The following is a 57,671-nucleotide window of genomic DNA, read 5'->3' on the forward strand; positions in this document are numbered from 1 at the left end:
TCAGATGCGCATAGTTTGCCGCAAAGAATCCTAACTTCATTTCCTTACCTCCGCATTCCTTATTTTTTTATATAAATCATTTATTATTCTCTTCACAATGAAAAATATCCATAATTACATTGTCAGACTGCAGCATCTCCTGATAACGGGGCTCCAGGCGTTTGTCCGTAATCAAAACATCGCATGCATCAATTCCCGTAAGCTTAACCGGCCCGTTTTTTTCAAATTTTGTATGGTCTACAATGCAGAAGGTTTTTTGGCTCACCTGCATCATATTCTTTTTAAATGCCGCCTCGTTCATGCTGCAATCCGAAAGTCCGTACTCGAGCGAAACCCCATAGCATGAGATAAACGCTTTTGACGGAATAAATTCCGTATGCATATAATCGGCAATCGATCCTGCAAGATACATCTTTTCCCGGTGGAGCACTCCCCCGCTGCTGATGACGGTTACCTGATTATCAAGAGTGGAGGCAAGCTGAAGTACATCCACCGAATTGGTAAGCAGGGTAACACTAAATTCCGGATTAATAAAACGAACCAAATTTAAAAGAGTCGTACTGTTGTCTACGAAAATCGTATCGCCTTCTTCAATAAACTCAGCAGCCTTTTTACATAATTTTATCTTTTCCTTATAATGTTGTTTAATTCGAAGCGAATGTAAGGTATCCACTTCTTTTTTCTCCGCAAGTACGGCGCCGCCATGGGTTCTCTGCAAAACCCCCTGCATTTCCAGTTCCTTCAAATCACGGCGAATTGTCTCCGGCACAACGCTCAGCATCTGCGCAAGCTCGCTCACTTCTGCCTGCCCTTTGGCTTCCAGCAAATCAATTATCTTACTTTTACGCTCAACTGCCAGCATTTTTGCACCTCCCATCTTTCAGGATACGGTCATTTATTCTTGTTTGGAATTGTTGATTTTAGTTGTTTTCTGTTTGTTTAATGCTATAATACAACAAAAAGCCACATCAGTCAACTAGTATTTCTACTTTTTTAGTAATTTTGATGTTTTTTATTGAATATATTTTTTTGTTATATATTAAGGAAGCTTAAGCGTGCGGGACAGAAACCTCTTCATTGAAGGAAGCACCGCACAGTCTGGCACAGTGAGCTGCATTAGGTTAAGGGAGCGGCCAAGCGGCATAAAACAAACGAGCCACGCTTTGCGTGACTCGTTGCTCATACCGCTTGGTGCGGCGTGGAGGCGCCACCCAGATTTGAACTGGGGGTGAGGGCTTTGCAGGCCCCTGCCTTACCACTTGGCTATGGCGCCGTTTGGAGCGGAAGACGAGATTCGAACTCGCGACATTCGCCTTGGCAAGGCGACGCTCTACCACTGAGCCACTCCCGCTTATGTTCCCCCCGGGCCCGTAAGTCCGGAAGGGATTCTATGGCGACCTGGAAGAGACTCGAACTCTCGACCTCTAGCGTGACAGGCTAGCGTTCTAACCAACTGAACTACCAGGCCATAGAAATAAAATGACGAAAATTGAATGGTGGGAGTAACAGGGCTCGAACCTGTGACCCTCTGCTTGTAAGGCAGATGCTCTCCCAGCTGAGCTATACTCCCACACATCACATATGCACTGAATTCACAGCGCGTCTATTATTCTATTATAAACTCAGGCTCCTGTCAAGCCTTCATGAAACTTTTTTACAATTTTTCCGGGACAAATTTGGGGAGTTCATTCTTCCCCGTCCTCTTCGTCTTCTTCATAATAAAGCTGCTGGAAAATCGCCCACAACTCATCCAGCTCTTTTTCCGTTTCGATGGGCAGGTAAACATCTCCCTCGTCATCTTCCTGGATGCGCATAATCAATACTTCACCCACATCAAATTCTTCCATTTTTTCAACGGGCGTAAAAGCAACGTAGAAATCTTCATCTACTTCAAAGGTAAGCAGATGCTCAAATTTCATTACATTTCCTTCTTCGTCCTGCATTTCAATCAAATTCAATTCTTCTTCGTTCATTTTCCCTCTCCTTATAAACTATCCATATAGCCCTGCAAAATATACACAGCGGCAATTTTATCCACAACCGCTTTTCTCTTTTTACGGCTCATATCCGCTTCAAGCAGGGTCCTGTGGGCGCTTTTGGTGGTAAGCCGTTCGTCCCAATAAATAAGCTTGCGGCCGCATGCCGCCTTCAGCTTCCCGGCAAAATCCTGTACCTTTTCCGCCTGCTCGCCGATCGTTCCATTCATGTTTTTCGGCAGTCCTACCACAAGTGTGTCCACATCCTGTTTATCCATAAGATCACAAAAATACCGGATATCCGCTTCTTCATCCTTACGTGTATAGGTCTCAATTCCCTGCGCCGTAATCATCAGCAGATCGGAAAGCGCCACACCAATACGTATGTCGCCTACGTCCAACCCTAAAACTCTACCCACTCGCTTCTCCTTTATGTACAAAAAATCACGCCTGCCAGTTTCCGATTCAGGCGTGATTTAATTGTTTTACATTTGCTTGATATAATAGCTTACAAGTTCTTCCAGCAGTTCATCGCGGTCAACGCTCGCAATCAGCGACCGCGCGTTTTTATATCCCGTCACATAGGTCGGGTCACCGGAAACGATATAACCAATCAACTGATTCACCGGATCATACCCCTTTTCACGCATCGCTTCGCTTACGATACGAATAATACCACGCACAGGATTCTCCAGTTCTTTATCGAAATTGAACTGCATCGTCTTATCGAAATCTGACATTGCCCCGCCTCCTTTACTATAACTGCCTACCTGTCTGTATTATACCCTAATCCAGCCAAGAAGTAAATGCTATTTGTTTTGCGCAAGCACCTTATTAAGCGCTGCCTTAAGCGCATCCTCCGCCAAAAGCGAACAGTGCACCTTTTCGGCCGGCATTCCGCCAAGCTCATCCACAATATCGTTTTTTGTGACCTTCAGCGCTTCCTCAACCGTCTTCCCTTTCACCATGTCCGTCAGTATGCTCGAACTGGCAATGGCCGCGGCACACCCGTAGGTCTGGAAGGAAATATCCTTGATAACATCCCCGTCCATCTTCAGGTAGACCGTCGTGGTGTCTCCGCAGCTAGGGCTGCCCGCCTCGCCTACAATATCCGCATCCTCCATCACGCCAACATTATGGGGTTCCTGGAAATGCTGAATTAATTTTTCCGTGTACATATCCCTTTATCTCCTTTTTCCTTTAAGCATGCGTCTGTTGAAACAACGGCGATATCTTCCGCAAACGTTCCGCAAGCCGCACGAGCTCATTTACCGTATAATCCACCTGTTGCCGGGTTGTTGTTTCCCCCATCGTAAAACGAAGCGCCCCTTTTGCAGTTTCCGGCGGAATTCCCATTGCAAGAAGCACATGCGAAGACTCCAGGGAACCGCTTGCACATGCCGAGCCGCTCGAGCACTCGATGCCCGCAAGGTCAAGGCTTAAAAGCGACGCTTCCGCCTCGATAAACTCCAGCGAAATATTTACATTGTTGCACAGCCGCTTTTCCGGATGTCCGTTCAGCTTTGTATATGGAATTTTTTCCATAATTTCGCGGATCATATAGTCCCTCAGCCCGGTAAGCCTGCTGTTTGTTTCTTCAAGCGTCCCCGTTGCTAAAGCAAGCGCTTTTGCAAGCCCGATAATCTCCGGCACATTCTCCGTTCCCGCACGGCGCTTTCGCTCTTGTGCGCCGCCGTGCATAAAGCGCTCAATTTTTACTCCATTCCGGATATAAAGCATTCCGATTCCCTTCGGGCCATAAAACTTATGGGCCGAAATGGAAAGCAAATCAACATTATCCGCCTGTACGTCCAGCGGCAAATGACCGGCAGCCTGCACCGCGTCCGTATGGAAAAGCACCCCCGCTTCCCGTGTTACCTTGCCGATTTCGGCAATCGGGTTAATCGTACCTACTTCATTGTTGGCATAGACCACGGATACAAGCACCGTATCATCGCGCAAGGCATCCTTTACCTGCCGCGCCGTTACCATCCCGTATTCATCTACCGGCAAAACCGTAACATCATATCCGTTTTTCTCCAAATATCCGGCAGTGTCCATAATGGCATGATGCTCCACTGCGGTTGTAACCAAATGCTTTCCTTTGGCCTTGTTCGCTTCCATTACGCCCTTGAGCGCCCAATTATCGCTCTCCGTGCCGCAGGCCGTAAAATATATCTCATTGGCATATTTCGCGCCAATGCACTTTGCAACCTCCCCGCGGGCCTGATCCAGCGCATTTTTTGCATATCGGCCGCTTTCGTACATACTGGAGGGATTTCCAAAATGCTCTTTATAATAAGGCTTCATTGCCTCGAGCACTTCGTCTTTCACGTAGGTTGTCGCTGCATAATCCAAGTAAATCCTGTCCATCACATCTACCTTCTTTTGGAAATTCTTATCCGTTTAATTAATAAACGGTCATTTTTTTCTTTAAACAGCTTCCGTATCAATGCTGATAAACGATCCCATTGCGCCTGTGTTCCCCCGGTCCCTGCGGTGTGAAAAGAACAGGTCTTCCCGCGAAAAAGTACAAAGGTCTGCACAGGTAATATTTTCCGGCGGGATATCCTCCCGGCGCAACTGCTCCAGGATTGCATGCTGTAAATCCACATACAGACTCCCCGCCCTGCTTATCACCGTCTCACTTCCGAAGCGCTCGCCAAAGGGTCCGGCAACATCCTCCTGCACCTCGAAGCATTCAGCCATGATATGCGGGCCGATCCCAATCAAAAGATTCTCCCGCTCTGCTCCGTACTCATTCAAAAACGTTCGCGCTATCTTTGCCGGAAGCTCTCCGTAAACGCCCCGCCATCCCGCATGGCTTACACAGGCAATCCTCTGCTTTTTATCCGCAAAAAAGACGGGAACGCAATCCGCATGCAGCGTAACCGCAGTAATCCCCGGCTCATGGATAATCATTGCATCACAGGGAGGCAAATCGTTCGCCCGGGTAATCCCTTTTCCCGCATCCTTCGCATATGCCCTGCAAATGCCGTCGCCGTGCGCATAATTTACCAACGTAAGCGATTCATACGGTACGTCAAGAACCCGGCAGACACGCCTGTAATTTTCTTCTTTATTTTCCGGAGAATTCTCTCTTGTTTTGCTCAGGTTAAGGGAGGTATAACATCCCCCGCTTACGCCTCCGATACGCGTCGTATAGCAATGTTTTTGAAATCCGGCTTCCAAAAAGGAAGGAATGGTCAGGAAAAAAACGCCATTTTTTTCTTGCAACAAAAAACCGCGCTTTACTTTTTCTTCAAATGCGTTCATCTATTTCTCCGTCAAAAGCTTGTTGAGTTCTTCACGAAATGTATTGATATCTTTAAACTGGCGATAGACCGACGCAAACCGCACATAAGCGACTTCATCCAGTTTCCGCAGCCCGTCCATTACAATCTCGCCAACCTCGTGAGAGGTAATCTCCTGGCTGGGGGCGTTATATACGGAACGCTCAATCTCGTTAATCAATTCTTCAATATCCTGGAACGAGACCTCGCGTTTCTCGCACGCTTTGACAACGCCTTTTTTCACTTTTTCTATATCGAATACTTCCCGTTTCCCATCTTTTTTAATCACAAAAACAGGAAGGCTTTCCACCTTTTCATAGGTTGTAAAGCGCTTCCCACATTTCAGGCACTCTCTCCGTCTGCGGATGGAAGTCCCCTCATCGACCGGACGGGAATCAACCACTTTGCTTTCCGGAAAATCACAATAAATACATTTCACTCGCTTTCCCTCCGCAGCTAATTAGATTTATTGTGTTCAGTATATCACATTTTTAACAGAAAAACATAAATTTTCATTATTTGGCGTCATCCGCCAGATCGTCTTTTAAAAGAAAACCAAATTTTTGTTCCACCTTGCTGACATTGGACTGTGAAACGCCAACAAGCCGCGCAACTTCCTTTTGTGTCCTCTCCCGTTTCCCGTCGAGGCCAAACCGTAAATAAATAATCTTTTTCTGCTTAGGCGGAAGCCTGTCCGCCGTTTCTTCAATGCTGGCGATATTGATGCTGTGTTCCATTTCCCGCCATACCGGGTCTTCCCCCTGCTCGGGCAGACTTTCCGTTTTCCAGTCCCCCATCAGCACTTCCCGCTTCATATTCCTGCGGAGGTACATTAATATTTCATTTTCAACGCAACGGGACGCATAGGTGGAAAATTGTGTTTTTCGCAGGGAATTAAAGGTATACGCCGCCTTTACCAACCCAACATTTCCGACCGCTATCAAATCCTCTAGCTCGTCAGCCCGCCGGGAATATTTCTTTGCCACAAAAAAGGCAATTATAAGGTTCTCTTCAATCAGGGACCTTTTTGCCCCGCTTCCGCTTTCAGGCAGGCTTTTGTCCGCAAAGGAAGGCGCGCCTGCATTTTCTTTATCATACAGCTGTTTCTTCATTCCGGCCCCTTGCAACTTTTGGCTGTATGGTAACATTATTCGCTCGTGGAATTATGTCGGTTTATGTAGGTTTTAATGAAATTATTTAATGAAATTTTATATTTTTAAATATATCATAAAAAAAAGACCCTTTTCCTTAAGAAAAAGGCCTTTTATTGGTTACTGTTTTGGGTTGTGACGCACCGAGCAATATTGTGCACTTGTTGCCACACCCAGCCCCCACTACTAAGCCCTCCGTACAATTTCTTCTCTTGCCTACCTCTATCACCCAGGCATGCAATGCCTACCATCTGGCTCATAAGGCACGCAATACCACTCCACTTAACCGTTTGGCAATGCCTATCTCATTACATCAGGCACACAACGCCACTCTCACTTGCAAAGGCTGGCAATGCCTATCTCATCACATCAGACACGCAATGCCACTCTCACTTGCAAAGGCTGGCAACGCCTATCCTTTAATCCCCGCCTCGTTGCTGGCAATGCATTTCTTCTGCCACCAGGCATGCAATGCCTATCTTTGGTTCTCTGCTGGCAATGCTTGCCCTATTCCATTATGTTCGGCAATGCCTGCGTCGTGTCATAAGGTATGCCGTGCCTTCTCAAACTCATCGACTTTATCTTCCGCCAAGTTTTCCTTTAAGCTGTGCAACGCTTTATTATGCTTGTATTTGGCTATAGCCCCACTCTTCGTCATAAGCCGCTTTGATTGCTTCTTCTTCCGGCATGTCACAGCGCTCCATCTTCCAGTCTATCCAAGCCTGTCGTGTATCATTCTTGTTAGTCTCATTTAAATACTCTTGATAGCTAATCATATCGTGGATGCTCTCTCTCTTTCGCAGGTTGGCAATGCCTGCGTGGCGTCGTTAGGCTAATGTAGTGCTGTGTCCGTTGGCTGGCAAGGCAGCTACGGTTCTCGCTCTTGCCTTTTCTATGAGGATAGTCTTTTCAAGTGTTTCAACTGCATACTCCAGCTGCTCTACTTCTTCAGCTTCCAGGCCTGGTATATCCGCCATTGCCTTTATGATTGTGATTGCGCCTTTCAGCTTTTCGATATCTGTCATGAGTAGTGCCTTTCCGACTGGGCCTTTGCGCCTTCTGGTGGCAATAAAAAAAGGCCAGTCCGATAAGACTAACCTTGTTTGCTCTGCTTGTTCTTTGGTTGCTTTATTCTGTGGTTTTTGACTGCTGCAATGAGATATTCTACAACAAATGCTCAATAATGCTTGAGTCATCACATGGGTCAATAGTCGGTGCGGTTCCTCCTGGGCTTCTTTTTCAGGAAGGATGGAATCTCAAGGTCTTCGTCTCCAAACGTTTCCAACGGCTCAGGCTCTTTCACCCCGGATTCCTTTAATTCCGGCATAGGTGCGGTGCCCGTATTCAGGGTCGCTTTTTCACGATGGGGAATCGGCGGTTCCAGATTCAGGGATACTTCATCCGTAAATTCGATTTTCTCCTCTACCTTTTGCTTCTGCACCTTGGGCATACCCACCGTTTCCGGTGCGTCAAAGCCAGTCGCAATCACTGTAATGCGAACCTCGTCATCAAGCGACGGATCGATACATACGCCGAAGAAAACATCCGCCTCCGGATCGGCCCCTTCCTGAATGATCTTCGCCGCTTCCTGTATCTCATACATTCCAAGGGAGGGATCGCCCGTCACATTAAATATAATCCCCCGTGCGCCTTCAATTGTTGTATCAAGCAGCGGACTGTTGATCGCCTGTTTCGCCGCTTCCACCGTTTTGTTTTCGCCATAGCCGATCCCAATTCCCATATGGGCGATGCCGCGCAGGGTCATGACCTTTTTCACATCTGCAAAGTCCAGGTTGATAAGGGCGGGCTTGCCAATCAGGTCGATAATACCCTGAATCCCCTGGCGCAGCACGTCATCCGCTACGCGAAAAGCGTCGACAAGCGGCGTGTCCTTCCCAACCGTATTGAGCAGCTTATCGTTCGGAATCGTCACAATCGTATCTACAACCGATTTTAAATCCTCGAAACCCGCTTCCGCCGCTTTTGCACGCGGATGTCCTTCAAACCAGAAAGGCTTCGTAACAAAACCGATCGTAAGGCATCCGTCTTCCTTTGCAATTTCTGCAATTACGGGGGCCGCACCCGTTCCAGTACCGCCGCCAAGGCCGCACGACACAAACACAAGGTCGGCGCCTTTTACAACCTGCTCCAGCTCATCACGGCTTTCCTCCGCCGCCTTGCGGCCGGTTGCCGGGTCCGCGCCGGAACCAAGGCCCTTCGTAAGCTTTTCGCCAATCTGTATCTTCTGGTCGGCCTTTGACAGGAAAAGAGCCTGCTTATCGGTATTTACAGCAATAAGCTCCGCTCCCTTCACGCCAAATTCTATCATTCTGTTGACAGCATTGTTACCCGCACCGCCAACACCGAAAACACGAATTTTCGCAAAATTTTCGCTGTTATTATCAAATTCGAGTGACATTTGTTTTCCTCCTTGATATGGATAAATTATTCAAACAGTACATCCTTCTCTTTTCCAAAAAGCCCTTTCTTTTTGGCTGGTGGCTTGCTTTGAATGTAACCGTCATACGCATATTGCATAAGCGCATACGCCGAATGCATATCCGGCGGCTGCAGCTTTGTATTCGGAACCTTGATCAAAGACGGAATCCTGCCCGACACTGCCCGGAAAAAGCTATCCGAGCCTTTCATAAAGGCAAGCCCTCCGCCCGTAAGGTAAACGTTGATTTTCCTGCCGATCTTTGCTTCCGCCATAGCGACGTGCTGGTCAATATATGTGATCAGGTGTTCTACACGCGCGTCAATAATTTCTTTGAGAAGATCATAAGGATATTTTTTCAGCTTTCCTTCCGAGTCTTTCGCAAACAACTGGGAAATACTGTTATTATCGCTTAACCCAAACGTATAGCGGCGTTTCAGCTGCTCCGCCGTTTCCGCCTCAACCTTCATGGCATAAGAGATATCGTTCGTGATATGGCCGCCTCCCATCGGAATGGTGGCAAAATACAAAATGGAATCGCCATACACAAGCGAAACATTTGTACTGTAGTAACCAATATCCACCAACGCCGCAAAGGAATCCCGTTTTTCAGCGGAAAGCAGGTAGAGCGCCTCGGCAAGGGGCTCCGGAATAAAATAATCAACCCGGACTCCCAAATGGTTCAAAAGGTCCATGACGTCTTTTAAGAAAAATTTATTTGCGAAGGTAAAGGAAACACATCCGCGCAGATTCTTTGTCGGGATATCGTAAGGTTCCAGATAGATATTCTTATCATCGAGCAGGAACCATGCAGGCCACTCGTGCACAAGGGTAAGGTCGTCGAGAATATCAAAGCGCCGCGCACGGTCAACCAGGCGGTCGATATCACGCTCGGAAACCCTTCCCTTTACGGGCACCTGGGCAGTTTGCGTAATAACCTTAATAAAAGAACCCGGTATCCCGACATCAGCGCTTCTGATGCGGAATCCGGTTTGACGTTCGCATGACTCCAGGGCCTGCTCCAAGGCATAGATTACATTCTTGGAATCCACCCAATTTGATTTTTTAATACCTGCATAAGGAATTTGCGCGTACCCTAAAACCTCCAGCCCCATACGCTGCTTTTTCTCAGCGACAGTGCAGGCAATCTTCGATGTACCGAATTCGATAACCGTTTTGAAATCTCTCATTCAAAAACCAACCTTAGCGTCCCGTTTCCGTTCTCTATAAGAAACCATTATGCATATAATATCACATTTATTTGGAAAACAAAACACTTTTGTATATTTTTTGACATATTTACCGCATCCAAACGAACTGATTTACAGCGGGAATAAAGGACTTATTCGCCATCGTTGCCCGCATCAGGATCGGTATCTTCCCCGTTCGGCTGCGCAGTATTGTCCGCCGGAGCCTGCGCCCCATCGTCCTGCGGCATCGCCGTACTATTCTCATTCAGTTGGTAGGTCGCCGATATTCCCATCGTTACATCCAGGATTCCCGTTGTGTTTCCGCCGCTCGCGGCAAGTTTTGGAATCATACGTTTAATCATTTTCACTTTATCGGTAACCTTATCGGATTGTCCGAATTTAATTTCCAGGCCATCCCGGGTTTTCATTTTGATATTGTTGATATCCGTTAAGTCAATCGTCTCCATCAAATCTTTAATTTCCTTATCCTCAAGCGCATTCATCATTTCCGTATAAACGGTAAGCTTAAAGCTGTCCTGCGTGGAAATCTGTTTGCCAAGATTGATCGCATCGATTGCAAAACCCGTTACCGCAGGGTAAGGTTCCGCCGGTGAATCCGTCAGCATCTCCAATACGTTTGCATTCACATCCACAAGGAGATACTGGTCCGCATATGGTATTACCGACACCGGCCTACGCTCTGTGACGGTCACAACCAGGGTTTTCGGATACTGCTTTGTGATGCTGTTCACTTCGAGGTACGGTTCCGTCTCTATCTTCTCTTTGATTTCATTCGTATCTACAAAAAACATATGCGTTTTCGGTTGTATATCTGCCAGTTTTGCAATATCCCCATTGGAAAATGCCGGATGGTCGCCTTCCACTTTAATATCTTCAACCTGAAAATAAGCATATGTAAAATAGCCGGCTCCCGCAAGGATTAAAACCACCAGCACGACTGTCAATATCGTTTTTCCTACACTGTGCGCTTTTCGACGTTCCTTCATGACTCCTCCATTATGTCCTCTGGCGCGCTGTGCTTGCCATCATAATACGCCTGCCCTGTTTTGATATATTCAGCAGTATTCCAATCATGCTCATAAATATAACCAACGAAGAACTTCCATAGCTGATAAACGGCAGGGATACGCCCGTCGGCGGCAAGGACGCCGTCACCACGCCCACATTTACCACCACCTGCAGTCCAATCAGCGTGACAATCCCCGTCGCGAGCATCGTTCCAAAAATATCCGGCGCAGTTGCCGCAACCTTAATGCCCCTATAGATCAGGAACACAAACAGGGCAAGCAGCAAAACCGCCCCGATCAAACCCAATTCCTCCGCAATAATCGAAAAAATAAAATCCGACTCCCCATAAGGAAGCCATGAAAGCTTTTGTGTCCCGTTTCCTATCCCCTGCCCAAACAATCCGCCCGAGCCGATGCCATACAGGGACTGGATCACCTGATAGCCGTCCCCGGTCGGATTCTGCCAAGGGTCCATAAAAGAAGCAAGCCGCGCGACCCGGTAAGGTTCCTGTACCATAAGCACGATTCCGCCAATAACGCCGATACCGCCCAGGGCTGCAAGGTGCCAGCCCTTTACCCCGCCTACAAAGATCATGATAAATGTAAGCGCCGCAAGCACAATGATTGCCGAATAATTCGGCTGTAAGTACAGAAGCACGCAGATCGGCAAGAGTACGAGGAGCGGCGGCAGCATACCATAACGGAAGGTGCTCATACGGTTACGGTTGATATAAATTGAAGACGCAATAAAGATAATCAGTGCAATCTTCGCAATTTCCGCCGGCTGGATACTGATTCCAAGAACCCTGATCCAGCGGGATGAGCCATTGAGGGTCACCCCCACGCCGGGAACAAGCACCGCAAGCAGAAATACCCCGGCAATTGCCAAAATAATGTAGCGAAGCTTGAATAATTTTTTATAATCGAAAAAGGTAAAGAAAATCATGGCGGCAAGGCCGATCGCCGCCCCGAAAAGCTGTTTTTTGAACAGGTACAGGCCGTCGTAATTGTAATCCTTGGAGGCCTGCGCCATATAATAGCTGGCGCTGAACACCATGATTACTCCATATGCAATTAATATCAGCGTTACGATCAATATTGAATAATCGATCGAACCCTTTTGTAAAATACTTTTTTTTTGCATATTAAAGTCCGTTCACAATTTCTTTGAAAATACGTCCCCGCTCTTCAAAATTTTCGAACATATCCCAACTGGCGCAGGCCGGGGACAGCAGTACATTATCTCCCTCATCCGCTATGCTGTAGGCTTTCAGCACAGCGTCTTCAAAGCCGTTTGCCCGGATATAATTCTGATACCCGCAGGCTTCCGCCGCATCGATCAGCTTTCCGGCGGTATCGCCAAGCACGATTACCGCTTTAATCATAGGCGTAAATGCCTGGTATAACGGCACAAAATCGCTTTTCTTGTCATATCCTCCGAGGATAAGCACAGTCGGGCGGTCCATCGCCCGGATCGCATTCAGCGTCGCATCCGGGTTCGTTCCTTTCGAGTCGTTAATAAATGTAACGCCGTTCACCGAACGCACAAACTCGATGCGGTGTTCTACGCCTGGAAAAGTCCTAAGCGTGTCGGCAATCACATCCGCCGATATCCCATACAAACACGCCAGGACCGTTGCCGCAAGTGCATTTTCAAGATTATGCCGCCCGGGAATCCGAAGCTCTTTTGCGGGCATAATATCCATTTCTTTTCCATCTAGTGAGAAATGAATGATGCCATCCTTTACATAAGCCCCATTCGGAGGAAACGCCGCCGCGCTGAACCAAACAACCTTCGCTTTGATCTGCGTCTCCAGGCCCCTTACAATGTCATTGTCATAATTCAATACGCAGTAATCTTCCCGGGTTTGATTTTTAAAAATTTTTGCTTTTGCCGCAATATAGTTTTCCATCGTCCCGTAACGGTCCAGATGATCCTCTGTAATATTAAGGATCGCACTTTCACGCGGACGGTATGATTCTATCGTATCGAGCTGCAGTGCCGCCGTTTCCGCGACCACAACATCTCCCGGATTCGTCTGCATCGCCTCTTGCGTGATCGGCACTCCAATGTTTCCAAGCACATGCGTGGGAATTCCCGCATTTTTAAAAATTTCACCTGTCAGGGCTGTTGTTGTGGTCTTGCCGTTCGTCCCCGTAATCGCAATAAAATCCGCCTTGGAAACCGCAAATCCCAATTCAATTTCAGCGATAACCCGTTTTCCAAGTTCATAAGCCCTGCGGATAAAAGGCAGCCCCAGCGGAACTCCCGGACTCAGTACAAGAATATCCATTTCCGAAACCATATCCGTCGGGTCCTGCCCCAGCATGTCGTGATAGGAAAGCCCGTCCAGCTCACGAAGAAGTTCCTCCGGCAGGTCTTCCCGCTTCTTCACATCGTAAATTGTCACGTCGGCGCCAAGCCTGCACAAGAGCGCGGCGGAAGAGACGCCGCTTTTCGCCATTCCGATGACCAGTACTTTCTTATTTTTGTAATCCATAATCTGCCTCCTGAAGTACGTTTAAAACGAGAAGAAAAACATCAGAAATGCTCCGATACACAAAAGAGTCGTGGCAATCATATAACCCGTTACGACCTGTGTTTCGCTTGCCCCGCCCAGTTCAAAGTGATGATGCAGGGGGGCCATACGAAATACACGCTTCCCGCGCAATTTAAAGGACCCGACCTGTATAATGACCGACACTGCTGAAAGCACGAACATAAAGCCCATAATCGCCAGGAAAAGCTGCATTCCCGTCGCAATTCCCATCGCTGTAAGCGCCGCGCCGAGTGCGAATGCCCCGGTGTCTCCCATGAAAACCTTCGCCGGATGCACATTGAAACACAGAAAGGCAATGCAGGAGCCGGCCACCGCCGCCGTAAACATCGTCATATTCGACATATCGGTAACAACTTCCGCATCTGTCACCACGACCGCCCCCATCACGCTCAACACGAAGATAAGCAGGAATGTAGACGAATTAATCAGCGTAATGCCTGTGGCAAGGCCGTCGAGGCCGTCCGTCAGGTTGACGCTGTTTACCATAGCGAGAAGCACAAACATCGTAAACGGAATGAACCCGATTCCAAGCTGCCAATCGGAAGCGAAGGGTATCATCACAAAGTCAATCCCCAGCCAATAATACGCAAGGCAGGCAACAATTGCCGCAGCGATAAGCTGCAAAACAATTTTCTGCCATGCCCGCAGGCCAAGGGAGCGCTTCTTGAAAAGCTTTAACCCGTCGTCCAGAAAGCCGATGACCGTAAACGCCAAAACCGTAATGACTGCAAATAGCGTATATTTGATATCTCCCGACGAAAAAATGAAGCTGGATGCAATAATGCCCACCAGCATCGCAATCCCGCCCATGGTAGGCGTGCCTTCCTTAACCAGATGCGTCTTGGGCCCGTCGTCGCGCACATGCTGGCCCGCCTTTGCCTTTTTTAAAATGGGAATCAATATTTTTGACGCCACAAACGTAATCACAAAAGCAATTAAAACCGTAAGCAGCATCCCTGTTATAAAATTCATAGACCGTCGATCCTCGGTTTTCCTTTATTTTCTTACAGGCCCGAGCCTGTTCATTATTTCCTCAACGATTACCTTTTCATCAAAGTCATGCTTTACGCCTTTGATTTCCTGGTAATCCTCGTGCCCCTTGCCCGCCAGAAGGATTACGTCGTCCTTCTGCGCGTTGCGAATTGCATATTCGATCGCTTCCCTGCGGTTTTCAATACAAATATACTTCCCGTCCGTCTTTTTTATGCCTTCTTCAATTTGCGCCATAATGGCCACCGGCTCTTCAAACCGCGGATTATCCGAGGTGATAATCGTAAAGTCGGAACGTTCCCCTGCAATTTCCCCCATAATGGCCCGTTTCCCGGAGTCCCGGTTGCCGCCGCACCCGAAAATCGTTACCACCCGTGCGGGGGCAAAGCTTTTGGCCGTATCGAGCGCATTTTTCAGGCTGTCCGGCGTATGGGCGTAATCCAAAATAATACTGAACTCATGGCCATGTGTATTAAGCGGTTCAAAGCGTCCTGCAACCGGCTTCATATTCTTCAGCCCCTGCTCGATACAATAGCTGTCGATCCCGGCAGCATTGGCCGCCACAATTGCAGCCATCGCATTATAGACGGTAAAATAGCCGGGAATCGGAACCTCGATATGCAAATCCCGCCCGTCAATTTCAACTGAAAACTTTGTCTTTTCATGCGTGAGCTCTAACTCCTTGGCCGCATATTGGATGGGCTGGAGCACACTATATTTCACAACCTCGCGTTTCGCCGCGCCCATCATATTGGCCGCGCTGTCGTCGTCAATATTAATCACGGAGATTTCCGACTGCTCAAACAGCATGCTTTTTGCCTGGATGTAATTATCCCATGTTTCATGAAAATCAAGGTGGTCCTGCGTCAGGTTTGTAAAAATTCCAATATCAAAATCAATTCCGTAAACACGTTTCAGAACCAGCGAATGCGAAGACACTTCCATCGCCAGCACTTCGCAGCCATCATCCGCCATTTCTTTTAAAAGCCGCTGCAGGTCGACCGATTCGGGGGTTGTGCGCTCCGTATGGATCACTTTATCCCCCACCATATTACGAATGGTCCCGATGAGGCCGACCTTCATGTCCGCCTGCTCCGCAATGGCTTTAAGCATATACGTAGTCGTCGTTTTTCCGTTTGTTCCCGTAACGCCGATCATTTTCATACGCCGCGCAGGATAATCAAAAAACCGGCAGGCAGCAAGCGCCATCGTTTCCCTGTCATTTTTCACAACGACCTGCGGCACATCGATGCCTTCCTGATATTCTGTTACGACAAGTGCCGCGGCTCCTTTTTTTGCCGCATCCGGCGCGTATTTGTGTCCGTCCTCGGAAAATCCGGAAATGCAAAAGAAAAGGTCTCCTTTTCGTACTTTTCGGGAATCATATTTCAAATCCTTTATCTCTGTTTCCCCGTCCCCATATAGTTCACAGGCTATGTCGCGAAACAATTCATTTAATGTCATTTTCTGCATCCTCCCGAAATCCGGATTTTATTATACCACAAAGTATTGTATCCTTCTACTGCGCAGACGCAATTTGTAGTCTGAACTCAATAACAATATCGCTGCCTTGAACGACCTGTGTTCCTGCCGCAGGTGATTGGCCCTGGGCCACTCCATTGCCCCTCGCGACAAATACCAGGCCCGAAGAAACTGCCGTGTCCCTCGCGGTCGCCATGTCCATACCCGCAAAGTCCGGAACGGTTATCATGCCGCTTTCTCCCTGCGGCGTCGCTTTTGTTTCCATAGATAAGGTGACCGTACTGTTTTTATAAACCGTTTCCTCCGCGGCCGGGACTTGGCCGACTACAGCGCCGCTCCCATCGTAAGAAGACTGTAGCCCCGCATTTGCAAGCGCGTCGCGCGCCTCCTGCAGCTGCATACCGGCAACATTCGGCACGGTTACCTTTTCCTGCTCCTGCATATTTTCGCTGGGCATAATATTCCCGTTTTTAAGCGCCCCTTCCAGGGTTTCCTGCACATATGGCGCGCATACCGTTTCTATCGTCTCCGTTGCAGGAACGCCTGTCGCGGTAATCATTACCATATATTTCGGGTCGTCGGCGGGAGCATAGGCAATATAGGTCGAAACAACGCGATCCTGTACAACGGTGCCGTCTTTGTATTGGCTTGCCGCCCCGCATACCGCGCCCGTGGAATATCCTGCCACGGAAACTCCGTCTGTCTGCGCACGGTTTTCCATTATGGCTTTAAGCTGCACCGCCGTTCCTTCCGTAACGGTCTGCCCTTTTGCTTCCGGCGCATAGGTCTCCGTCATATTTCCGTCGGCATCCGAAAGCCCCAGAACCATTTTCGGGGTGTAAAGGGTCCCCCCGTTAATAATGGAACCGGCGGCGCTCGCAAGCTGCATCTGGGATATTTTGATATCCGTCCCGGTTCCCATCATTGCAACGTCCGATGCACGCGCATAGCGTTTTTCAACCAGGTCGCCTGCCGTATCGGTGGAAAAATCAATCCCTGTTTTACTTCCAAATCCAAATCCTTTCAGGTATTGGTAAAATGCATCCCTTCCCATGGCATCCGCCTGCATTGCCGCTCCTACATTACAATGATTCAGCACTGTATTCGCAAGGTCCTGCGAGCCATGCGCCCCGCTGCATGTAACGGCTTCCCCGTCCACCGTATGGGAGCCCGTGCACATATATTCCCCCGCACTGGTCCCGCTGTCAAGCGCGGCGGCCGCCGCAAATATTCCAAAAATATCTCCCGGCTCATAGGGGGTTGCCGTAATCACATTGGCAGAAAGCGCCGATAACGTCTCCGCATCCTCGCGCGGCGGGGAATTCAGGTCGAACTCCGGAATGTTTGCCATGGCAAGGACTTCTCCGTTCGTCACATCCATTACCAGACCCTGCACGCTTTCCGGGGACTGTGCCCCGTAAAGCTCTTTGCAGGCGCTTTCCAGGAAACTCTGGGTAATCTCGTCGATGGTCAGCACAACATTCAGGCCATCCTGGGGCTGGATCATCATTTCCTGCCCGTTGGGCACGCCGCTTCCATCCTTTGCCGTCTCGGCAACCTGCCTGCCGGCACGTCCTGAAAGCGTCGTGTTATAGCGTCTTTCGATACCCGTTTGCCCTTCCCCGTCGAGCGTCGTATAACCGATCACCTGCGCCGCAAAATCCTTGTTCGGATAAAACCTTTTCACATCGTCCCGGAACGTAACGCCTTTCAGGTTAAGCGCTTCGATCTGCTCCGATTGCTCCATGGAAATTTGCCTTTTCAGCCATATTTCCTTTTTCTCCGTATTGCTGGCCTTCTGGTAAACCTCTTCGCGGTCCATCCCGAGAATCTGGGACAGCTGGTCCGCAATTTCATTCGCATTTTCCGCTTTGGCGATTTTTTCCGGCAACAGCACCACCGTATCGGCTGCCGCGCTTTGGGCAAGAATCTGCTGGTTCCGGTCCATGATGGAACCCCGTTTTGCGCTGACTTCCATATCCTTGACCCACTGTGATTCCGCCTGTGCCTTAAGGTCTGCGCCTTTCCATAAAGACCAATATCCCACTCGGGTCATGAGCAGGATAATGAGGACGATCAGTATAATCAATAAGACGAGCAGTCTCTTTCTTGTAATCAGGACATGCGAAGCTGCCAAACCATTAACTCCTTATTTTTCATGCCTGAAACCACCCTTTCAGGGCTTCCATCATATCGCCGAAAAAGCCCTGGAGGTCTTCCATGAAATTTGTTTCCCCGCCTGTGTTTCCCTGCACCTCCACAGGTGCCTCCTGTTCCTGCGTTTCGGGCTGTACGCTTTCCACAGGTGCGGCAGCGGCGTCATCCGCTTCGGGTTCCAAATAAACAATCTGGTCATCGGTGGGATAATACATTCCCAGCTCCGTAGACGCCTTCTGCTGAATGCTGTTCAGGTCCTGGCTAAGCGCATTCTCCATTTTTACCTTATCCAGTTCGTCCTTTAACGCTTCATTTTGTGTTTGAATCTGCACATTTTTATTGCTCAGATCGCTGATCGAAGCATAACGGATCACAATCCCTGTAAGAACCGCAAATACCACGGCAATCAGCAAAATCGTAGAAATGATCCCCTTCTTTTTGGGGCTCTCATATTCTACCGCAATCGGTTTCACGCCATTGTATGCGGTGTTTTCGATTCCGGATGTGCGTTCGTAACCACGTGCATACTTTCTCGGTGCCGGGGCGGCATATCCGCCATAGCTTGCCGCCTGCCGCGGCCGGGCATATTCGTTGCGGCGGTCATACCGTTCGGAATAGCTTCTTTCATACCTTCCTGTTTGCCGTGCTCTGTAGGAATATTCGTTCCCGCCAACATATGCGCCTTCATATGCAGGCGTCAGCCGCCTGCCGCCCACAATGTTTTTCACACCTGTCTGGCGGATGCCGTAACGTTCGCCCGGCACTTCGCCGCTTCTCTGCGCCGCCGCATAGCGCTGGCGCTGCATTTGCTCCGCGGTTTTCCGTGCCTGGACCTGCGCCGGACGCTGTGTCTGCTGCCGTGCCTGCACCGGACGCCGGGCGGCCTGCTGCTGCCGTGCCTGCACTGGACGTCCTTGCTGCACGCCTACCCGCCGGGCGGTATGAATTTCATCCTGCTGCTGGAGGCGGCGGCGTTCCGCCGCAATTTTCTGCATTCGGTAAGCTTCCATATCAGAAACACGACCGCGCTGCGTATCATTGTTTATCCTGCGCGGAATCTGTATTCTTTCATAATTGTCGTATGCTCTCTGCGGTATCGCGTTCATGTGTTTATCCCTTTCGCTATCTCTTTTCCGCTACCCGTAACTTCGCGCTTCTTGCGCGTGGATTTTCCGCCAGTTCTTCCGCCTCCGGCAGTATGGGCTTCCTTGTAATTATCTTGATCTGGCTAACCTTCCCACATACACAGACTGGAAAATCCTTTGGACATTCGCATGGATCAAACAGTCTTTTGAAGGTTTGTTTTACGATCCGGTCCTCGAGGGAGTGGAAGGTGATTACTGCTAATCGCCCTCCACTTCTCAGGACGGAAACATAATCCTCCAGTGCTTCCTTAAGTCCTGTCAATTCCGCGTTCACTTCGATCCGGACCGCTTGGAATGTTCTCTTCGCCGGATGCGGTCCATCTCTTCTCGCCGCCGCGGGAATCGCTTTTTTAATAATTTCTGTCAATTCCTGTGTCGTTTCTATCTTCTTTTTTTTGCGTTCCTCCGCAATGAACTGCGCAATGCGCGCCGCCCAGCGTTCTTCGCCATATTCCCTGATGATTCTTCCGAGATCGCTTTCGGAATATTCATTTACCACCTCGTAGGCGGAAAGCGGATTCTCCCGGTCCATCCGCATATCGAGCGGGGCATCCGCATTGTAGGAAAATCCCCGTTCCCCTTCGTCGAGCTGGAAAGAGGACACTCCAAGGTCTAAAACAGCTCCGTCAATTTTGTCGATTCCCAAATCATTTAAAATCGGCTTGATTCTCTTGAAATTGCTGTGAACCAGGGCAACCTTGTCTCCGTAAGCAGAAAACCGTTGCGCGCAGCGGTCAATTGCCGCCGCATCCCTGTCGATCCCGACAAGCCGTCCATCCGGGGCAATTTGCTCCAAAATCCCATTTGCATGTCCGCCGCCGCCGAGGGTTCCGTCCACAATGACTTCACCGTTTTTCAGGTCCAGCATTTCCAGCGTTTCGTAGTAGAGCACCGGAACGTGCCCGCGCGGACTCATATCCCAAGCGCCGCCAGTTTGGCAAGCGTTTCTTCATAATCCTGGTACGCGCTGTCGTTATATTCCTCCCAGCCCTCTTTCGACCAGATTTCCGCGCGCGTCATCACACCGATAATAACTGTCTCTTTGGTAACGCCGATATGATCCCGAAGCCTTTGCGGCAAAAGAATCCGGCCCTGCTTGTCCCCTTCGCATTCGCACGCGCTTGCAAACAGCATACGGGTAAAACTCTGTGCGGCTACGTCGGATACCGGCAAATCCTTAAGCTTGCCGGAGAAGTTCGCCCATTCTTCCGATGAAAACACAAAAAGGCATTTGCCTACGCCTTTCGTCACAATAAAGCTTTCGCCCAAATCGTCACGAAATTTTGCCGGCATGAATACTCTGCCCTTGGCGTCTATGTTGTGTGTGTATTCACCGATCAACATCTCTGCGCGATACTCCTTTCCCCACTTTTAACCACTTTGCACCACTTTTAATCAAATTTTACCATTTCCCGCACCATTATGCAAGTATTTTCGTGAGAAATACAAAAAGACAGCGAACTTATTTTTTCGCTGTCTTGTCACATTTTTTGCTTATTTTTTAGATTGGCTTAACGGATTTTTTTTAATCTGAAATCAAGGTAATCCGCTGAGACAAGATTGTAGTTTACCCCGCCTGTTTTTACATCCGTTAAATTGATATTTCTCAAAATATCGCCGTGCAGGTGTCCAAACACAACCTCCGCCACACATTCGCGTTCAAGGATTTGTGCAAATTCCGTATTTTTCATATTTTGGTAAATCGGCGGGAAATGCATCATCACAATTTTTTCCCGTCCGGGATATTTTTTTGCGGAATCCAGGGAAAGCTGAAGCCGTATCTTCTCCCGTTCATAAATCTTTTGGTCGTTTGCCCCAAAGCCGCTGTCCTGGGGCAGCGTCCATCCGCGCGTCCCGCAAAAAACATAATCCCCCACTTCGAGGCAATTATTCTGCAAAATATGGGTGTCATTGTGCAGCATGGCGTTTACTTTCGCCATCGATCCCCACCAATAATCATGATTCCCTTTAATCATGATCTTTTTTCCGGGAAGACCGCAGATTGCGTCGATATCCGGCTGTGCATCCTCCATCTTCATCGCCCAACTGATATCCCCGGGAATCAACACAATATCTTCCCCCGTTACGCGCGCGTTCCAGTTGGCGCTTATTTTCTCAAAATGATTTTTCCAATGCTCCCCGAAAATATCCATGGCTTTGGGTTGCGCATTGGAAAGGTGTAAATCCCCGATTGCATAGATATTCATTCCTCCGCCTCCTGCAAACCGGTCATCGTTTCAAGATAATGCAGAACCTTCTCCTTGCCTACCTTTCCCGTCGACGAGACGGGAATAATCTCAAATTCCAGGTCCATATCGAGAACGGCTTCAATGTGCTTTGCCATTTGTATCGCGTAATGATAGCGTTTTGACTTCGCAATTTTGTCTGCTTTCGTCGCCGCAACCATAAACGGGACACCGAAATGCGCCGCCCATTCGATCATCTGTAAATCGTCTTCCGTCGGTTTGTGGCGAATATCGATCAAAATAACAAGGGCGCGCAGGTATTCGGCCGCGGCAAAATAGCATTCCATCATGTCTGCCCACGAATCGCGCTCTGCCTTTGAAACCCGCGCAAATCCATATCCGGGAAGGTCTACCAGATAGAAAGAATCATTTATCAGGAAATAATTGATGAGCCTTGTCTTCCCCGGCTGCTTGCTGACATAAGCAAGTTTTCCGTTGTTTGCCAGAAAATTAATCAGGGAAGATTTCCCCACGTTCGATTTCCCGGCAAAAGCAATCTCCGGTTTTCCGTCATTCGGATAACCGGAGGCATTTTTCATACTGGTAAAAAAGCTTGCCTTTTTAATCTCCACTACTTTTTCTCCGTCACAAGGGCGTGCTTCAGAACATCATCAATCTCGGAGGCAAATATAAAATGGAGTTCGTTCCTCACCGACTCCGGAAGCTCTTCCAGATCGCTTTCGTTGTCCTTAGGCAGGATAATGGTATGAATACCCGCGCGCAAGGCGGCAAGCGCTTTTTCTTTGATTCCGCCGATTTTAAGCACCCTTCCGGTCAGCGTAATTTCCCCCGTCATCGCAATATCATGCCGCACCGGGCGTTTTGTAAGCGCCGAAACAAGGGCCGTCACCATCGTAACGCCTGCCGAAGGGCCGTCTTTCGGAATCGCTCCTTCGGGAACATGAATATGCAGATCGGTTTTTTCGTTAATATCCTTCGGGAATTTAAGCTTCCCGGACATCGCCCGCACGACGGATATGCCCGTTTTAGCCGATTCCTTCATAACATCGCCAAGCTGCCCCGTTAATTCTATTTTTCCGGTCCCCGGAATGACCGATACTTCAACGGGCATGGTCTGCCCTCCAACCGCCGTCCATGCAAGCCCCGTCACGACGCCAACCGTATCGCGTTTCAGCACATTCGTTTCACTGCATTTCGGCAGTCCCAAAAATTCCTTCAGGTTCTTCTGGGATACGGAAATTTTCTCCACTCCGTCCGCCACGATCTTCGCGGCAGATTTCCGCATGATCGCCGCAATTTCCCGTTCAAGGCTGCGCACGCCGCTTTCCGCAGTATAGCGGTGAATAATATCCATCAGCGCCGCGTCGCTGATCCGCACGGCAGATGGCTTCAAGCCATGTTCCTTGGCCTGCTTGGCAACCAGGTGCTTCTTGGCAATATTAAGCTTTTCAATATCCGTATAGCTGTCGATATGAATGATTTCCATCCTGTCGTACAGCGGCCCCGGAATCGTACTTACATCGTTTGCCGTCGTAATAAACATTACCTTTGACAAATCAAAATCAATGTCAAGATAATGATCCCGGAACGTGTTGTTGATTTCCGGATCAAGCACCTCAAGCATCGCCGATGCCGGGTCTCCGCGAAAGTCGCTGGACATCTTGTCGATTTCATCGAGGAGGAAAAGCGGATTCATGCTGTCTGCCTGCTTGATAGAGGTAATGATCCGTCCGGGGATCGCCCCAATATACGTGCGGCGGTGCCCGCGAATCTCCGCTTCGTCGTGTACGCCGCCAAGCGACATCCTCACGAATTTCTTGTCGAGGGCGCGCGCAATTGAATGCGCAATCGATGTTTTACCCACACCGGGAGGCCCCGCAAGGCACAGGATCGGTCCGTGCATATCGTTTTTCAGCTTGCGCACCGCCAAAAATTCAATGATACGGTCTTTCACCTTGGCAAGTCCGTAATGATCCTGGTCGAGTATGCTGCGCGCATGCGCAAGGTCCATATTATCCGTCGTTTCCTTCCCCCACGGAAGGCTGACAATCCAATCGATATAGTTCCGCAGCACGCTGATCTCGGGGGACCCCGGCGCCATGCGTGCCATGCGCGCAAGTTCTTTTTCCGCCTTGGTTCGCGCTTCCTCGGAAAGAGGCAGCTCTTTTATCTTCTTCCTGAGTTCTTCGATTTCATCCGCATCGTTTTCCGTCTCTCCCAGCTCTTTCTGGATTACCTTAAGCTGTTCGCGAAGGAAATATTCCCGCTGGGATTTATCGATCTGCTGTTTAACGGAGGATGCAATTTCTTTATCGATTTCAAGGATATCGATTTCCTTTTTCAGGATATCCATCACAAGCTGTAAGCGTTCAAGCTCATCAATACAGCTTAAGACCTTTTGTTTATCATCCAGCTTAATTGCCACGTTCGAGGCGATCATATCGGCAAATTTACCCGGCTCCTCAACCTCGCTGACCGTAAAAAGCGTCTCTCCGGGAATGCGCGCGCCCAAAGCCGCAAACCGCTCAAACAGGTCTGTCACGCGGCGCATATACGCTTCCTTCACCACCTCTTTGGATGGATCGTTATGGGACTCGTCCGGAATCACTTCCACTTCCGCCTGTAAATAAGGTTCACGCGCCGCATAAGACAAAATACGGGCACGCTTCTCTCCTTCCACGAGTACGCGGAGCGTGTCTCCCGGAAGCTTTAGAACCTGTTTCACCTTTGCGATCGTACCAATTTCATATACATCCTTAATTTCCGGCATTTCGATCTTCAGGTCTTTTTGCGTTACAAGGAAAATTTCCTGTCCCTGCGTCACGCATTCCTCAACCGCGGCGACAGACATTTCCCTTCCCACATCAAAATGCAGTACCATATAGGGGAAAATCACAAGCCCCCGAAGTGCCACCATAGGCATAACTATTTTATCCAATTGTTGTTTCGCTCCTTTAGTTTCCATTGCAGTTTAAATTATACCTTAAAATCCTTTCCATTTCAAATTTGCCTCTGGCCTTCACCGTTCCCCTCCGATCCGGCATTTCCGCTTTTCTTACAGGGAGCGCCAATGTATTCTCATGTTTTTTCTTTTTTAAGGGGCATACAAATATTTTCCCCGCCGGATCGGTATTCGGTATGAATCCCGATCCGCGAATCTGTCCCGTATCCCCCACAATAATAAAAGCGTCCGGATTGATCTTATAGATTAAATGATATAGTTTCGATACTTCCGGGCGATGTACCGCGCACACCAGCATTTCTCCTTCCCGCCCGGTATAGACTCCGCGCGACTTGAGGGCCGCCACTCCCCGCCGCAACCTGCACAGTATTTCATTTGCAATCCTGTCGTTTTCCTTGGAAATCAATGGCCAGAACCTTTCCCCTTATATGCATTCTTTTCTCCATAGCCTTTGTTCTCCTGCATTTTAAATTTTTTATTTTATCATAGCGGATAGGAAGATTATTTACAAATAAAAAAAGGCGTCCGCCTTCCTGCTTTTCAAATAAATAAAAAACCTTCGCATCCCCTTCCCAGGGTCAGAAACCACGAAAAGCTATTCACCGCCAATTCGTGAATAGCTTTCCGTATCATCGTTTCCACGCTCATGGCTCTGCGAAAAGAGCAACAAAGCCGCAATTTGTGCATTTGGCGCAGGCAACCTCGCTGCCTTTTCCGTCACCCGATGCGTCCAGAATATAAGTTTCTTCTCCAACATCCCATTCCTTGTTTCCGCAGATCGGGCATGCCTTTCTCTCTGTTTCATCCTGTGCATGCTTGATTAGTGTTTGCTTATCACTCAAAATATTTTCCTCCTTTCCCTAAAAAATCATTGCTGTAATTTATCCCGCATGAACAATCTCTCGAGATTGGTATGTTATTTTTAACCAATTGCCAATCCTCGAAACATTAATAAATACATAAAAAAACAGGCGCGTTTCCCAAAAGGAAGCGCGCCTGTTTCGATTTTCAATCAAGCTTCGTATAACAGCTTATTTTGATTTAACAACCGCATGTGCTGCCGCAAGACGTGCAATCGGCACGCGGAACGGCGAGCAGGATACATAATTGAGACCCAGGCTGTCGCAGAACTCAACAGTGGACGGATCGCCGCCGTGTTCGCCGCAAATTCCGAGCTTGATATCGGGGCGGGTCTTACGGCCAAGCTCTACGGCCATCTTCACGAGTTTGCCGACGCCATCCTGATCCAGCTTCGCAAACGGATCGGATTCGTAGATTTTCTTCGTGTAATAGTCATCGAGGAACTTGCCGGCATCGTCGCGGCTGAAACCGAACGTCATCTGCGTGAGGTCGTTCGTACCGAAGGAGAAGAATTCCGCTTCCTTCGCGATCTCGTCAGCCATAACGGCGGCTCTCGGCACTTCGATCATCGTACCAACCTTGTACTCGATCTTCTTGCCCTTTTCCTGCATAACTTTCTCCGCTGTCTCAACAACGAAATCTTTTACGTATTTCAGTTCCTTCAGGTCGCCGACGAGCGGGATCATGATTTCAGGAACGATATTATATTCCGTTTCTTCCGTTACTTCGATCGCGGCTTCCATAACCGCCCTCGTCTGCATCACAGCGATTTCCGGGAACGTAACCGCAAGACGAACGCCGCGGTGGCCAAGCATCGGGTTGAATTCGTGCAGCCCTTCAATAATTCCCGTCAGCTCATCAACATCGAGCGACATTTCCTTCGCCAGGTTCGCGATATCCTCAGGGTCCGTAGGAAGGAACTCATGCAGCGGCGGATCGAGGAAACGGATCGTAACCGGGTTGCCCTTCATTGCCTTATAAATGCCCTTGAAGTCTTCCTTCTGCATCGGCAGGAGCTTAGCCAAAGCTTTTTCCCTCTGCTCAACCGTTTTTGAAACGATCATCTCGCGCATAGCGGCAATCCTGTCTTCCGCAAAGAACATATGCTCCGTACGGCATAGGCCAATACCTTCCGCGCCAAATTCCATCGCCTGCTCCGCATCGTGCGGCGTATCGGCATTCGTGCGGACTTTCAGTCTGCGGATGGAATCCGCCCAGCCCATAACCGTAGCGAAATCGCCCGTCACCTGGGCTTCCTGCGTCTCGATTGCTTCGCCGTACACGTTACCCGTGGAACCGTCGAGGGAAATCCAGTCGCCTTCCTTATAAACCTTACCGTCTTCCGTGGTCATCGTCTTTGCGCACTCGTCGATTCTCAGTTCGCCGCAGCCCGCTACGCAGCACGTACCCATGCCGCGGGCAACAACCGCCGCGTGGGACGTCATGCCGCCGCGCGCCGTGAGGATGCCCTCGGAGGCATACATACCTTCGATATCTTCAGGAGAAGTTTCCTGCCGCGCAAGAACGACCTTATCACCCTTTGCGGCAGCAGCCGTCGCATCGTCAGCCGTGAAATACAGCTTACCGCAGGCAGCACCCGGGGAAGCCGGAAGCCCCTTCGCGATCGGTTTTGCTTTTTTCAGCGCGTCTGCATTAAACATCGGATGGAGGAGTGAATCAAGCTGCTTCGGCTCTACCTTAAGAATCGCCTCTTCTTCCGTCAGCTTTCCTTCTTTTACAAGGTCAACGGCAATTTTGAGGGCAGCCGGAGCCGTCCGCTTTCCGTTTCTCGTTTGCAGCATGTAAAGTTTTCCGCCTTCGATGGTGAACTCCATATCCTGCATGTCTTTGTAATGATCTTCAAGGGATTGAGCAATATTCGCAAACTGCTCATATACCTCCGGCATCTGGTCGCCCAGATGGGAAATCGGCTGAGGCGTCCGGATGCCCGCAACAACGTCTTCACCCTGTGCGTTCATCAGGTATTCGCCATAGAGCTTCTTTTCGCCTGTGGAGGGGTTTCTCGTGAAAGCAACGCCGGTGCCGCAATCGTCACCCATATTTCCGAATACCATTGCCTGTACGTTAACCGCCGTACCCCAGCTTGCCGGGATATCATTCATGCGGCGATATACGATTGCCCTCGGGTTGTCCCACGAACGGAACACAGCCGTTACGGATTCAAGCAGCTGTTCCTTTGCATCCTGCGGGAATTCCTTGCCCATTTCCTGCTTATAGATTTCTTTGTATTTCTTGACGAGGTTTTTCAGATCATCCGCATCCAGTTCCGTGTCCATCTTGACGCCTTTTGCGTCTTTGGCAGCCTGGAGCTGTTCTTCAAATTTTTCTTTGTCGATGCACATAACAACGTCGGAGAACATCTGGATGAATCTCCTGTAGCTGTCATACGCCCAACGCGGATTGCCGGACTTCTTCGCCATACCCTCAACCGCAATGTCATTGAGGCCGAGGTTCAGGATCGTGTCCATCATACCCGGCATGGAAGCGCGGGCGCCGCTGCGTACGGATACGAGGAACGGATTTTCCTGGTCGCCGAACTTCTTGCCGGCAATCTCTTCCGTCTTCGCCATTGCATCATAAATCTGCTCCACTACTTCGTCGGCGATCTTTTTGCCGTCTTCATAGTACTTCGTGCAAGCTTCCGTAGAAACCGTAAAGCCCTGGGGAACCGGCAAACCAAGGTTGGTCATCTCTGCCAGGTTTGCGCCTTTGCCCCCAAGAAGGTTTCTCATGGAAGCGTCACCTTCTTTGAAAAGGTATACATACTTTTTTGCCATCTAAAACTCCTCCTGAATTTATATTTATTTAAAAATTTTTATTTGTTTGCGTATTGTTCGTATCATGAAAAGCCACGTCTATTATACATGAACAAATGTAAGAAAACAACAAAAGATTACACTTTCACAAAGATTTTTCGCGGAAACATTTCATTGTTTTCAGGTGCACTTCCATCATGTTTTCCAAATACCGGCTCATAAGGTCAATCACGCTTCCGGCTTCCTGTTCCCCGGCGGCAGACTGAACAATATCCTGCGGCCGTGCTCCCCCCATTTTTACAAGGCTCAAAAGTGCGGACCTGGGTACGGAAACAGTCGCCACATGCGGCGCGCATTCCCCGCATATTTCGCCTCCCTCCTCCATGGAAAAGGCTGCCGGGTCCCCGCCCGTTTCGTTTCCGCATACCGCGCACGTCCCGATTGCCGGGAAAATACCCATACGTTCCACGATTCGCGCAAAAAAATACGCCAGCGCCTGCGTATGGGAAAGCGTTCCCTGCTCCATCGCAAAAAGCGCATAAATAAGCGCCAGAAACAAATCCTCGTAATCGTCCGTATTCTGCAGCAGCTTGTCGGAAAGTTCCAGCATTACGCAGGCGGCGGCAAATTTGTCGAAGTCGTTCTGTACATGGTAAAACTCTTGCTTAATCAGCGCGGTGGTGAGGAAAAGCTTATCCCCTTTTTTATAAAACTCGTATTCCCCGCACGAAAGAAGCTGCGCCGCCGTGGCAATATCGCTTTTCAACCGCCGCGCGCCGCGCGCCTGGGCGTCAATCCGCCCGTCCGAGCGCGAAAAAAGCGTCAATATTTTATCATAATCCTTATAGTCTGCCGTACGCAATACAATACAATAATGCTTTTCCACAGCGTTCCTTTCACTTTTTCAGCACAGCCTGTTTCCGCTTACTGGCGCTCGTCATATCCCAGCGTCCGCAAGACCCCGAGCTTGTTCCGCCAGTCCGGCTTCACCTTTACCCACACCTGCAAAAATACTTTCCCGCCGAACAGCATTTGCATATCCTCACGCGCCGCTGAGGCGATCTTTTTAAGCATCCTGCCCCCCGCGCCGATAATAATTCCTTTGTGGGAGTCCTTCTCACAATAGATTACCGCGTCGATATTGGTAAGCTCCCGGTCCGTTTCCCGCTCGAGCTTCTCCACCACCACGCCGATTCCATGCGGAATTTCCTTGCCAATGCTCTTCAGCGCCTTTTCCCGGATAAGCTCCGCCGCAATCACCTGCTCCGGCTGATCCGTAACCATGTCGGCCGGGTAATACATCGGGCCCTCCACAAGGTACTGTTTCATATGCTCCACAAGCTCCGCAAGGCCCAGCTTTTCGGCCGCGGAAATCCGGAAAATTTCTTTGCCGTATTTTTTCAGGATTTCTTCCTGTTCCGTAATCCGTTCACCGTCTACCGCATCAATTTTATTGAGCGCAATCACCAACGGCGTTTCTCCTGCCGCAAGACGCGCCAGAATTTCTTCGTCCTTTTCACGCACCCCCACCTTGGCGTCCGCTATAAACAAAACGGCGTCCACATCCCGCGCAGTCTGTTCCGCTGTTTTCAGCATAAATTCACCAAGCTTATTTCTCGGGGTTTGCAGGCCGGGCGTATCCATGAAAATCATTTGGTAATCTTTCCGGGTGAGCACGCCTGTAATACGGTTGCGCGTGGTCTGCGGTTTTTTCGATACAATGGCAATCTTCGTGCCCACGAGCGCATTAATCAGCGTAGACTTTCCCACGTTCGGGCTGCCCGTAAGCGCAATAAAGCCGGATTTGAATTCCATTCCATTCTCCTTAACGAATAATCATTTCTCCAACCTCAAACACAAGCACCGTAATCACTACGCCCATAAGCGCTCCTACCAGCACTTCTGCAAAGGTATGTACTTTCGTTTCCATGCGGCTTTCCGCGACAATCAGCGCAAGCACCGCCGCAAATGTCGAAGCGACCGGATCGGCCGATACAAACGCAATCGCAGTAAAAAGCGCAAACGCAAATGCGGTATGTCCGCTCGGCATGCCGCCCTGGATATAATTCCCGCCCTTCTTCATAAAGCGGGACTTCATAACAATGACCGCCACAAACACAAGCATCAGGGCCGCAAATGTAATATAAGCGGGCAGGTTATTAATATAGCTTACCGACGCATAAGAAATCGTGTACAGCTTGCGGAAAAAAACGAGGTATCCCACAACAAGCGCGCTCATGGCCGCGACAAAGACTCCCCCTGCCGCAACGTCCTTCGCAATGCGTGCAAGCTCGTTATACTCACCCTTGGAAGCAATATCCACCGCCGCTTCAATCGCCGTATTGAAAAGCTCCGCAAAGAAAACGAACGCAATCACCAGCACAAGCGCAATCATCTCGAACCGCGTAACTTGGGTGAGGAGTGCGGCAATTGTCACAACAACCGCGAGCGCAACATGGATTTTCATATTGCGTTCCATTTTAAAGGACTGCAAAAAACCGTTGATGGCATGATTAAAGCTGTTCATCAACGATTTCTTCGGCCTGTATTTTTTTCCGTTTTCGTTAGATTCCATCCATTTCCCTGCCAATATTTACAGCCTGCAGGAGTGCTTCCTGCTTTTTTGTCATGATTTCTTCTTCTTCCGGCGTCATATGGTCATAGCCCATCAAATGAAGCGTTCCATGAAGTGCCAGGAACGCCGTTTCCCGCACGAGGCTATGTCCATATTCCACTGCCTGCTCCTGTGCGCGCTCCATCGAAATAGCAATATCCCCAAGGAAAAGCTTCCCTTCCACATATTCCGCATCCACTTCATCGAGGCATTCTGCCAGAAGCGCGGAAAGTTCGTACGCCGGGAAAGACAAAACATCCGTCGCCCGGTCCATGTCGCGGAATTCGCGGTTTAGCTCCCGAATTCCTTCATTATCCGTAAACAGCAGGTTCAGGCACGCGGGAACGTCCAGCCCCGCCTGTGCAGCGTCCAGAGCCGCGCCGACCGCAGCCTTGATTTCCTCTGTCACTTCAATTTTGTCCTGCTCGTCAGAGAACGTTATCGTCATCTTCCGCTCCATGTATCTTGATTTCCGGATATTTAATCCGCTGGTGATATACTCCGTCAAAAATATTAATGAACGCTTCGGCAATCTGCTTCAAATCCCGCCTGTTAAGCGGCGCATTATCAAGCTGCCCTTCGTCGTAGCGCGCCTTGATTAATTTATGGACCATGGCCGAAATTTCCTCGCGCGACGGATTATCGAGGCTGCGTACCGCCGCTTCCACAACGTCGGCAAGCATTACAATCGCCTGTTCCTTTGTCTCCGGCGGACGGCCCTCATACTGGAAATCCTCTTTTTTCACATGCGGGTCTTTTTCCAGCGCCTCCGCATAGAAATATCCAACCGTGCCGCTCCCATGGTGGTTGCGGACAATTTCAATAATTTCACGCGGCATCTTATATTTTCGCAGCAACTCCACGCCCGCGGGCACATGATGGCGGATAATTTCCGCGCTTTGTTTGGGCAGAAGGGTATCATGCATATTAACATTATTCCGCTGGTTCTCCTTGAAATACAGCGGGTGCTCTACCTTGCCAATATCGTGAAAATAAGCGCCGACCCGCGCCAGCAGCGAAAAGCCTCCCACCGCATTGCATCCCGCCTCCGCAAGGTTGGCGACAAGGATGCTGTGGTGATACGTGCCCGGCGCTTCGATCATCAGCCGTTTTGTCAAAGGATGCGTCGGATCGGAAAGTTCGAGCAATTTGGTCGGCGTTGTCAGGTTAAACGCATTTTCGATCAGCGGGAGCACGCCGATGCTTACGATGCCGCACAGCACGCCGCTGCCTGCCACCATTGCCATTGCCGAAAGCATTTGCTGTACATTATGGGTCTGGTCGGAAAGCAACGGCACCTGCAGCATCCAGACAAGCAGGGAAATAACCACTCCCGGAATTGCCGCCACAAGCCCCGCCAGCACAAGCCGCGAGCGGTAGCGCATATCCTTCAGGATATAAACCGCAAAGAAGCCCCCCGTCAGCATAATCAGGAGAAGCATCAGCGATGTTGTGCTGAACAGGTTTTGCCCTCCTGTCGTTACGCTCATCAGCAGCAGCGACAGGAATACGCTGTACACAATCGCATTTTTGGGCGAAAGCAAAACGGCGCCTAATATTACGAACAGGAACACCGGCAGCAAGTGGATTGCCACCAGCTGCGAAACCGAAGTGATCCCATAGGCCGCTGCGGTAAGAATTGCGAGAATCGCTATCTTTTTCGTGTCAAGCAGCAGTTTGCGGTTAAATACGGCAAGAAATACAGCGTACATCACAAACATTAATACAATATAAATCGTCACCGCCGCGTACGGTTTGATTGACGTCGATTCAGATGTAAGCATCCCCATGCTTTTCAGGACCTCATACTGGTCGTCCGTAACAAGCTCGCCCTTGCGGACAATATTCTGTCCCTTCTTATATTCAACAGGGGTAACCAGCGCCGCAACTTCGTCGCGTTTCTGCTGGGTCGCTTTTTCGTCAAAAACCATATTCGGGTACAGGTCGTTTGTAACGACGGACGAAACAAGCTCCTTATCCTCCGCCGTCATATCTCCCTGCTCCGTAACCGCGCCGATTACGTTCGTTTTGGCCGAATCGATATCGTCGGCCCGCACGCCTGTATAAAGGACATCCTGCACATGGTTTGTGATGGAATCCTTCATATCCGTAAGCTGGGCGGGCGTCATGCCGACAATATGGTAAAGCTGCGCTGTCGTGATATATTCCGGCACAAGGTCTTTCAAGGTGTTCACATTGTCTTCCGTAAGAAGCGTTTCCCATTCCGTTTTTTTCGCGTCGAACGGCACAACGGCATACGCCGTCGGGACAGGAACGGGCTGGGTCGGATTCGCCGCGTTTGCCTGCTCGGCCTCCGTGATTTTCTGATCCGTTTCCTGCTGCTTTTTTTTCTGGTCCGCGTTATAAATATCTTCCGCCGCTCCACGCGCTTTCTCAAAGGCGGTGAAATCCTCGGAAATCTTTTTAACAATTTGCTGTGTCGTATTGGCGTCCGTATTATAGACCGGGCCGATTTTTGCCTGTTCCTCTTCAATGATGCGCTGTGTCGCCACTTCATCGGTCACATCGGTCGGCGCTGTAATCGTAATATCCGAAATCTCTCCGCTCGTAATATCGTAGGTTTGCGGCATCAGCGAAAAAAGCGCTATCGCAACGCAAATTCCAAGCGAACCAACCGCCATCAGAAGGTTCATCATCGCTTTCTTGCGGAACGTTTCCTTAACAACCATAGTCAATCCTCATATACGTCAAACGATCGTATTTTTTCGCCTGTTTTCATATTTCTCAAACGCTTTAATAATATTCCTGACCAGGGGATGCCGCACAACGTCCTTCTGGTCCAAATGGACGATTGCAATATTTTTGATGTTCTTCAGGATTTCGACCACCTTTTTCAGTCCCGACGCCCGTTCCTTCGGTAAATCGATCTGTGTAATATCTCCTGTCACAACAACCTTTGCGTTTTCTCCAAAGCGTGTCAGGAACATTTTCATCTGCTCCATCGTACAATTCTGGGCTTCGTCCAGTATGATGAACGCATCGTTCAGCGTCCGGCCGCGCATATAGGCAAGCGGCGCAACCTCGATCACGCCCTTCTCGGACAGGCGGGCATACGCGTCCGCCCCCATGAAATCATAAAGCGCATCATACAAAGGACGCAGGTATGGATCAACCTTGTTTTGCAAATCCCCCGGAAGGAATCCCAGATTTTCCCCTGCTTCCACAGCGGGGCGCGTCAGGATAATGCGGGAAACCTGCTTATTTTTAAGCGCAACCACCGCCATCGCCATTGCAAGGTACGTCTTCCCCGTGCCGGCCGGGCCGATGCAGACAACCACCGTATTGTCTTTGATGGCCTGTATATATTCCTTCTGCCCATAGGATTTGCACTTGATCTGCTTTCCCTTGGCGGTGATGGCCACAACGTCCGACATCATTTCATTCACAAGGTTCTGGTGTCCGTCGCGAACCAGATCGAGGGCATAATTCACGGAATCCTGGTTAATATTTTCATTTTTTCCATACATCTTTTTCAGAACCTCGATCACGTCGGCGGCAGTCTGTGCTTTATTCGCCTCCCCCGTAATACAGATTCCATTTTCGGTTGCGCGGATGGCCGTATCGGTCTCCGCGGAAATAATATTGATATTTTCATCAAAATTGCCGAATACACCGGCCATTTGCTCCATGCTGTCAAACGAAATATCGATCTGTGTTTCTGCCAAGTTAAAAAATTCCTCCTGCTTTCATATCCACATATGCATAGTATCACATTTTCCTGAAAAAGCCCACACCTATTTCCGATCGAAAAAACAGGCCGCCCGCATCATACGGGTGGCCTGCTGCTTTGTTTTTTCAATGACAGAAACGCTGAAAGCTTAGTGTTTCCTTTTTCTTGCCGCTTCTGCTTTTTTCTTTCTTTTTACGCTGGGTTTTTCATAATGCTCACGTTTCCGGATTTCAGCCAGAACCCCCGCTCTTGCACATTTGCGCTTGAATCTTCTCAGAGCACTTTCCAGTGTTTCGTTTTCGCCTACGCGTATCTCAGACATTAATCTCCCCTCCTCCCGTACTCTGTTCCCATCCAAGACAGGAACTGGGAGCTATTTCATACTCCTGTATTATAGTAAAACCGCGGCACTCTGTCAATAACTAATTCCCATATCATCGGCGTATATTCCGAAACTCCGCAGGTTGCCGCGCCGTGTGCCATCAGCCGGGAGGCCATTCCATATACCGTCCCCCAAGAAGATGCAGATGCAGGTGATGTACCGTCTGGCCGCCGTTTTCGCCCGTATTGAACACAATACGGAAGCCATCCTGCGCAATCCCTTTTTCCGCAGCAATCTTTTGCGCCGCTTTTACCATGGCATCCACATATTGGAAATCCCCGTCCTGCACCTTCAGGATACTTTCTATATGCTTCTTGGGAATAATCAATATGTGTACCGGCGCCTGGGGATCGATGTCGGTAAACGCATACACTAACTCGTCTTCATACACCTTGTTCGACGGGATATCCCCTGAAATAATTTTACAAAACAGGCAATCTTCCATTATTCGCACTCTCCTTTGCTGATAATTTCTCCATACAGTATACCATCTTTGTATTCCCGCAACAAAACATTTTCCATTCGTCCCGGCACGCCGCGTGCATGCACGCGCAGGTAACGGTCGGTATAGCCCTCCGCAAGCCCGTCCCCTGCTTCCTGTTCAAACAGGACAGCCTGTTCCGTCTTTACGAACTGCGCCGCATAATCCCGTTCAAACCCTTTTCCTGCCCCGATCAGCCGGTTTGCACGTTCCCGGCGAACGGCCACGGGGATACTGCCGTCCATTTTTGCCGCCGGCGTTCCTTCCCGTTCGGAATAAGGAAATACATGGATACGCGAAAATCCCTGCGCTTTTACAAACGCAGACGTTTCCGCAAATTCGCTTTCCGTTTCTCCCGGAAAGCCTGTGATGATATCCGTCGTAACCGCCGGTTCTTCGTAAAATTCGCGAATATTGGCAATATACTCCGCAAATTGTGCGGAAGTATACTTTCGGTTCATTCTTCTTAAAACGGTATCGCTGCCGCTCTGGAGCGACACATGGAAATGCGGGCATATTTTACGGAGCAGCCTTAATTCGCGCAGGAAATCTTTCGTAAGGATATGCGGTTCGAGAGAGCCGAGGCGGATGCGCCGAAGCCCCTCTATGCCATCCAGCCCGCGCAGCATGCAAAGGAGGTTTTCGCCGCTGTCCTGCCCGTAAGAGGAAATGTGAATTCCCGTAAGCACAATTTCCTGCACGCCGCGCACCGCAAGCGCTTCCGCTTCCGATAAAATACTGTCTGCACCGCGCGAGCGCACCCGTCCGCGTACATAGGGAATAATGCAATAGCTGCAAAAATTATTGCACCCTTCCTGTATCTTGATATATCCGCGCGTAAGTTCGCCCGGGCTGGAGACCGACAGGGCCTCAAAGCCGGACCCGATTTTGCATACCCCGTCAATTTTTTCCCCGGCAAGGCATTCCCTGACAATATGCACAATTTTATTCCGTTCTTCCGTTCCGACGACCGCGCTGACGCCTTCAATTTCCAAAATGCCTTTCCCGTCGCGCTGGGCAAGGCATCCGCACACGCAAATAACAGATTCCGGATGGTTTTTGTGCAGGCGCCGGATCATATTCCGCGATTTTTTATCCGCCGTATTCGTTACCGTGCAAGTATTAATCAGGTAAACGTCCGCCTCTTCGTGGAACTCGACACGTTCAAATCCGTCCGCCTCAAGAAGCTCCATCATGGCGTTCGTATCATATTGATTCACTTTACAACCGAGCGTATATGCCGCAGCCTTCATGCTATTTCCCCATGTATTCGTACCCGATCATCGCGGCGGCGGCAAGCCCCGCCGTTTCCGACCGGAAAATCAATTTGCCAAGGGAACAGGCTTCCGCGCCCGCCTCCCTAAGCATATGGACTTCCTCTTCCGTAAAACCGCCCTCCGGACCGACAAAAAGAAAGATTTCCTGTTCTCCCCCTTTAAGCGCTTCCTTGATCGTCTTATGCTTTTCGCTTTCGTAGGCGACGAGTTTAAGCCCGCTTTTGCTTTGCAGGCCTTCCGCCGCTTCTTGAAGCGTCATAACCTCTCCAACGCCCGGAATATAAGACCGGCCGCACTGTTTTGCCGCTTCCATCGCAATCCGGCGCGCGCGCTCGACAAGCTTTTCCGCCGATTTCGCATCCGGCCGTTTTACACACCGTTCACTTAAAAACGGCACAAAAGCCCGCACCCCCGCCTCCGTACATTTTTGTACGGCATAGTCGAGATGGTCGCTTTTAATAACCGCCTGGTAAAGCGTGATCCTGACGGGAAGCTCCTTATCGGATATTTTTTTCTCCACGACGCGCACGCAAACACCCTCCGCGCTGATTTCCGTAACCGCGCAAAAATAGTCCGTGCCGCTCCCGTCAAACAGAATAAGCATATCTCCCTCCTGCATTCGCAGTACGCGGGAAATATGCTTTGCTTCCTGCCCCGTAATGTTAATATGCTCCCCGGAAATATCCGGCCAATAAAACCGTCTCATCCTCTATATTTGCACGCGATTGCCCGCCATTCTCCGTCTTCCAGAATTTGGATCACCTTGAATTTCTGTTCTTCAAGCGACCTGCGCACATCATCCAGCCTGGAGTCGATGATGCCCGAGCAGATATACATGCCGTTCCGTTTCATATATCCCTGCGCCACGCCATTGAGCGCAATTACTACGTCCGCAATAATATTGGCAACCACGATATCCGCCTGCGTATTTTCCGGAACCTCCGCAAGAAGATCGGATTTCCTGACCTCAATTGCATCTGCGCAGCCGTTTCGTCCCGCATTATTCCCGGTTACCTCCACTGCAACAGGGTCAAGGTCAAGCGCATATACCCTTTTCGCGCCGAATTTTGCAGCGGCAATGGAAAGGATTCCGCTTCCGCATCCCGCGTCAATTACCGTCATTCCCGGTTCAATATATTCTTCCAGGAACCGTACGCACATCCGTGTCGTTTCATGATTCCCCGTCCCAAACGCCATGCCCGGATCGATTTCAATCACAACTTCCTCCGGCGCGGCGGAATATTCCTCCCACGTTGGCTTGATTACGACAAAATCCGAAATTTTAACCGGCTTGAAATACGCCTTCCACGCATTTTCCCAGTCTTCCTCGCGCACGGTCTGTGTAATGATTTCAAGGCTCCCCAACGGAACATCGAGACGCATCCCCTTCACATGCCGTACACGTTCCTTGACATCAGCTAAAATTCCCTGCTCGCTTCCATCACAGGGAAAAAACGCCGCAACGCAAAAAGGAACCTTTTCCAAAACCTCTTCATCCAAATAATCCCAGGGGAGGCCGCCTTTGGCGCAGGCTTCATTATCCCCTTCGATGGAAACCCCTTTCGCGCCCGCTTCCATAAGCAGGGCGGAAAAAATTTCTTCCGCTTCCTTTTGTGTTCGTATCCCGATTTTCAGCCAATCCATTTTACGTACCTCGCATATAACTGTCTCTTTATTATACTCGCAAACTATTTCCCTTTGCAACAAAAAAGAGCAGGAAGCTGCTCTTCTTTAAAATCCATCAGAACGCGTCGTTTGGTTTGGAAAAGACGGTCTCCTTGTCCTTTGACCGTATTTTGTCTTCAAAATCACGCAAAATCTTTTTCTGGCGCTCGTTCAGCTTTTTGGGAATCTGTACATTTGCACGTACATATAAATCCCCCATGCGGCTGGAATTGAGGTGCTTAATTCCCTTATTCTTCAAACGGAAAACGGTTCCCGGCTGGGTGCCGGGCTCTATCTTATAGCGCACCTTTCCGTCTAGCGTAGGAACCTCAACCTCGTCGCCCAGCGCCGCCTGCATCATGGTGATGTCCATATCAAGGTAAAGGTCATTCCCCAGCCGCTCGAACAGCTTATGCGGTTTTACGGAAATGACAATCTGTAAATCCCCCGCCGGGCCGCCGCGCTTGCCCGCATTGCCTTCGCCGCGCATTGTCAGGACCTGCCCGTTGTCAATTCCAGCCGGAATATTTACGGAAATCGTACGCTGCTGCTGCACCGTGCCCCTGCCCTTGCATTTTTCGCACGGCGTATCTACAATGGTTCCTTCCCCGCCGCACGTACGGCAGGGCTGTACATTGACAAAGCTGCCGAACATTGTCTGCTGCTGGACGCGTTCCTGTCCCGTACCATTACACGTAGGACAGGTCCGGCGTTCCGTTCCTTTGGCCGCTCCCGTTCCGCCGCATTCGTCACACGCCTCGAGCCGCGTAACACTGATATCGTGTTTCACGCCCTGCGCCGCCTCTTCAAAGGAAAGCCGCATATTTACCCGGATGTCGCTTCCGCGCTGGGGGCCGTTTGCCGGGCGGCTGCGCATGCCTCCGCCAAAAATATTATCAAAAATATCGCCAAAGCCCCCGAACCCTTCAAAGCCCCCGAAACCGCCTTGCCCGCCAAAACCGGCCGAACCGTCCGCGGTTCCAAACGTATCATATTGCTGCCGTTTCTGGTCGTCGCTCAATACCTGATACGCTTCGTTTACTTCCTTGAACTTTTGCGCCGCACCTTCATCCCCTTTGTTCATATCGGGATGGTATTGCTTGGCAAGCTTCCTGTATGCACTTTTGATTTCGTCCGCGCTTGCGTCTCTTCCGACGCCAAGCGTCTCGTAATAATCCTTAGCCAAAATTTACGCTACCTCTTCCATCAAAATCTTGAAAATCCCCAAAAGCCAAAGTGAGGCACTCTGGCTTTTGGAGGGGATTTATCCTTTTTTACATCTTTTTCCCTTATTTGTCCTTCTTGTCATCCTTCTTGTCGTCGTCCACAACCTCGTAATCCGCATCTACCACATTGTCGTCCTTCTTTGCGCCGCCGTTCGGATCATAATTCGGGTCGAAGCCCGCGCCGCCCTGTGCGCCGCCCGCCGCTGCATTCGGGTCTCCGCCCGCCTGCTGGTAAATCTTGCCGAACGTATCAAAGGAAACCTTCTGCAATTTCTCCGTTGCGGATTTAATCGTATCCGGGTTGTTGGTCTTGAGCGCCTCCTTGGTGGCCGCCAACTCATCCTCGATCTTTTTCTGGTCTTCCTTCGGCACCTTATCTCCAAGGTCTTTCAAGGTTTTTTCCGTCTGGTAGATCAGGGAATCCGCATTATTGCGCGCTTCTACTTCTTCCTTGCGTTTTTCATCCTCAGCCGCAAATTTTTCCGCATCCTTCACTGCCTTGTCGATCTCGTCGTCCGAAAGGTTGGTGGAAGCTGTAATCGTAATTTTCTGCTCCTTACCCGTTCCCATATCCTTCGCGGATACGTTCACGATACCGTTCGCGTCGATATCAAAGGTAACCTCGATCTGCGGTACGCCTCTTGGGGCCGGGGCAATGCCGGTCAGTGTAAACCGCCCCAGCGTTTTGTTCGCCGCCGCCATTTCCCGCTCACCCTGCAGCACATGGATTTCCACACTCGTCTGCCCATCCGCAGCGGTAGAGAAAACCTGGCTCTTTTTCGCCGGGATCGTCGTATTCCTGTCAATAAGCTTTGTGCAAATGCCGCCCATCGTCTCAATACCGAGGGACAGCGGCGTTACGTCAAGAAGCAATACATCCTTCACTTCGCCGCCGAGAACGCCGGCCTGGATTGCCGCGCCCATTGCCACGCACTCGTCCGGGTTGATGCCCTTAAAGGGCTCTTTGCCCGTAATCCTCTTTACCATATCCTGCACGGCCGGGATGCGCGAGGAACCGCCTACCAGCAAAATTTTATCGATAGCCGAGCTGCTGATGCCCGCATCCTTGATTGCATTTGAAGTCGGTCCTTCCGTCGCGGCAACGAGGTCTGCCGTAAGCTCGTCGAACTTCGCGCGCGTAAGGTTAAGGTCAAGATGCTTCGGCCCTGTCGCATCCGCCGTAATAAACGGCAGGTTGATATTCGTCTGCATAACGCCGGAAAGCTCGATTTTGGCTTTCTCCGCCGCCTCTTTCAGGCGCTGCATCGCAATCTTGTCCCCGGAAAGGTCAATGCCGTTGCTTTTCTTGAATTCGTCAACCATCCAGCCGACAACCTTGTCGTCAAAGTCGTCGCCGCCGAGGCGGTTGTTTCCGCTCGTAGCGAGCACCTCGATTACTCCGTCGCCAATCTCCAGCAGGGATACATCAAACGTGCCGCCGCCGAGGTCATAAACCAGAACCTTCTGGTTGTTATCCTTTTCAAGCCCGTATGCAAGCGCCGCCGCCGTAGGCTCGTTCACAATCCGCAGCACCTCGAGTCCTGCAATTTTACCCGCATCCTTTGTCGCCTGCCGCTGTGAATCGGAGAAATACGCCGGCACCGTAATAACCGCCTGCGTAACCGTCTCGCCAAGATAAGCCTCAGCGTCCGATTTCAACTTTTGCAGGATCATTGCGGAAATCTCCTGCGGCGAATACGTTTTTCCGTCGATATTTATTTTCCGGTCCGTGCCCATATCGCGCTTGATCGACATAACGGTATGATCCGGATTGGTAACCGCCTGGCGCTTTGCCACCTGTCCAACCAATCTCTCACCGTTGTTGGAGAACGCCACGACGGACGGTGTTGTCCGTGCCCCTTCTGCGTTTGGAATTACGACGGCTTCACCGCCCTCCATAACTGCCACGCAGGAATTTGTTGTTCCAAGGTCAATTCCGATTACTTTACCCATTTATGAAAACCTCCTGTAAATTGTTTTCGATTATCTTTTTTTATGATAAGGCGTTTTGCCCTATTGTCATTTTGCAACCTTTACCATCGAGTGCCGCAGCACCTTCCCGTTCAGGCTATATCCTTTTTGCAGCACTTCTACAATCTGGTTTGTCTCAAAGCCTTCTTCTTCCGCCTGCATAACCGCGTTGTGCAGCTCCGGGTCAAATTGCCCTTCCGCTTTAATTTCTTCTACGCCCAGGTTTTTGAGCGCATCCTGCAGCTGCCGCATAATCATGGTCATTCCTTCAAGGAAGGCCTTGTCTTCGCATTCCGCGGCAAGCGCGCGCTCAAAGTTATCCAGTATAGGCAGGATTACCATTACGGTATCTGCCACACCGTTCTGGAAGGAGGACGCGGCGAGGGTCGCATTGCGCTTTTTATAATTTTCAAAATCCGCCCGTTCCCTTTGCAGCGCGGTTAAATACTCTTCCTTCTCCGCTTCCAGGACTTTCAGCTTTTCCTGAGCCTTGTCCTTTTTCGCGGCCGCCTTATGCTTGGCTGTCTTTTTCTCTTCTTTTTCTTCCGGCTTTGTTTCCTCCGCCTTTTCTTCCGCCATCTGTTCTTTTACATCTTCCGCAGGCTGCTCCTGCCCTGCCTGCTGCTTCTCCTGTTCGTCCGCCAATTTTCTTACCTGCCTTATTTTTTATTCTCCGTTTGCAGCAAACATGAAAGAATGTCGCTCAAACTCATTCCAACGTAATTCAACACCGAAAGCACGCGCGCATAATCCATGCGTGTCGGCCCAATTACGCCAAACGATCCGATTTTTTCTCCGCCGATTTTGTAGGTCGCCGTTACGATGCTCATATCCTTGAAATCATCATAAGGGTTTTCCTTTCCGATCTTGATTGAAAACTCAAGGTCGGTCGCCGCAGACATTACCTTGTAAAGCACGTCCTTCGTCTCAAGAAGCTGTAAAAAATGCTGCGCTTTGCTGATATCCTTATATTCCGGATAATTGAAAATATTCTGCGCCCCGCCGAATACAAGCTCCTTTTTTTCACGGTTCAGGTTAATTGCGTCAAGAATCTCGCTCATAATCATCTTCTGTTCCTTCAGGCTGTCCATGCAGGAATGTTCGATGATCCCCTCCGCTTCCTTCAGCGAAGCGTTCTGCACCTGGTCCGTCAGCATATTGGAAAGGATTTCAAGCTGGTGGGTATCCATTGCGAGCGGCACGTTAATCATTTTATCCTGCACCAGCCCATTATCCGTTACAAAAACCAGAAGCGCCTTTGTATCGGTAATTTTGACGATCTGGATGCGTTTCAGCTTCACACTATCGAGGTTCGGCGCCGTCACCATGGAAATATGCTTCGTGGCGTCCGACAGCGCCTTGGCCGCCGAAGTCAGCACCTCTCCAATTTCATCGACGCGCGTATCGAAGTAATTGCGAATAAACATCGCTTCATCCTTCGTAATACGGTCGATGTGCATCAGCCTGTCCACATACAGGCGGTATGCTTTATCGCTCGGCGTTCTTCCCGCCGAAGTGTGCGGCTGTTCAAGCAGCCCCATTTCTTCAAGGTCCGCCATTTCATTGCGGATCGTCGCCGGGCTGTAATCGAGGTCCGGCTTCTTGGAAAGCGTACGGGACCCCACCGGGACTCCGGTATCGATATAATCGTCAATGATTGCTTTCAAAATTTTCAATTTCCTGTCCGACAGCTCCATGCCGCACGCCCTCCTTTCGCTGGAATATTTTTATCTCTCTGTGAAACCCGCTTTCTTCACCCCTGCAGCACCGGGCTTTTGCAAAGGGTTCCAACTTAAGCTCATCTTTCTTCTTTTATATATGCACAAAAAACCGGTTTAAAACCGATTTGTTAGCACTCATCATTGTTGAGTGCTAATTCCTTGATATAAAGATACCACCGCGCCGGGTGGTTGTCAATACGGTTTGTTAAAATAATAGACGCCCAAGATGAATATTTTATGAACAAATGCCAAATTTTGTCATTTTAGCGATCATCCATTTTTGGGCAAATTACAAATTTTGAATCAATAGGGAAACAAGTTGATTTTGAAGGTCGAATCCGCGCTTCGTAGGATAAAGTCCGCGCCCGTCCGTCTCTGCCAGGCCAAGCGAAACCACCCTGCCCATCTCACGGGAAAAAGCTTCCGGGAAAATTTCATTAAACCTGCTTTTATAATCAAAAAAGGAAAAGCCGTTTTTCAGCCGCAGTTTGAGCATGATATATTCCAGCTTGCGATCCTTTTCCGACACCAGCTCCGACGAAGCATAACGCAGCTTTCCGGCTTTCATATTGGAAATATACTCCTCCACATCCTCCGTGTTGGAAAAACGCATATGATCCATACAGGAATGCGCCGCCGCCCCAAGGCCGAGATAATCGCGTACATTCCAGTACTTCAGGTTATGCCTGCATTCAAATCCCTCTTTTGCAAAGTTTGAGACCTCGTAATTGGTAAAGTCCTTCCCTTCCAGAACGTCCTGGGCCATATGATACATCGCAAGGTCCGTATCCTCATCTGCCGGGACGGCTTCCCCCAATTCCACGGCCCGGAAAAGGGGTGTTCCCGGTTCAATTTTAAGCGCATAGGCCGAGACATGCTCCGGTTCCTTTTCCGTGGCAAAACAGAGCGTGTCCTCCCATTCCGTGGTTTCCTGACCGGGCAAAGCATAAATCACGTCAATATTGATATTTGAAAATCCAGCCTCCCTTGCAAGGCCATAGGCGCGCTCGAACTGCCCTCTCGTATGCTGCCTTCCAAGCATGGCAAGCAAACGGTCCTGGGCCGCCTGCAATCCGATACTCAGACGGTTAATTCCCGCTGCGCGGTATTCCCGCAGTTTCTGTGCGTCCAGCGAACACGGGTTGGCCTCGAGTGTAATCTCCGCATCCTCCTGCACGTCAAATGCCCGGCGCAGCGCGTCCATTGCGCCTGTTATATATTGTGCGGGCGGAAAAGAAGGCGTGCCGCCGCCGAAAAAAACAGAGTCGACTTTCCTTTCATACATCCGTCCCGTCATTTTAATCTCGGTCCCAAGCGCATGAAAATATGCATCCATAGGCTCTTCACGCTCCATGGATACAAAATCGCAGTAATTACATTTTTTTATACAAAAAGGAATATGCAGATAGATACCAAGCATAATGATTCGGATAATAAGTAATAATGAATTGAATAATTTTGGCACCGGCTTTACCGATTAATCACAACAGGCGCCTCGATCATTTTTCAAGGCCGGTATGCAGCTTTCGATCCATGATTACCCGTTCCCGGTAAAACGCCTCCTTATTTGTCCATCTTAAGCACGCTCATAAACGCTTCGGAAGGCACCTCTACGCTGCCTACCTGGCGCATGCGCTTCTTGCCCTCTTTTTGCTTCTCAAGCAGCTTCTTTTTGCGGCTGATGTCGCCGCCGTAGCATTTTGCCAAAACATCCTTGCGCAGCGCCTTCACCGTTTCGCGCGCAATAATCTTCCCGCCGATCGCCGCCTGTATCGGGATTTCAAACATCTGGCGCGGAATGACTTCCTTGAGTTTTTCCGCAATGGAACGTCCGCGGCCATAGGCGCGGTCACGGTGCACAATAATCGAAAGCGCATCGCACATTTCCCCATTGAGCAAAATATCCAGCTTCACAAGGTCGCTCTTGGCATAGCCCTTCACTTCATAGTCCATCGACGCATAGCCGCGCGTCCTTGATTTCAGGTTGTCAAAAAAATCATAGATAATCTCATTCAGCGGTATTTCGTAATGAAGCAGTACGCGCGTCGCTTCGATATATTCCATGTTTTTAAAGACGCCCCGTTTTTCCTGGCAAAGCTCCATGACCGCGCCCACGTAAGTATCGGGAGTCATCACGCTCACCTGCGCGATCGGCTCTTCCATATATTCAATCATCGACGGGTCGGGAAGGTTTGTCGGATTATCGATTTCGATTTCTTCTCCGCTCATCATGCGCACGCGGTAAGAAACGCTGGGGGCGGTCGTCACGAGGTCAAGGTCGAATTCCCGTTCCAGCCGTTCCTGGATAATTTCCATATGCAAAAGTCCAAGGAACCCGCAGCGGAAACCAAAGCCAAGCGCAACGGAAACTTCCGGATCATATAGCAGGGACGCATCGTTTAACTGCAGTTTCTCAAGCGCGTCCCGCAGATCGTCATATTTCGCCCCGTCCGCCGGATAGATACCGCAGTACACCATGGGCGTTATTTTTTTGTAGCCCGGCAGCGCCTCCTTTGCAGGATTCGCGTCATCCGTGACCGTATCGCCCACGCGCGTATCCGCGACGTTCTTGATGCTCGCCGCAATATAGCCGACGTCGCCGGCCTTAAGCTCCTTCGTCGGCACAAGCTCTGGCGCAAACGCGCCGACCTCGGTGGTGTCAAACACCTTTCCGGATGCCATGAACCTGATCTTTGTGCCTTCCTTTACGCATCCGTCAATCAGCCGCACATAGCTGATCGCGCCTTTATAGTTATCGTAATACGAATCGAACACCAGCGCCTTTAACGGCTTATCCTCATCTCCCGACGGCGCGGGAAGCTTGTCCACAATCGCGTCAAGCACCTGTCCTACGTTTTCCCCGCTTTTCGCGCTGATGCGCGGCGCATCGGAAGCATCCAGCCCGAGGACGTCCTCGATTTCTTTGGCAATTTCATCCGGGCGTGCGCTCGGCAGGTCAACCTTGTTAATCACCGGAATAATCTCAAGGTCGTTGTCCATCGCCAGATATACGTTTGCAAGCGTCTGCGCCTCGATCCCCTGGCTTGCGTCCACCACAAGCACAGCCCCCTCGCATGCGGCGAGCGACCGCGATACTTCGTATGTGAAATCTACATGCCCGGGCGTATCGATCAAGTTCAGCTCATACGCGGTTCCCCCGCGCTCGTAAATCATGCGGACCGCCTGTGATTTGATGGTGATCCCGCGCTCCCGCTCGAGGTCCATCGTATCGAGAAGCTGTTCCTTGATATCGCGCTGCGCGACCGTGCCCGTCATTTCAATCAGGCGATCCGCCAGCGTTGATTTCCCGTGGTCTATATGGGCTATAATGCAAAAATTCCGTATATTTTTCTGATACTCGTTTTTCATGTGTTCTCCTAATATTGATTCTCTTTTCTTATGATACGCAAACCCCATCCAAAAATCAATAAAATAATCGGTAGCCCGCTGCACGGTTGTGGTATATAATAATAGTTAATGAAGTTTATCTTCTGTGTTTTGTATAAAAAGGAGGGGGATTCCTATGAATGAATATCAGGAACTGATCGACCTGCTGAACAGGAAAAGATTCCATGCCGAATTTTTTGAGGATGTAGCTTCCGCAAAAAAACGTGTGATGGAGCTGATTGCGGATGCAGGTTCCATAGGCATCGGCGGCAGCCAGACCGTTAAGGAATCGGGACTTTTTGACGAGGTCGTCGCCACCGGGAAAACCGTTTATTCCCAAACGCTCGAACGCAAAAAGGAAAACCCCGATAATATGGCGGTATGGCGCAGCGCCATGGGCGCGGACGTATACCTTACGTCAACCAATGCCCTCACGCTCGAAGGAGACCTCATCAATATCGACGGCAACGGCAACCGGGTGGCGGCGATGTTCTTCGGGCCGGACAAGGTAATTGTCCTGTGCGGTGTGAATAAAATCAGCAAAGGGCCGCACGACGCAATCGCGCGGATTAAAAAGGTTGCCTGCCCCATGAACGCAAAGCGCCTCGGGCTCCCTACCCCATGCGCAACGGAAGGCGTGTGCCGGGACTGTGAGCTCCATGAACGCATGTGCAAGGTAACGGTACGCATCCAGTATCCCCCCAACGGAAAAGAAATCCATGTCCTGTTGGTGAACGAAGCATTGGGATTTTAAGCGCCGTAGGCTTTACAAATTATTGGAAAAACAGGCGTCCTCTTACAGCGGGCGCATAAATTAACAGGAGGCACTCTCATGACTTATCAGGAAACTTACAGGGTCTGGAAAGACGCCCTCACGGGTACGGAATATGAAGCGGAACTTGAGCTCGCCGCAAAGGATGAAGAAACATTGCAGGATTCCTTTTACAAGGAAATGGAATTCGGCACCGCAGGAATGCGCGGTATTATCGGTATGGGAACCAACCGCATGAATGTATTTACGGTAAAACGTGCGACCCAGGCGCTTGCAAACAATATCCTCGCGCACGGCGACCCGGTTTCCGGCGTCGCTGTCGCTTATGACACACGCAAATACAGCGACCTTTTTGCACGCGAAACGGCGGGCGTACTCTGCGCGAACGGCATCAACGTATTTATGTATGATACGCCGCACAGCGTCCCCCAGCTTTCTTTCACCATCCTCGAGCTGAAAACGACGGCAGGCGTCGTCATCACCGCAAGCCACAATCCGCCCGAATACAATGGGTATAAGGTTTACGGCGAGGACGGCGGTCAATGCCCTGTCGCGGATTCCGACCGTATCACCGACTATATTTCCCGGATCGGCGATATGTTCCACATTAAATCCATGCCGCTCGACGAGGCGGAACGCAAGGGCCTGCTGACCTATATCGGAAAGGACCTGGACGAAATTTATTTTGGGAAGGTGGAAGCCCTGTGCATTCATCCTGAAATTATGAAACAGGAAGCGGATAAACTGAATATTGTATATACGCCCCTTCACGGCACGGGTAACGTCCCGGTGCGGCGTGTTTTAAAGGACCTCGGGATCAAGCGGCTGCACGTCGTTCCGCAGCAGGAGCATCCTGATCCGGCTTTCCCGACCGTAAAGGCCCCCAATCCGGAGGAACGGCAAAGCTTTGACCTCGCTATGGAGCTCGCAAACCAAAAGAATGCAAACCTGATCCTTGCCACCGACCCGGACAGCGACCGTCTTGGCGTCGCCATCCGCAACAGCGAACACGAATTTGTAATCCTGACGGGCAACCAGATCGGATGCCTGCTGATGGACTATGTGCTGTCGCAAAAGCAGAAAAATTTTGCCGGCGGCGAATTCGTCGTAAAATCGATTGTCACCAGCGATATGGTTGACGTAATCGCGCAGCATTACGGTGTGGAATTGCGTAGCGTATTTACGGGTTTTAAATTCATTGCGGAACAAATCAAGCTTTCCGAGCGTACGGGCAAGGGCAAATTTGTCTTTGGTTTCGAGGAAAGCTACGGATATTTACAGGGCGCGTTTGTACGTGACAAGGATGCGGTGCAGGCTGCCATGATGGTTGCGGAGGCCGCGTGCTGGTATAATTCCCTTGGGCGTACGCTGTACGAAGTCCTTACCGATATGTATGAAAAGTATGGCTGGTTTGAGGAACTGGTGGTTTCCAAAACACTGTATGGCAAGGAAGGCATCGAAAAAATACAAAACGCGGTCCGCACGCTCCGCGAAGCATATCCTGAAAAAATCGGCGATTTTCCGGTGCTCGCGGTCCGGGATTATTTAAAGCAGGAGCGGATCGATATGCGCACAGGAAAGGCGGAGCCCCTCGATATGGAGCAATCGAATGTACTCTATTTTGAGCTCGACGGCGGACGGTTTATTATCCGGCCTTCCGGTACTGAGCCTAAATTGAAATCATATCTTTCCACTTCATCGATGGATAAGCAGGAAGCGGAATATCAACTTGTCAAACTAAAGGAGAGCGCGGTGAATCTCATCGACAATCTCACAAAATAAGGAGGAGATACAAAAAATGGAAGCAGCAATCAGACACATGGTGGTATTTAATCTCAAGTATGACAAGGACGATCCTCGTGCCAAAGACTTTATTGAAACGGCAAAGAAGGTGTTCGCGGGAATCCCTTTTGCCAGAAACGTGATGCAATGCTGGGAAATCAGCCCTAAAAACAACTATACCTACGGCTTTTCGTTCGATTTTATGAAGCCTGAGGACTACGAAAGCTACAACAACCATCCCGACCATTGCAAATTTGTAGAAGAACGCTGGAATACCGAAGTAACGGATTTCATGGAAATTGATTTTAAAGAAATGTAAATCGGCGGTTATTGCAAAAACCAGCCTGGCTTTTTTCGGAAAGTCAGGCTGGTTTTTGCATTTTCATTATTTCTATACCGTTTTGGGCCTTCTTACTCCGGCCCATTTTGCTATTTCAGTTTTTCCGCAACGCGCTGCGCAATACGTTCAACCAACGCATCAAGGGCGGTCGGGCATTCCTTTACGGTCCCCGACTGCGGCATAAAGTCAACATTGTTCGTCTCCTTCGCACCGCACAACGGTTCCCCGCCGCAGCGGTTCCCCATGTTCCCGCGCGTCTCAAGCAGCGGCTCGATCTGCTTTTCGCTCAGGTAATTCGCCTTTCCCAGGATATTCTCGGTATACATCGTAATCATGGCATAATATTCCACGGACTCCAGGCGATAAAACGCCTGCAGAAGGTCCTTCCCCCATGTAAGCGCGCCGTGGTTTGATAGCAGTACTGCATTATGGGTTGTGCAGAAAGGCGCGATTGAATCCGGCACCTCCTGCGTGCCGGGTGTCGCATACCTGGCTACCGGAACGCTCCCAAGCAGCACGATCGGTTCCGTAAGCAGCGGGCGGTCAAGCGGAAGGCCCGCGATGGCGAATGCCGTCGCTGCCGGAGGATGCGCATGCGTTACCGCCATAATTTCCGGATTTTCCCGGTAGGCGCGAATATGCATCTTCACTTCCGTGGACGGCGCATAAGCCCCCTGCTTCAATATTTCCCCGTCAAGCGTCATTTCCACCAGCATATCCGCATCCATAAATCCCTTGGATACCCCTGTCGGGGTGGCAAGGATCACATCCTTTGCGATTTTGCAGCTGATGTTCCCGTCATTGGCGGCAACAAAACCCTTTTGATACATCCGCCTTCCAATATCGAGTATTTGCTCTTTTGCATCGCGCACAGACAGATATGCCATCATTATTTTCCCGCCCTTTGCTTTTTATCAAAAATCTCCTTCAGGGAAATGTCGTACGGCGGATAGGCTACTCCATGCTCCGTAATGATCGCCGTAATGAATTCCGCATCCGTTACGTCAAAGCTTGGATTATACACCTTCACGCCTTCGGGTGCCATGCGTTTTTCATACCACATTTCCGTAACTTCCTCCGCAGGCCGCAGTTCGATGTGGATATCCCCGCCCGATTTGCAATCCATATCGATCGTCGATGTCGGGGCGCATACGTAAAACGGAATCCGGAATTGTTTCGCCGCAAGCGCCACATAAGACGTGCCGATCTTATTCGCCGCATCGCCGTTTGCCGCAACGCGGTCGCAGCCAACAAACACGGCGTCAACCCATCCCTGTTTCATAACGGAAGGCGCCATATTGTCACAAATCAGCGTCGTATCGATCCCCGCCTCCGTAAGCTCAAACGCCGTAAGCCGTGCTCCCTGCAGCAACGGACGCGTTTCATCGCAGAATACGTGGAAGCCATATCCCCGCTCCTGTCCGAGGTACATGGGCGCCGTGGCCGTGCCATACCTTGAAGTGGCAAGCTGCCCCGCATTGCAATGAGTCAAAAGTCCCATGCCCGGCTTCAGCAACGCAAGGCCGTTTTCGCCGATTGCCTTGCACACGCGGATATCCTCCGCCTTAATTTCATTGGCCTCATGCAGCAGCAGTTTTTTAATTTCCGCAACGGGCTTTTCCCTATTGGCGCGAACCACACCATCCATCCGCTTCAGCGCCCAGGAAAGATTCACCGCTGTCGGCCGGGCAGAATCCAAATAATCCCTCGCCGCCTCAAACTTCGCATAAAACGCATCAAAATCGGTTTCCTCAATTTCCTTTGCCGCAAGGTAAATACCAAAGGCCGCGGAAACGCCAATTGCGGGCGCACCGCGCACCTGCAGCAAATAAATTGCGTCCCAGATGCTTTTCTGGTCTTTCAGTCGCAGGATTTCCCGCCGTCCCGGCAACTGGGTCTGGTCAATAATCAAAAGGGCGCTGTCCTCATCGTCGAGCGCCACCGTTTCCATATCAAAAATCGTCTCCATCGCTTCTCCCGGTTTACTTCTTTTTTTCGCTTCTATAGCCGACGCGCGTATAGCCCTGTTTCTTTTCCGGTTCAGTGTCCTGCTCTTTTTCCTTGGGCACTGCCGGAGGCGTATCCACCGGCTCAAAATCGGTCGTCAAATATTTCGCATATTCCTCATAGGGAACGGAATTGGTGTTCTGGCTGGGAGGCTCTTCCTCCTCCAAAAGCTGGTCAAGCTCGCGGTGCAGGGCCTCGAATCCTGCCGTAAGGTCGGAAACCGGATCGCCCGCCTCCATGGCCGGAACCTCCGGGCTTACGTCCTCTTCCGCCTCTTCGCCGTTTTGGCTAAACCTTTTTTCTCCATCCCATGTGAGCGCTTCCGGGATGGCAACTACCATATTAATGGCGGCATCTCCCTCCTGGAAGGTGCATACAGCGGCGCACACTACGATTTGCCCCTCCCGCGCGCCAAGCTTGTCCGCCACCAGGAATGGCTGGCCTGACGCCTGCATGGTCTCCATATCAACCGGAACCGCAATAAGAAGCTCCGCCCCGTATAATTCGTCGGATTTTGTAATGCTTTTTGCGTTTCCAACAATTTTGGCTAATTGCATGCCTGTTCCTCCTCATTCGCTAGATGCCTTCGTATTTCATATTAATATCTGGAAAACACAATGTCAACCGCACGGGGAAAATCCCTTGCGCAAAAAGGCCGCTGCAGCGTATCTGCGGCGGTCTTTTCGTTTGGGTATCTGCCGAAGCAAATAGTAATACATATTATAATATAGAGAGGAAATATTATACTCCGTATTTTTGCATCATTTTCCTTGCGAAATCGATGCTCTCCCGCACAAACGTATCGCCATCCGGCGCGAGTTTGCGCCATACCCATGTGCTCATATTGTCCGTACAGTCGGAAAAGCCCTCGAACCCAAGGTAACCGTCAAAACCGATTTCCTTGAACGCCCGGAAAACGCCATCCCAGTCTACATGTCCCGTCCCCGGGATTCCGCGGTCATTTTCACACATATGGAAATTGGAAAGCTTGCTTCCCGCCGTCACAACCGCATCATGGAAACTCTTTTCCTCTACGTTCATATGATAGGAATCGAGATGGATAAATACATTCGGTTCGCCGATCATATCCACCAGGCGCACCGCTTCTTCCGCCGTGTTGAGCAGGTAGGATTCATACCGCGTAACCGGCTCAAACGCAATCGACATGCCGAAATCCGCCGCATACCGCGCAAGCTCGCGCATGCTGTCGGCGCTGAACTGCCATTCCTCTTCGCTGGGCATCTTTTTCGCATCCTTTAAATACTGCGAATAAATTACGCCCGAAAACATCTTCGCTCCCGCTTCGGCGGATGCTTTGATGCAGTCCTTCAGGTATCTGACGCCGTTCTTCCGAATCTCCGGGTCAAAAGAAGTGACGTCCACGTCGTCCGCAAGCAGAACATTTGAGGTTGCCACTTCAAACCCGTCAAGGCGTTCTTTTACCGCCTTCGGGTCAAAAAGGTCAAGACGCATCAGCGGAATTTCAATAAAGTCGAATCCCCATTCCTTCACCTTGTCGATGATGTCCAGCGTATCGTTCGACCATTCGCTGCACCATTCATATGCATGTATTCCAAGTTTCATTTTATCTTTTCCTTTCCTGTTCCATAAACGCTTCCACCTGTTCACACTTTGGAATCGATGTCTGCGCGCCCTTTACAGTCGTGCTGATCGCGGAAGCCACAGAAGCAAATTCAACAGCCTCCGCAATGCCCTTGCCATTTGAAAGCGCTGCCGTAAACGCGCCGAGGAACACATCGCCCGCGGCTGTCGTATCGATTGCCTCTACCCGGGGCGGCAGAAATTTTTGCATCTCTTCCCCCGTCCATGCCAAACATCCGTCTTTTCCCAATGTAATCAGCGGATTATGGAAGCCCATGCCGCGCAGAACCTTCATGCATTCCTGTGCCGAGGCATCGCCGGTCACCTTCATCCCCGCGAGCTGTCCCGCCTCAATCTCATTCGGTTTAATAAAATCGATCAGCGGCGGAATATCCCCGGGAATCGGTTTTTTCGGAACGGGAGCCGGGTCCATCACAACCGTCATTCCCTTGCTTTTTGCCATACGTACCGCCGCAAACAGCGTTTCCGCCGGGATTTCAGCCGTGACCAGTAAAAAATCGTACTGTTCAAAGAGCGCTTCATATTCCTTCACATCTTCCGGCGTTATAAGCGCGTTTGCCCCTGGCGTAAAGGAAATTGAATTAATTCCCTCGGCGTCGATGCGAATCATGGCAACGCCTGCCGTTTCTCCCGGTTCAATCAGGATATTTGAGATATCGACCCCATCCTCCTGCATCGCCGCAAGCAGTTCCTTGCTGAACAAATCGTCGCCCAGCTTGCCAAAGAAGCCGACGTCTCCGCCGAGCCGTGCCGCGGCGACCGCCTGGTTTCCGCTTTTCCCGCCCGGGAATGTCGCAAAATTATCCGTTGCCACCGTCTCGGCCGGTGCAGGCATGCGTTCCATAAACATCGTAAGGTCCATGTTAATGCTGCCCATGCATAAAATACGGTTCTTATGCTTTTCCATTGCGAATACTCCATACCTCGTCCATGAACCTCCTGGTGCGTTCAAGGCTCACCGGTTTTTTCCAGTCGTTGTCTTCCTTGAAATAGCTCCCAACGATTGCGCCATCGGAATATTTCAGCAATTCCCGTGCATTTTCGCTCGTCGTGCCGCTTCCAAGGAACACCGGCACATCCACATGCTCTGAAAATTCGCGCACCTTTTCGGGCGTGGGCGCAATTCCCGTTTCAAAGCCTGTAACGATAAGCGCTTCCGCTCCTTCGGTAACCGCATCGTTCGCCTGTTCTGCAAGCGTCCTGTCGGAAATAATGAAGTGGCTTCCATGCTTTACATTTACGTCGCACAGAAACAATACATCGTCGCGCGCATCGAGGGCAGTACGGTATCTCGCAAGCTTTCCGCCCACGCCTTCAAGGATACCGGCATGTGAAACATAGGCGTTTACCCATTCAAACACGCGAATCCAGCGCGCTCCGGCGGCAATTGCGATTGCAAGCGCCTGCTTACAGCCGTTAAGGTGGCAGTTTACTCCAATCGGGATTTTGACATTCTGCTTTACATTCACTGCCGCCGCCGTCATTGCCGCAACCGTTTCGTCCCCGATGTCCTGCCCTTTGACATATGGATAATCCCAGATGTTTTCAATTTGCAGGCCGTCCACGCCGCCCTCTTCCAGAAGCTGAGCTTCCCTGACCGCGGTATCTATAATCTGCTGCATGCACATATTCTTCTTATCGTACATCGGCGAACCGGGAAGCGGCCGCAGGTGCACCATGCCAATGATCGGCTTTTCGTGAGTAAAAATCGATTTCAGGTCCTGTCCCATAACTCTCTTCTCCTTATTTCATGACCGTTTCGATCTTATCCTTTACCTTTTGCGTTTCGCCAGGCGCAAGATAGCCCACCGTGACTTCCGCACGGAAGGTTTCTTTCCCGGGCAGGCTGCGTACATTCCCCTTTTTCTTTTCCGCAAGATATCCTTCCGGTTCAGCCGTCGCCGGAAGCACCATTCCCATGGATTTCCAGTCGTCGTGATTTACCATCCAGCGCACGCCGCGGTTCAGGGCCGCCGCGTCATACGTCGTATAGTCCGCCGAACCGTCCTTGTGGACATACAGGAAATGCGCTTTTCCATCTCCGTCTCCCTGCACGCCGCGCAGGAAAAGCACGATTTCCGGGTCGTACACATCCCCCTCGCCGATCACACGGGTTACCGACACATCCTTCTGCACCCTGTCCAAAAGCTCCATAAATACCGGATCGGGCTCATTGTATTGCGGTATGCTTACCCGCACGACCATGTTTTCCGGCGTCCACGGAAGCGTCTGGTAAATTTCCGCTCCCGGCTCCGGGGCGTTGTTAACATGGCACATATACATCAGGTCCATCGGATGCGCCGCCATATTCTCGATTTCAATTCCCACGTCGATCAGGGTGCTGCCTTCATACACCTTGGCAACAGGCCGCGCCATATAGTGGCTTCCGAACGCACGGTTATACTCGTATTCCCCTGTTACGCCCATGTAGCGGCCCTTCGCATCTTCACCGCTGATAAGGAAAGCCCTGTCGTAGGTCACATACGGGAGTTCCCCGTGGTGGCCGTGGTCGTCCTCCGGCGACGGGCATCCCATAGCAAGCGCGCCGCAGTGCATTATGTAGCATCCGTAGGTATCCCGGAAAATTTCACGGTTGCGCGGTGCGTCAAAGCTTGTTTCCATTTTGAGGGAGCGGCCGCAAAAGACCGCATCCCATACCATTTGTCCATTGAAAGGGAGCACCGTGATGTACCCTTTGCTGTTCTCAACCTTTACGGCGCAGATTCCACTCTCATAGCGGAAAAGATGCGCCTTCAGTTCGCCCGCGTCTGCAAACAGTGTTTCCCTGTCCGTGAATGCGGATTCGCTCAATCTTATCTTCATTGTCATTCCTCTTTCGTCTTCTACGCCTTTGCCGTTTCCTTGGGTTTATCGTCTTTATAGGAAGTCGAAATCCGCTTCTTCTCCCTGAGCTCGGTAAAGTAGTTCAGCGTCAGTACCGCAAGGAGCACGCCACCCCAGATCAGCTGCCGGTAGAAATTGCTGATCGTCGGGAACAGGTTCAGCCCCGAGGAAAGCACCTGCAAAATCAGGATCGCAAGCGCTACGCCGCCAACCTTTCCGAATCCTCCGTTTGGATTCACGCCACCGAGCACTACGATCAGGATGCACTGGAGCGTATAGGCACTGCCATAATCCGGCTTGGCCGAGTTGTAGTTGACCAGCATAATCAAGCCCGCAATTGCGGAAAGCGTTCCTGAAAGCATATAGGCTTTATTCGTGACAGCGGTATTATTGAGCCCGCTGAACTTGGACGCAACCGGGTTTGATCCCATCATATACAGGCTGGTCCCGAACGTCGTCTTGTTGAGGATAATACTCAATACGATCACGGCGCCGATAAAAATGAACAAAGCCAGCGGGATAAAGCCCGCCACCAGGGTTTTCCCTGTTTCCGCATACATAGCGGGCAGGCGGCTGATAGAGCTCCCCTGCGTAATAATCAGTCCAATACCGGTGAAAAGCTGTTGGCTGCCGAGTGTAGCGAGAATCGGCGGGATGTGAAGCCGCGAAACCAGGTTCCCGTTGAGGAAACCCGCAGCGCTGCCCACGATGATCCCGAGGGCCACCGCAAACACAATCACCATCATCGTCTGTCCGTCGCTCGCCCCTTCCGGCACAAACGCGACCAGCGTCGACGCCGCCGTAATCGCCGTCAGGTTTGCCATGCCCACAACCGACAGGTCAATCCCGCCGAGAAGCATGGTCAGCATAACGCCGAGGGACATAAGGCCAAATTCCGGAAACTGGTATACCATGGACTGGAAATTAGCCACCGACAAAAATTTCGACGGATTGATAATGCTGAACGCAACGACAACCAATATAAAGATAATCAGCAGCCGCGCAAAATTCTTATCATGCCCATACCAATTTTTGATTCGCATGGAAAATGTAGCATCATTTTTCATCTCATCATTCCTCCCTTACGAGCCGGCCTTTGAAAGGCTGGGTTTTCTTTGTTTCTGGCTGCGCAGTATCTGCACAGAGGATACCGCCGTACCAATGATGATCAGAAGACCCGTCATAAAGTCCTGCCAGTAAGCCGGTACGCCGAGCATAATGAGGCTGTTCTGCACCATGGTTAAAAGGAAAATACCGAGGATCGTTCCGGTAAGGGTGCCCGTACCGCCCGTAATACTTGTGCCGCCCAGCACGATTGCCGCGATAACGGTCATTTCCATGCCGAACATATTTGTCGGATGCACCATGTTCATCATGCATGCGCGGATAATACCCGTAATTCCGGCGATCACGCCCGCGAAGCAGTAAACGAAAAATTTCGTCTTTACTACTTTAAAGCCGGCGCGGTTTGCAGAACTTTCATCCCCGCCGATCGCATAAATTCCACGCCCAAGCATTGTATAGCGCAGGATAATAAAGGCGATTACCACCACCACGACAAGCGCCAGGAAGGCTGTCGGCATCATGGAGGTCACGCCGTCCGCATTCTGCGAAACAAACAGGCTACTCTGCCCGAATTCCTTCATGGAAGGCGGAAGCGTATTGATCTGC

Annotated in this window: 57 protein-coding genes and 4 tRNA genes (1 of these 61 running past the window's edge); 3 read left to right on the top strand and 58 right to left on the bottom strand. The window is 50.3% G+C overall.

The features are described from left to right. Nucleotides 1-76: 76 nt before the first annotated feature. The 49 genes from BBD38_RS12415 to lepA all read right to left on the bottom strand — a co-directional run bounded on the left by BBD38_RS12415 (nt 77) and on the right by lepA (nt 46,614). Nucleotides 77-862 carry a DeoR/GlpR family DNA-binding transcription regulator gene (locus BBD38_RS12415; RefSeq protein WP_066688736.1) on the bottom strand — a complete coding sequence of 262 codons (786 nt, stop codon included), beginning with the start codon at nt 860-862 and terminating at the stop codon, nt 77-79. A gap of 337 nt (nt 863-1,199) precedes the next feature. Then, nucleotides 1,200-1,273, bottom strand: a tRNA-Cys gene (locus tag BBD38_RS12420). A gap of 3 nt (nt 1,274-1,276) precedes the next feature. Further along, nucleotides 1,277-1,351, bottom strand: a tRNA-Gly gene (locus BBD38_RS12425). 40 nt (nt 1,352-1,391) lie between these two features. Then, nucleotides 1,392-1,468 (bottom strand) — tRNA-Asp (locus BBD38_RS12430). A 26-nt stretch (nt 1,469-1,494) separates the two neighbouring features. Continuing rightward, nucleotides 1,495-1,570, bottom strand: a tRNA-Val gene (locus BBD38_RS12435). A gap of 115 nt (nt 1,571-1,685) precedes the next feature. Continuing rightward, nucleotides 1,686-1,973, bottom strand: coding sequence for a DUF1292 domain-containing protein (locus tag BBD38_RS12440; RefSeq protein WP_066688737.1), 288 nt, complete (start codon nt 1,971-1,973; stop codon nt 1,686-1,688). Nucleotides 1,974-1,984: 11 nt separating this feature from the next. Further along, complete coding sequence (ruvX, locus tag BBD38_RS12445) at nt 1,985-2,395, bottom strand: Holliday junction resolvase RuvX (protein WP_066688738.1); 411 nt, start codon at nt 2,393-2,395, stop codon at nt 1,985-1,987. A gap of 66 nt (nt 2,396-2,461) precedes the next feature. Then, entirely contained in the window at nt 2,462-2,716 is a 255-nt protein-coding gene (locus BBD38_RS12450; protein ID WP_066521288.1) for an IreB family regulatory phosphoprotein, read from the bottom strand. A gap of 69 nt (nt 2,717-2,785) precedes the next feature. Then, nucleotides 2,786-3,154, bottom strand: coding sequence for an iron-sulfur cluster assembly scaffold protein (locus BBD38_RS12455; RefSeq protein WP_066688740.1), 369 nt, complete (start codon nt 3,152-3,154; stop codon nt 2,786-2,788). Nucleotides 3,155-3,176: 22 nt separating this feature from the next. Continuing rightward, nucleotides 3,177-4,349, bottom strand: coding sequence for a cysteine desulfurase NifS (gene nifS, locus BBD38_RS12460; protein ID WP_066688742.1), 1,173 nt, complete (start codon nt 4,347-4,349; stop codon nt 3,177-3,179). Between the two features lie 60 nt (nt 4,350-4,409). Beyond that, nucleotides 4,410-5,168, bottom strand: coding sequence for a polyphenol oxidase family protein (locus tag BBD38_RS12465; protein WP_207644654.1), 759 nt, complete (start codon nt 5,166-5,168; stop codon nt 4,410-4,412). A gap of 84 nt (nt 5,169-5,252) precedes the next feature. After that, on the bottom strand, nt 5,253-5,708 hold the full coding sequence (nrdR, locus tag BBD38_RS12470) for a transcriptional regulator NrdR (RefSeq protein WP_066688746.1): 456 nt from the start codon (nt 5,706-5,708) through the stop codon (nt 5,253-5,255). A gap of 76 nt (nt 5,709-5,784) precedes the next feature. Beyond that, on the bottom strand, nt 5,785-6,381 hold the full coding sequence (locus BBD38_RS12475; RefSeq protein WP_066688747.1) for a sigma-70 family RNA polymerase sigma factor: 597 nt from the start codon (nt 6,379-6,381) through the stop codon (nt 5,785-5,787). Between the two features lie 659 nt (nt 6,382-7,040). Next, nucleotides 7,041-7,196, bottom strand: a complete 156-nt coding sequence (locus BBD38_RS14585) for a hypothetical protein (RefSeq protein ID WP_156738185.1) — start codon at nt 7,194-7,196, stop codon at nt 7,041-7,043. A gap of 51 nt (nt 7,197-7,247) precedes the next feature. Next, nucleotides 7,248-7,628: a hypothetical protein gene (locus BBD38_RS12480; protein WP_147568167.1), complete on the bottom strand. Its 381-nt coding sequence runs from the start codon at nt 7,626-7,628 to the stop codon at nt 7,248-7,250. Beyond that, on the bottom strand, nt 7,625-8,839 hold the full coding sequence (ftsZ, locus tag BBD38_RS12485) for a cell division protein FtsZ (protein WP_066688750.1): 1,215 nt from the start codon (nt 8,837-8,839) through the stop codon (nt 7,625-7,627). Before ftsZ ends, BBD38_RS12480 begins: the two co-directional genes overlap by 4 nt. 26 nt (nt 8,840-8,865) lie before the next feature. After that, nucleotides 8,866-10,047 (bottom strand): cell division protein FtsA, encoded by a 1,182-nt coding sequence (locus BBD38_RS12490; protein ID WP_066688752.1) that lies wholly within the window; start codon nt 10,045-10,047, stop codon nt 8,866-8,868. A 152-nt stretch (nt 10,048-10,199) separates the two neighbouring features. Next, a complete protein-coding gene (locus tag BBD38_RS12495) occupies nt 10,200-11,054 on the bottom strand; it encodes a cell division protein FtsQ/DivIB (RefSeq protein WP_066688753.1) in 855 nt (284 codons plus the stop codon). A gap of 10 nt (nt 11,055-11,064) precedes the next feature. Continuing rightward, nucleotides 11,065-12,219 carry a putative lipid II flippase FtsW gene (gene ftsW / locus BBD38_RS12500; RefSeq protein WP_082989675.1) on the bottom strand — a complete coding sequence of 385 codons (1,155 nt, stop codon included), beginning with the start codon at nt 12,217-12,219 and terminating at the stop codon, nt 11,065-11,067. A 1-nt stretch (nt 12,220) separates the two neighbouring features. Then, nucleotides 12,221-13,576: a UDP-N-acetylmuramoyl-L-alanine--D-glutamate ligase gene (gene murD / locus BBD38_RS12505; RefSeq protein WP_066688754.1), complete on the bottom strand. Its 1,356-nt coding sequence runs from the start codon at nt 13,574-13,576 to the stop codon at nt 12,221-12,223. Between the two features lie 21 nt (nt 13,577-13,597). After that, a complete protein-coding gene (mraY, locus tag BBD38_RS12510; RefSeq protein ID WP_082989676.1) occupies nt 13,598-14,608 on the bottom strand; it encodes a phospho-N-acetylmuramoyl-pentapeptide-transferase in 1,011 nt (336 codons plus the stop codon). 24 nt (nt 14,609-14,632) lie between these two features. Beyond that, nucleotides 14,633-16,090 (bottom strand): UDP-N-acetylmuramoyl-L-alanyl-D-glutamate--2,6-diaminopimelate ligase, encoded by a 1,458-nt coding sequence (locus BBD38_RS12515; protein ID WP_066688756.1) that lies wholly within the window; start codon nt 16,088-16,090, stop codon nt 14,633-14,635. 55 nt (nt 16,091-16,145) lie between these two features. Continuing rightward, nucleotides 16,146-18,245, bottom strand: coding sequence for a penicillin-binding transpeptidase domain-containing protein (locus BBD38_RS12520; RefSeq protein WP_147568168.1), 2,100 nt, complete (start codon nt 18,243-18,245; stop codon nt 16,146-16,148). 19 nt (nt 18,246-18,264) lie between these two features. After that, the gene (locus BBD38_RS12525; protein ID WP_066688764.1) at nt 18,265-19,260 is read right to left on the bottom strand and encodes an FtsB/FtsL family cell division protein; all 996 of its coding nucleotides are present in this window, start codon (nt 19,258-19,260) and stop codon (nt 18,265-18,267) included. 127 nt (nt 19,261-19,387) lie between these two features. Further along, the gene (rsmH, locus tag BBD38_RS12530; protein ID WP_066688765.1) at nt 19,388-20,326 is read right to left on the bottom strand and encodes a 16S rRNA (cytosine(1402)-N(4))-methyltransferase RsmH; all 939 of its coding nucleotides are present in this window, start codon (nt 20,324-20,326) and stop codon (nt 19,388-19,390) included. Next, complete coding sequence (gene mraZ, locus BBD38_RS12535) at nt 20,323-20,754, bottom strand: division/cell wall cluster transcriptional repressor MraZ (protein ID WP_066688767.1); 432 nt, start codon at nt 20,752-20,754, stop codon at nt 20,323-20,325. The genes rsmH and mraZ overlap by 4 nt, the downstream gene beginning before the upstream one ends. A gap of 167 nt (nt 20,755-20,921) precedes the next feature. Continuing rightward, nucleotides 20,922-21,617 (bottom strand): metallophosphoesterase, encoded by a 696-nt coding sequence (locus BBD38_RS12540; RefSeq protein ID WP_066688769.1) that lies wholly within the window; start codon nt 21,615-21,617, stop codon nt 20,922-20,924. After that, nucleotides 21,614-22,228 carry a ribosome biogenesis GTP-binding protein YihA/YsxC gene (gene yihA, locus BBD38_RS12545; protein ID WP_066688774.1) on the bottom strand — a complete coding sequence of 205 codons (615 nt, stop codon included), beginning with the start codon at nt 22,226-22,228 and terminating at the stop codon, nt 21,614-21,616. Before yihA ends, BBD38_RS12540 begins: the two co-directional genes overlap by 4 nt. Further along, nucleotides 22,228-24,582: an endopeptidase La gene (gene lon, locus BBD38_RS12550; protein WP_066688775.1), complete on the bottom strand. Its 2,355-nt coding sequence runs from the start codon at nt 24,580-24,582 to the stop codon at nt 22,228-22,230. Before lon ends, yihA begins: the two co-directional genes overlap by 1 nt. Next, nucleotides 24,572-24,985: a YitT family protein gene (locus tag BBD38_RS12555; protein ID WP_066688777.1), complete on the bottom strand. Its 414-nt coding sequence runs from the start codon at nt 24,983-24,985 to the stop codon at nt 24,572-24,574. Before BBD38_RS12555 ends, lon begins: the two co-directional genes overlap by 11 nt. 238 nt (nt 24,986-25,223) lie before the next feature. Then, nucleotides 25,224-25,421 (bottom strand): hypothetical protein, encoded by a 198-nt coding sequence (locus BBD38_RS12560; protein WP_066688778.1) that lies wholly within the window; start codon nt 25,419-25,421, stop codon nt 25,224-25,226. A gap of 189 nt (nt 25,422-25,610) precedes the next feature. Continuing rightward, complete coding sequence (gene ppdK, locus BBD38_RS12565; protein ID WP_066688780.1) at nt 25,611-28,238, bottom strand: pyruvate, phosphate dikinase; 2,628 nt, start codon at nt 28,236-28,238, stop codon at nt 25,611-25,613. A gap of 124 nt (nt 28,239-28,362) precedes the next feature. Beyond that, on the bottom strand, nt 28,363-29,103 hold the full coding sequence (recO, locus tag BBD38_RS12570) for a DNA repair protein RecO (RefSeq protein WP_066688781.1): 741 nt from the start codon (nt 29,101-29,103) through the stop codon (nt 28,363-28,365). Nucleotides 29,104-29,141: 38 nt separating this feature from the next. Beyond that, nucleotides 29,142-30,032, bottom strand: a complete 891-nt coding sequence (gene era / locus BBD38_RS12575) for a GTPase Era (protein WP_066688782.1) — start codon at nt 30,030-30,032, stop codon at nt 29,142-29,144. Between the two features lie 10 nt (nt 30,033-30,042). After that, entirely contained in the window at nt 30,043-30,792 is a 750-nt protein-coding gene (locus BBD38_RS12580) for a diacylglycerol kinase (protein ID WP_066688784.1), read from the bottom strand. Next, a complete protein-coding gene (ybeY, locus tag BBD38_RS12585) occupies nt 30,782-31,279 on the bottom strand; it encodes an rRNA maturation RNase YbeY (RefSeq protein WP_066688887.1) in 498 nt (165 codons plus the stop codon). The genes BBD38_RS12580 and ybeY overlap by 11 nt, the downstream gene beginning before the upstream one ends. Then, on the bottom strand, nt 31,260-33,521 hold the full coding sequence (locus BBD38_RS12590; protein WP_066688786.1) for an HD family phosphohydrolase: 2,262 nt from the start codon (nt 33,519-33,521) through the stop codon (nt 31,260-31,262). Before BBD38_RS12590 ends, ybeY begins: the two co-directional genes overlap by 20 nt. Nucleotides 33,522-33,539: 18 nt before the next feature. Further along, a complete protein-coding gene (locus BBD38_RS12595; protein ID WP_066688888.1) occupies nt 33,540-34,481 on the bottom strand; it encodes a PhoH family protein in 942 nt (313 codons plus the stop codon). A gap of 189 nt (nt 34,482-34,670) precedes the next feature. Further along, complete coding sequence (gene rpsU / locus BBD38_RS12600; protein ID WP_046444557.1) at nt 34,671-34,844, bottom strand: 30S ribosomal protein S21; 174 nt, start codon at nt 34,842-34,844, stop codon at nt 34,671-34,673. Between the two features lie 160 nt (nt 34,845-35,004). Continuing rightward, nucleotides 35,005-35,349 (bottom strand): histidine triad nucleotide-binding protein, encoded by a 345-nt coding sequence (locus tag BBD38_RS12605; RefSeq protein WP_066688788.1) that lies wholly within the window; start codon nt 35,347-35,349, stop codon nt 35,005-35,007. Continuing rightward, nucleotides 35,349-36,638, bottom strand: a complete 1,290-nt coding sequence (mtaB, locus tag BBD38_RS12610) for a tRNA (N(6)-L-threonylcarbamoyladenosine(37)-C(2))-methylthiotransferase MtaB (protein ID WP_066688790.1) — start codon at nt 36,636-36,638, stop codon at nt 35,349-35,351. Before mtaB ends, BBD38_RS12605 begins: the two co-directional genes overlap by 1 nt. Before the next feature lies 1 nt (nt 36,639). Next, a complete protein-coding gene (locus tag BBD38_RS12615; protein WP_066688794.1) occupies nt 36,640-37,368 on the bottom strand; it encodes a 16S rRNA (uracil(1498)-N(3))-methyltransferase in 729 nt (242 codons plus the stop codon). Beyond that, a complete protein-coding gene (prmA, locus tag BBD38_RS12620; RefSeq protein ID WP_066688795.1) occupies nt 37,365-38,306 on the bottom strand; it encodes a 50S ribosomal protein L11 methyltransferase in 942 nt (313 codons plus the stop codon). The genes BBD38_RS12615 and prmA overlap by 4 nt, the downstream gene beginning before the upstream one ends. Before the next feature lie 97 nt (nt 38,307-38,403). Next, nucleotides 38,404-39,513 carry a molecular chaperone DnaJ gene (gene dnaJ / locus BBD38_RS12625; protein ID WP_147568169.1) on the bottom strand — a complete coding sequence of 370 codons (1,110 nt, stop codon included), beginning with the start codon at nt 39,511-39,513 and terminating at the stop codon, nt 38,404-38,406. 103 nt (nt 39,514-39,616) lie between these two features. Next, complete coding sequence (dnaK, locus tag BBD38_RS12630) at nt 39,617-41,506, bottom strand: molecular chaperone DnaK (protein ID WP_066688798.1); 1,890 nt, start codon at nt 41,504-41,506, stop codon at nt 39,617-39,619. Nucleotides 41,507-41,572: 66 nt separating this feature from the next. Next, nucleotides 41,573-42,169, bottom strand: a complete 597-nt coding sequence (gene grpE / locus BBD38_RS12635; RefSeq protein ID WP_066688800.1) for a nucleotide exchange factor GrpE — start codon at nt 42,167-42,169, stop codon at nt 41,573-41,575. Nucleotides 42,170-42,183: 14 nt separating this feature from the next. Then, entirely contained in the window at nt 42,184-43,221 is a 1,038-nt protein-coding gene (gene hrcA / locus BBD38_RS12640; protein WP_066688801.1) for a heat-inducible transcriptional repressor HrcA, read from the bottom strand. Between the two features lie 313 nt (nt 43,222-43,534). Then, complete coding sequence (gene hemW / locus BBD38_RS12645; RefSeq protein WP_066688803.1) at nt 43,535-44,665, bottom strand: radical SAM family heme chaperone HemW; 1,131 nt, start codon at nt 44,663-44,665, stop codon at nt 43,535-43,537. Nucleotides 44,666-44,808: 143 nt separating this feature from the next. Then, entirely contained in the window at nt 44,809-46,614 is a 1,806-nt protein-coding gene (gene lepA, locus BBD38_RS12650) for a translation elongation factor 4 (RefSeq protein WP_066688806.1), read from the bottom strand. Between the two features lie 154 nt (nt 46,615-46,768). On the opposite strand from lepA, the gene BBD38_RS12655 reads away from it, so the two are divergent. The 3 genes from BBD38_RS12655 to BBD38_RS12665 all read left to right on the top strand — a co-directional run bounded on the left by BBD38_RS12655 (nt 46,769) and on the right by BBD38_RS12665 (nt 49,505). Further along, entirely contained in the window at nt 46,769-47,386 is a 618-nt protein-coding gene (locus BBD38_RS12655) for a lactate utilization protein (protein ID WP_066688808.1), read from the top strand. A 78-nt stretch (nt 47,387-47,464) separates the two neighbouring features. Beyond that, nucleotides 47,465-49,186: a phospho-sugar mutase gene (locus BBD38_RS12660; protein ID WP_066688810.1), complete on the top strand. Its 1,722-nt coding sequence runs from the start codon at nt 47,465-47,467 to the stop codon at nt 49,184-49,186. Nucleotides 49,187-49,202: 16 nt separating this feature from the next. Continuing rightward, complete coding sequence (locus BBD38_RS12665; RefSeq protein WP_066688812.1) at nt 49,203-49,505, top strand: Dabb family protein; 303 nt, start codon at nt 49,203-49,205, stop codon at nt 49,503-49,505. Between the two features lie 110 nt (nt 49,506-49,615). Here BBD38_RS12665 and BBD38_RS12670 read toward each other — a convergent pair whose 3' ends face one another. From BBD38_RS12670 to BBD38_RS12710, 9 genes are all read right to left on the bottom strand, one after another. Next, nucleotides 49,616-50,416 carry a class II aldolase/adducin family protein gene (locus tag BBD38_RS12670; RefSeq protein WP_066688814.1) on the bottom strand — a complete coding sequence of 267 codons (801 nt, stop codon included), beginning with the start codon at nt 50,414-50,416 and terminating at the stop codon, nt 49,616-49,618. Further along, entirely contained in the window at nt 50,416-51,495 is a 1,080-nt protein-coding gene (gene mtnA / locus BBD38_RS12675; RefSeq protein WP_066688815.1) for an S-methyl-5-thioribose-1-phosphate isomerase, read from the bottom strand. Before mtnA ends, BBD38_RS12670 begins: the two co-directional genes overlap by 1 nt. 13 nt (nt 51,496-51,508) lie before the next feature. Continuing rightward, a complete protein-coding gene (locus BBD38_RS12680; protein ID WP_066688816.1) occupies nt 51,509-52,090 on the bottom strand; it encodes a EutN/CcmL family microcompartment protein in 582 nt (193 codons plus the stop codon). 184 nt (nt 52,091-52,274) lie between these two features. Further along, nucleotides 52,275-53,117, bottom strand: a complete 843-nt coding sequence (locus BBD38_RS12685) for a sugar phosphate isomerase/epimerase family protein (protein ID WP_066688817.1) — start codon at nt 53,115-53,117, stop codon at nt 52,275-52,277. 1 nt (nt 53,118) lies between these two features. Next, nucleotides 53,119-54,063, bottom strand: coding sequence for a ribokinase (locus BBD38_RS12690; protein ID WP_066688819.1), 945 nt, complete (start codon nt 54,061-54,063; stop codon nt 53,119-53,121). Continuing rightward, on the bottom strand, nt 54,050-54,886 hold the full coding sequence (locus BBD38_RS12695; protein ID WP_066688821.1) for a BtpA/SgcQ family protein: 837 nt from the start codon (nt 54,884-54,886) through the stop codon (nt 54,050-54,052). The genes BBD38_RS12690 and BBD38_RS12695 overlap by 14 nt, the downstream gene beginning before the upstream one ends. Nucleotides 54,887-54,899: 13 nt before the next feature. After that, nucleotides 54,900-55,979, bottom strand: coding sequence for a DUF4432 family protein (locus BBD38_RS12700; RefSeq protein ID WP_082989680.1), 1,080 nt, complete (start codon nt 55,977-55,979; stop codon nt 54,900-54,902). Nucleotides 55,980-55,999: 20 nt separating this feature from the next. After that, nucleotides 56,000-57,067 carry an ABC transporter permease gene (locus BBD38_RS12705; RefSeq protein WP_082989681.1) on the bottom strand — a complete coding sequence of 356 codons (1,068 nt, stop codon included), beginning with the start codon at nt 57,065-57,067 and terminating at the stop codon, nt 56,000-56,002. Nucleotides 57,068-57,082: 15 nt separating this feature from the next. Beyond that, nucleotides 57,083-57,671 carry the 3' portion of an ABC transporter permease gene (locus tag BBD38_RS12710; protein WP_066688825.1) on the bottom strand. It continues 431 nt past the right edge of the window, so 589 of the gene's 1,020 nt are visible here — the last part of the coding sequence; the start codon falls outside the window, past its right edge — the gene reads right to left on this strand; the stop codon is at nt 57,083-57,085.

This window comes from Christensenella intestinihominis, assembly GCF_001678845.1.
Classification (GTDB): Bacteria; Bacillota; Clostridia; order Christensenellales; family Christensenellaceae; genus Christensenella; species Christensenella intestinihominis.

Bases quoted from the DNA above. Each gene is read 5' to 3' on its own strand.
- BBD38_RS12605 (WP_066688788.1), bottom strand. From the start codon at position 35,349: ATGGAAGATTGCCTGTTTTGTAAAATTATTTCAGGGGATATCCCGTCG.
- BBD38_RS12580 (WP_066688784.1), bottom strand. From the start codon at position 30,792: ATGGAATCTAACGAAAACGGAAAAAAATACAGGCCGAAGAAATCGTTG.
- BBD38_RS12495 (WP_066688753.1), bottom strand. From the start codon at position 11,054: ATGAAGGAACGTCGAAAAGCGCACAGTGTAGGAAAAACGATATTGACA.
- BBD38_RS12440 (WP_066688737.1), bottom strand. From the start codon at position 1,973: ATGAACGAAGAAGAATTGAATTTGATTGAAATGCAGGACGAAGAAGGA.
- mtnA (WP_066688815.1), bottom strand. From the start codon at position 51,495: ATGGAGACGATTTTTGATATGGAAACGGTGGCGCTCGACGATGAGGAC.
- rpsU (WP_046444557.1), bottom strand. From the start codon at position 34,844: ATGTCTGAGATACGCGTAGGCGAAAACGAAACACTGGAAAGTGCTCTG.
- BBD38_RS12680 (WP_066688816.1), bottom strand. From the start codon at position 52,090: ATGCAATTAGCCAAAATTGTTGGAAACGCAAAAAGCATTACAAAATCC.
- ftsZ (WP_066688750.1), bottom strand. From the start codon at position 8,839: ATGTCACTCGAATTTGATAATAACAGCGAAAATTTTGCGAAAATTCGT.
- rsmH (WP_066688765.1), bottom strand. From the start codon at position 20,326: ATGAGTCCGCGCGGGCACGTTCCGGTGCTCTACTACGAAACGCTGGAA.
- BBD38_RS12655 (WP_066688808.1), top strand. From the start codon at position 46,769: ATGAATGAATATCAGGAACTGATCGACCTGCTGAACAGGAAAAGATTC.
- era (WP_066688782.1), bottom strand. From the start codon at position 30,032: ATGGAATTCAAATCCGGCTTTATTGCGCTTACGGGCAGCCCGAACGTG.
- hrcA (WP_066688801.1), bottom strand. From the start codon at position 43,221: ATGGAGCTGTCGGACAGGAAATTGAAAATTTTGAAAGCAATCATTGAC.
- BBD38_RS12540 (WP_066688769.1), bottom strand. From the start codon at position 21,617: ATGAATATCTATGCAATCGGGGATTTACACCTTTCCAATGCGCAACCC.
- BBD38_RS12415 (WP_066688736.1), bottom strand. From the start codon at position 862: ATGCTGGCAGTTGAGCGTAAAAGTAAGATAATTGATTTGCTGGAAGCC.
- mraZ (WP_066688767.1), bottom strand. From the start codon at position 20,754: ATGTTGATCGGTGAATACACACACAACATAGACGCCAAGGGCAGAGTA.
- BBD38_RS12665 (WP_066688812.1), top strand. From the start codon at position 49,203: ATGGAAGCAGCAATCAGACACATGGTGGTATTTAATCTCAAGTATGAC.
- BBD38_RS12690 (WP_066688819.1), bottom strand. From the start codon at position 54,063: ATGGAAAAGCATAAGAACCGTATTTTATGCATGGGCAGCATTAACATG.
- BBD38_RS12695 (WP_066688821.1), bottom strand. From the start codon at position 54,886: ATGGGACAGGACCTGAAATCGATTTTTACTCACGAAAAGCCGATCATT.
- BBD38_RS12590 (WP_066688786.1), bottom strand. From the start codon at position 33,521: ATGGTTGTTAAGGAAACGTTCCGCAAGAAAGCGATGATGAACCTTCTG.
- BBD38_RS14585 (WP_156738185.1), bottom strand. From the start codon at position 7,196: ATGATTAGCTATCAAGAGTATTTAAATGAGACTAACAAGAATGATACA.
- BBD38_RS12705 (WP_082989681.1), bottom strand. From the start codon at position 57,067: ATGAAAAATGATGCTACATTTTCCATGCGAATCAAAAATTGGTATGGG.
- BBD38_RS12455 (WP_066688740.1), bottom strand. From the start codon at position 3,154: ATGTACACGGAAAAATTAATTCAGCATTTCCAGGAACCCCATAATGTT.
- murD (WP_066688754.1), bottom strand. From the start codon at position 13,576: ATGGATTACAAAAATAAGAAAGTACTGGTCATCGGAATGGCGAAAAGC.
- mtaB (WP_066688790.1), bottom strand. From the start codon at position 36,638: ATGAAGGCTGCGGCATATACGCTCGGTTGTAAAGTGAATCAATATGAT.
- BBD38_RS12475 (WP_066688747.1), bottom strand. From the start codon at position 6,381: ATGAAGAAACAGCTGTATGATAAAGAAAATGCAGGCGCGCCTTCCTTT.
- BBD38_RS12615 (WP_066688794.1), bottom strand. From the start codon at position 37,368: ATGAGACGGTTTTATTGGCCGGATATTTCCGGGGAGCATATTAACATT.
- mraY (WP_082989676.1), bottom strand. From the start codon at position 14,608: ATGAATTTTATAACAGGGATGCTGCTTACGGTTTTAATTGCTTTTGTG.
- BBD38_RS12490 (WP_066688752.1), bottom strand. From the start codon at position 10,047: ATGAGAGATTTCAAAACGGTTATCGAATTCGGTACATCGAAGATTGCC.
- ppdK (WP_066688780.1), bottom strand. From the start codon at position 28,238: ATGGCAAAAAAGTATGTATACCTTTTCAAAGAAGGTGACGCTTCCATG.
- BBD38_RS12595 (WP_066688888.1), bottom strand. From the start codon at position 34,481: ATGGAGCAAATGGCCGGTGTATTCGGCAATTTTGATGAAAATATCAAT.
- lon (WP_066688775.1), bottom strand. From the start codon at position 24,582: ATGGAAACTAAAGGAGCGAAACAACAATTGGATAAAATAGTTATGCCT.
- BBD38_RS12685 (WP_066688817.1), bottom strand. From the start codon at position 53,117: ATGAAACTTGGAATACATGCATATGAATGGTGCAGCGAATGGTCGAAC.
- BBD38_RS12515 (WP_066688756.1), bottom strand. From the start codon at position 16,090: ATGACATTAAATGAATTGTTTCGCGACATAGCCTGTGAACTATATGGG.
- dnaK (WP_066688798.1), bottom strand. From the start codon at position 41,506: ATGGGTAAAGTAATCGGAATTGACCTTGGAACAACAAATTCCTGCGTG.
- hemW (WP_066688803.1), bottom strand. From the start codon at position 44,665: ATGCTTGGTATCTATCTGCATATTCCTTTTTGTATAAAAAAATGTAAT.
- BBD38_RS12670 (WP_066688814.1), bottom strand. From the start codon at position 50,416: ATGATGGCATATCTGTCTGTGCGCGATGCAAAAGAGCAAATACTCGAT.
- ybeY (WP_066688887.1), bottom strand. From the start codon at position 31,279: ATGACGATAACGTTCTCTGACGAGCAGGACAAAATTGAAGTGACAGAG.
- BBD38_RS12700 (WP_082989680.1), bottom strand. From the start codon at position 55,979: ATGAAGATAAGATTGAGCGAATCCGCATTCACGGACAGGGAAACACTG.
- ftsW (WP_082989675.1), bottom strand. From the start codon at position 12,219: ATGCAAAAAAAAAGTATTTTACAAAAGGGTTCGATCGATTATTCAATA.
- nifS (WP_066688742.1), bottom strand. From the start codon at position 4,349: ATGGACAGGATTTACTTGGATTATGCAGCGACAACCTACGTGAAAGAC.
- prmA (WP_066688795.1), bottom strand. From the start codon at position 38,306: ATGGATTGGCTGAAAATCGGGATACGAACACAAAAGGAAGCGGAAGAA.
- BBD38_RS12660 (WP_066688810.1), top strand. From the start codon at position 47,465: ATGACTTATCAGGAAACTTACAGGGTCTGGAAAGACGCCCTCACGGGT.
- BBD38_RS12525 (WP_066688764.1), bottom strand. From the start codon at position 19,260: ATGCAGAAAATTGCGGCGGAACGCCGCCGCCTCCAGCAGCAGGATGAA.
- BBD38_RS12450 (WP_066521288.1), bottom strand. From the start codon at position 2,716: ATGTCAGATTTCGATAAGACGATGCAGTTCAATTTCGATAAAGAACTG.
- lepA (WP_066688806.1), bottom strand. From the start codon at position 46,614: ATGAAAAACGAGTATCAGAAAAATATACGGAATTTTTGCATTATAGCC.